This is a genomic window from Neptunomonas antarctica (assembly GCF_001305295.1).
GTDB lineage: Bacteria > Pseudomonadota > Gammaproteobacteria > Pseudomonadales > Balneatricaceae > Neptunomonas > Neptunomonas antarctica.
In genome coordinates, this window is record NZ_LJSI01000023.1 from 1 (window position 1) to 53,700 (window position 53,700).

At 50.7% G+C, this 53,700-nt stretch carries 72 protein-coding genes, 1 tRNA gene and 1 other RNA gene (1 of these 74 only partly in view); 71 read left to right on the plus strand and 3 right to left on the minus strand.

From position 1 onward, the window contains the following. The first annotated feature begins 174 nt into the window (after nucleotides 1–174). Nucleotides 175–951 (plus strand): enoyl-ACP reductase FabI, encoded by a 777-nt coding sequence (gene fabI / locus Nant_RS04000; protein ID WP_143773555.1) that lies wholly within the window; start codon nucleotides 175–177, stop codon nucleotides 949–951. Between the two features lie 300 nt (nucleotides 952–1,251). Here fabI and Nant_RS04005 read toward each other — a convergent pair whose 3' ends face one another. Together Nant_RS04005 and Nant_RS04010 are read right to left on the minus strand one after the other, a co-directional pair. After that, complete coding sequence (locus Nant_RS04005; RefSeq protein ID WP_054340360.1) at nucleotides 1,252–1,680, minus strand: hypothetical protein; 429 nt, start codon at nucleotides 1,678–1,680, stop codon at nucleotides 1,252–1,254. A gap of 13 nt (nucleotides 1,681–1,693) precedes the next feature. Then, the gene (locus tag Nant_RS04010; RefSeq protein ID WP_054340361.1) at nucleotides 1,694–2,365 is read right to left on the minus strand and encodes a S24 family peptidase; all 672 of its coding nucleotides are present in this window, start codon (nucleotides 2,363–2,365) and stop codon (nucleotides 1,694–1,696) included. 188 nt (nucleotides 2,366–2,553) lie between these two features. Between Nant_RS04010 and Nant_RS04015 the strand changes: the two genes are divergently transcribed. The 56 genes from Nant_RS04015 (at nucleotide 2,554) to Nant_RS04275 (ending at nucleotide 41,210) form a co-directional block, all read left to right on the plus strand. Further along, a complete protein-coding gene (locus Nant_RS04015) occupies nucleotides 2,554–2,841 on the plus strand; it encodes a helix-turn-helix domain-containing protein (RefSeq protein WP_054340362.1) in 288 nt (95 codons plus the stop codon). 112 nt (nucleotides 2,842–2,953) lie between these two features. Continuing rightward, nucleotides 2,954–3,433 (plus strand): MerR family transcriptional regulator, encoded by a 480-nt coding sequence (locus Nant_RS04020; protein ID WP_054340363.1) that lies wholly within the window; start codon nucleotides 2,954–2,956, stop codon nucleotides 3,431–3,433. Continuing rightward, entirely contained in the window at nucleotides 3,430–5,457 is a 2,028-nt protein-coding gene (locus tag Nant_RS04025) for a Mu transposase C-terminal domain-containing protein (protein WP_054340364.1), read from the plus strand. The genes Nant_RS04020 and Nant_RS04025 overlap by 4 nt, the downstream gene beginning before the upstream one ends. Nucleotides 5,458–5,527: 70 nt before the next feature. Beyond that, a complete protein-coding gene (locus Nant_RS04030) occupies nucleotides 5,528–6,262 on the plus strand; it encodes an AAA family ATPase (protein ID WP_054340365.1) in 735 nt (244 codons plus the stop codon). 7 nt (nucleotides 6,263–6,269) lie between these two features. After that, nucleotides 6,270–6,920 (plus strand): hypothetical protein, encoded by a 651-nt coding sequence (locus Nant_RS04035; RefSeq protein WP_054340366.1) that lies wholly within the window; start codon nucleotides 6,270–6,272, stop codon nucleotides 6,918–6,920. Continuing rightward, entirely contained in the window at nucleotides 6,917–7,276 is a 360-nt protein-coding gene (locus tag Nant_RS04040) for a hypothetical protein (RefSeq protein ID WP_054340367.1), read from the plus strand. The genes Nant_RS04035 and Nant_RS04040 overlap by 4 nt, the downstream gene beginning before the upstream one ends. Further along, on the plus strand, nucleotides 7,273–7,545 hold the full coding sequence (locus Nant_RS04045) for a hypothetical protein (protein WP_054340368.1): 273 nt from the start codon (nucleotides 7,273–7,275) through the stop codon (nucleotides 7,543–7,545). Before Nant_RS04040 ends, Nant_RS04045 begins: the two co-directional genes overlap by 4 nt. Then, nucleotides 7,545–7,835: a hypothetical protein gene (locus Nant_RS04050; protein WP_054340369.1), complete on the plus strand. Its 291-nt coding sequence runs from the start codon at nucleotides 7,545–7,547 to the stop codon at nucleotides 7,833–7,835. Before Nant_RS04045 ends, Nant_RS04050 begins: the two co-directional genes overlap by 1 nt. Next, entirely contained in the window at nucleotides 7,832–8,476 is a 645-nt protein-coding gene (locus Nant_RS04055) for a DUF3164 family protein (protein ID WP_238377065.1), read from the plus strand. Before Nant_RS04050 ends, Nant_RS04055 begins: the two co-directional genes overlap by 4 nt. Nucleotides 8,477–8,484: 8 nt before the next feature. Beyond that, nucleotides 8,485–8,736 (plus strand): HU family DNA-binding protein, encoded by a 252-nt coding sequence (locus Nant_RS04060; RefSeq protein WP_054340370.1) that lies wholly within the window; start codon nucleotides 8,485–8,487, stop codon nucleotides 8,734–8,736. A 172-nt stretch (nucleotides 8,737–8,908) separates the two neighbouring features. Then, the gene (locus Nant_RS04065; RefSeq protein WP_162224921.1) at nucleotides 8,909–9,145 is read left to right on the plus strand and encodes a hypothetical protein; all 237 of its coding nucleotides are present in this window, start codon (nucleotides 8,909–8,911) and stop codon (nucleotides 9,143–9,145) included. 16 nt (nucleotides 9,146–9,161) lie between these two features. After that, an RNA gene (locus Nant_RS20955) (hammerhead ribozyme type II) lies at nucleotides 9,162–9,235 on the plus strand. Between the two features lie 17 nt (nucleotides 9,236–9,252). Then, nucleotides 9,253–9,543 carry an HU family DNA-binding protein gene (locus Nant_RS04070; protein WP_054340372.1) on the plus strand — a complete coding sequence of 97 codons (291 nt, stop codon included), beginning with the start codon at nucleotides 9,253–9,255 and terminating at the stop codon, nucleotides 9,541–9,543. A gap of 61 nt (nucleotides 9,544–9,604) precedes the next feature. Further along, entirely contained in the window at nucleotides 9,605–9,913 is a 309-nt protein-coding gene (locus tag Nant_RS04075; RefSeq protein WP_054340373.1) for a hypothetical protein, read from the plus strand. Continuing rightward, nucleotides 9,903–10,331, plus strand: coding sequence for a hypothetical protein (locus Nant_RS04080; RefSeq protein ID WP_054340374.1), 429 nt, complete (start codon nucleotides 9,903–9,905; stop codon nucleotides 10,329–10,331). The genes Nant_RS04075 and Nant_RS04080 overlap by 11 nt, the downstream gene beginning before the upstream one ends. 129 nt (nucleotides 10,332–10,460) lie before the next feature. Continuing rightward, complete coding sequence (locus Nant_RS04085) at nucleotides 10,461–10,886, plus strand: gp16 family protein (protein WP_054340375.1); 426 nt, start codon at nucleotides 10,461–10,463, stop codon at nucleotides 10,884–10,886. A 112-nt stretch (nucleotides 10,887–10,998) separates the two neighbouring features. Next, nucleotides 10,999–11,454, plus strand: coding sequence for a hypothetical protein (locus Nant_RS04090; RefSeq protein ID WP_054340376.1), 456 nt, complete (start codon nucleotides 10,999–11,001; stop codon nucleotides 11,452–11,454). 101 nt (nucleotides 11,455–11,555) lie between these two features. Next, nucleotides 11,556–11,999, plus strand: a complete 444-nt coding sequence (locus Nant_RS04095; RefSeq protein WP_054340377.1) for a Mor transcription activator family protein — start codon at nucleotides 11,556–11,558, stop codon at nucleotides 11,997–11,999. 119 nt (nucleotides 12,000–12,118) lie between these two features. Beyond that, complete coding sequence (locus Nant_RS04100; protein WP_054340378.1) at nucleotides 12,119–12,403, plus strand: putative holin; 285 nt, start codon at nucleotides 12,119–12,121, stop codon at nucleotides 12,401–12,403. 1 nt (nucleotide 12,404) lies between these two features. Continuing rightward, entirely contained in the window at nucleotides 12,405–13,049 is a 645-nt protein-coding gene (locus Nant_RS04105) for a transglycosylase SLT domain-containing protein (RefSeq protein ID WP_054340379.1), read from the plus strand. After that, nucleotides 13,046–13,639, plus strand: a complete 594-nt coding sequence (locus Nant_RS04110) for a hypothetical protein (RefSeq protein ID WP_054340380.1) — start codon at nucleotides 13,046–13,048, stop codon at nucleotides 13,637–13,639. Before Nant_RS04105 ends, Nant_RS04110 begins: the two co-directional genes overlap by 4 nt. Continuing rightward, a complete protein-coding gene (locus Nant_RS20960; protein WP_076496053.1) occupies nucleotides 13,581–13,802 on the plus strand; it encodes a TraR/DksA C4-type zinc finger protein in 222 nt (73 codons plus the stop codon). Before Nant_RS04110 ends, Nant_RS20960 begins: the two co-directional genes overlap by 59 nt. After that, nucleotides 13,786–14,085: a DUF2730 family protein gene (locus tag Nant_RS04115; protein ID WP_054340381.1), complete on the plus strand. Its 300-nt coding sequence runs from the start codon at nucleotides 13,786–13,788 to the stop codon at nucleotides 14,083–14,085. Before Nant_RS20960 ends, Nant_RS04115 begins: the two co-directional genes overlap by 17 nt. After that, nucleotides 14,085–14,369: a winged helix-turn-helix domain-containing protein gene (locus tag Nant_RS04120; protein ID WP_054340382.1), complete on the plus strand. Its 285-nt coding sequence runs from the start codon at nucleotides 14,085–14,087 to the stop codon at nucleotides 14,367–14,369. Before Nant_RS04115 ends, Nant_RS04120 begins: the two co-directional genes overlap by 1 nt. A 1-nt stretch (nucleotide 14,370) precedes the next feature. Continuing rightward, complete coding sequence (locus tag Nant_RS04125) at nucleotides 14,371–14,955, plus strand: DUF3486 family protein (RefSeq protein ID WP_054340383.1); 585 nt, start codon at nucleotides 14,371–14,373, stop codon at nucleotides 14,953–14,955. Continuing rightward, nucleotides 14,955–16,535 carry a terminase family protein gene (locus Nant_RS04130; RefSeq protein ID WP_054340384.1) on the plus strand — a complete coding sequence of 527 codons (1,581 nt, stop codon included), beginning with the start codon at nucleotides 14,955–14,957 and terminating at the stop codon, nucleotides 16,533–16,535. Before Nant_RS04125 ends, Nant_RS04130 begins: the two co-directional genes overlap by 1 nt. Next, a complete protein-coding gene (locus tag Nant_RS04135; protein ID WP_082400070.1) occupies nucleotides 16,532–18,136 on the plus strand; it encodes a DUF935 domain-containing protein in 1,605 nt (534 codons plus the stop codon). The genes Nant_RS04130 and Nant_RS04135 overlap by 4 nt, the downstream gene beginning before the upstream one ends. Nucleotides 18,137–18,264: 128 nt before the next feature. After that, the gene (locus tag Nant_RS04140) at nucleotides 18,265–19,383 is read left to right on the plus strand and encodes a PBECR2 nuclease fold domain-containing protein (RefSeq protein WP_179078937.1); all 1,119 of its coding nucleotides are present in this window, start codon (nucleotides 18,265–18,267) and stop codon (nucleotides 19,381–19,383) included. Further along, on the plus strand, nucleotides 19,383–19,850 hold the full coding sequence (locus Nant_RS04145) for a phage virion morphogenesis protein (RefSeq protein ID WP_054340386.1): 468 nt from the start codon (nucleotides 19,383–19,385) through the stop codon (nucleotides 19,848–19,850). The genes Nant_RS04140 and Nant_RS04145 overlap by 1 nt, the downstream gene beginning before the upstream one ends. A gap of 127 nt (nucleotides 19,851–19,977) precedes the next feature. After that, nucleotides 19,978–21,576: an SH3 domain-containing protein gene (locus tag Nant_RS04150; RefSeq protein ID WP_054340387.1), complete on the plus strand. Its 1,599-nt coding sequence runs from the start codon at nucleotides 19,978–19,980 to the stop codon at nucleotides 21,574–21,576. Nucleotides 21,577–21,622: 46 nt separating this feature from the next. After that, complete coding sequence (locus Nant_RS04155; RefSeq protein WP_054340388.1) at nucleotides 21,623–22,738, plus strand: phage protease; 1,116 nt, start codon at nucleotides 21,623–21,625, stop codon at nucleotides 22,736–22,738. Further along, nucleotides 22,738–23,136 (plus strand): hypothetical protein, encoded by a 399-nt coding sequence (locus Nant_RS04160; RefSeq protein ID WP_054340389.1) that lies wholly within the window; start codon nucleotides 22,738–22,740, stop codon nucleotides 23,134–23,136. Before Nant_RS04155 ends, Nant_RS04160 begins: the two co-directional genes overlap by 1 nt. A gap of 51 nt (nucleotides 23,137–23,187) precedes the next feature. Beyond that, nucleotides 23,188–24,081, plus strand: a complete 894-nt coding sequence (locus tag Nant_RS04165; RefSeq protein WP_054340390.1) for a Mu-like prophage major head subunit gpT family protein — start codon at nucleotides 23,188–23,190, stop codon at nucleotides 24,079–24,081. Nucleotides 24,082–24,156: 75 nt separating this feature from the next. Continuing rightward, nucleotides 24,157–24,537, plus strand: a complete 381-nt coding sequence (locus Nant_RS04170; RefSeq protein ID WP_054340391.1) for an HI1506-related protein — start codon at nucleotides 24,157–24,159, stop codon at nucleotides 24,535–24,537. 1 nt (nucleotide 24,538) lies between these two features. Next, on the plus strand, nucleotides 24,539–24,970 hold the full coding sequence (locus Nant_RS04175; RefSeq protein ID WP_054340392.1) for a gp436 family protein: 432 nt from the start codon (nucleotides 24,539–24,541) through the stop codon (nucleotides 24,968–24,970). Beyond that, nucleotides 24,970–25,512: a phage protein Gp37 gene (locus tag Nant_RS04180; protein ID WP_054340393.1), complete on the plus strand. Its 543-nt coding sequence runs from the start codon at nucleotides 24,970–24,972 to the stop codon at nucleotides 25,510–25,512. The genes Nant_RS04175 and Nant_RS04180 overlap by 1 nt, the downstream gene beginning before the upstream one ends. A 12-nt stretch (nucleotides 25,513–25,524) precedes the next feature. Continuing rightward, nucleotides 25,525–25,749, plus strand: a complete 225-nt coding sequence (locus tag Nant_RS04185) for a DUF2635 domain-containing protein (RefSeq protein ID WP_054340394.1) — start codon at nucleotides 25,525–25,527, stop codon at nucleotides 25,747–25,749. Further along, nucleotides 25,749–27,206 (plus strand): phage tail sheath subtilisin-like domain-containing protein, encoded by a 1,458-nt coding sequence (locus tag Nant_RS04190; protein ID WP_054340395.1) that lies wholly within the window; start codon nucleotides 25,749–25,751, stop codon nucleotides 27,204–27,206. Before Nant_RS04185 ends, Nant_RS04190 begins: the two co-directional genes overlap by 1 nt. Before the next feature lie 8 nt (nucleotides 27,207–27,214). Next, the gene (locus tag Nant_RS04195) at nucleotides 27,215–27,565 is read left to right on the plus strand and encodes a phage tail tube protein (protein WP_054340396.1); all 351 of its coding nucleotides are present in this window, start codon (nucleotides 27,215–27,217) and stop codon (nucleotides 27,563–27,565) included. A 2-nt stretch (nucleotides 27,566–27,567) separates the two neighbouring features. Continuing rightward, the gene (locus tag Nant_RS04200; RefSeq protein WP_054340397.1) at nucleotides 27,568–27,894 is read left to right on the plus strand and encodes a hypothetical protein; all 327 of its coding nucleotides are present in this window, start codon (nucleotides 27,568–27,570) and stop codon (nucleotides 27,892–27,894) included. 90 nt (nucleotides 27,895–27,984) lie between these two features. Next, complete coding sequence (locus tag Nant_RS04205) at nucleotides 27,985–29,829, plus strand: phage tail tape measure protein (protein WP_054340398.1); 1,845 nt, start codon at nucleotides 27,985–27,987, stop codon at nucleotides 29,827–29,829. Continuing rightward, on the plus strand, nucleotides 29,826–31,022 hold the full coding sequence (locus Nant_RS04210; RefSeq protein ID WP_054340399.1) for a DNA circularization protein: 1,197 nt from the start codon (nucleotides 29,826–29,828) through the stop codon (nucleotides 31,020–31,022). Before Nant_RS04205 ends, Nant_RS04210 begins: the two co-directional genes overlap by 4 nt. Continuing rightward, nucleotides 31,019–32,095 carry a phage baseplate assembly protein gene (locus tag Nant_RS04215; protein ID WP_054340400.1) on the plus strand — a complete coding sequence of 359 codons (1,077 nt, stop codon included), beginning with the start codon at nucleotides 31,019–31,021 and terminating at the stop codon, nucleotides 32,093–32,095. Before Nant_RS04210 ends, Nant_RS04215 begins: the two co-directional genes overlap by 4 nt. Then, complete coding sequence (locus Nant_RS04220; RefSeq protein WP_054340401.1) at nucleotides 32,092–32,589, plus strand: phage baseplate assembly protein domain-containing protein; 498 nt, start codon at nucleotides 32,092–32,094, stop codon at nucleotides 32,587–32,589. Before Nant_RS04215 ends, Nant_RS04220 begins: the two co-directional genes overlap by 4 nt. Continuing rightward, a complete protein-coding gene (locus Nant_RS04225; RefSeq protein WP_054340402.1) occupies nucleotides 32,586–33,026 on the plus strand; it encodes a phage GP46 family protein in 441 nt (146 codons plus the stop codon). The genes Nant_RS04220 and Nant_RS04225 overlap by 4 nt, the downstream gene beginning before the upstream one ends. 142 nt (nucleotides 33,027–33,168) lie before the next feature. After that, a complete protein-coding gene (locus Nant_RS04230; protein WP_162224923.1) occupies nucleotides 33,169–34,068 on the plus strand; it encodes a baseplate J/gp47 family protein in 900 nt (299 codons plus the stop codon). Between the two features lie 35 nt (nucleotides 34,069–34,103). Continuing rightward, nucleotides 34,104–34,799 carry a phage tail protein gene (locus Nant_RS04235; RefSeq protein WP_054340404.1) on the plus strand — a complete coding sequence of 232 codons (696 nt, stop codon included), beginning with the start codon at nucleotides 34,104–34,106 and terminating at the stop codon, nucleotides 34,797–34,799. A 19-nt stretch (nucleotides 34,800–34,818) separates the two neighbouring features. Continuing rightward, nucleotides 34,819–35,496 carry a hypothetical protein gene (locus Nant_RS04240; protein WP_054340405.1) on the plus strand — a complete coding sequence of 226 codons (678 nt, stop codon included), beginning with the start codon at nucleotides 34,819–34,821 and terminating at the stop codon, nucleotides 35,494–35,496. A 13-nt stretch (nucleotides 35,497–35,509) separates the two neighbouring features. Then, nucleotides 35,510–36,088, plus strand: coding sequence for a YmfQ family protein (locus Nant_RS04245; protein WP_162224924.1), 579 nt, complete (start codon nucleotides 35,510–35,512; stop codon nucleotides 36,086–36,088). 168 nt (nucleotides 36,089–36,256) lie between these two features. After that, nucleotides 36,257–36,661, plus strand: coding sequence for a hypothetical protein (locus Nant_RS04250; RefSeq protein WP_054340407.1), 405 nt, complete (start codon nucleotides 36,257–36,259; stop codon nucleotides 36,659–36,661). 5 nt (nucleotides 36,662–36,666) lie between these two features. Beyond that, nucleotides 36,667–36,909, plus strand: a complete 243-nt coding sequence (locus Nant_RS04255; protein WP_054340408.1) for a hypothetical protein — start codon at nucleotides 36,667–36,669, stop codon at nucleotides 36,907–36,909. Further along, nucleotides 36,906–37,277: a hypothetical protein gene (locus Nant_RS04260; protein WP_054340409.1), complete on the plus strand. Its 372-nt coding sequence runs from the start codon at nucleotides 36,906–36,908 to the stop codon at nucleotides 37,275–37,277. Before Nant_RS04255 ends, Nant_RS04260 begins: the two co-directional genes overlap by 4 nt. Beyond that, the gene (locus Nant_RS04265; RefSeq protein ID WP_054340410.1) at nucleotides 37,277–39,844 is read left to right on the plus strand and encodes a LamG-like jellyroll fold domain-containing protein; all 2,568 of its coding nucleotides are present in this window, start codon (nucleotides 37,277–37,279) and stop codon (nucleotides 39,842–39,844) included. The genes Nant_RS04260 and Nant_RS04265 overlap by 1 nt, the downstream gene beginning before the upstream one ends. Then, nucleotides 39,841–40,170: a hypothetical protein gene (locus Nant_RS04270; RefSeq protein ID WP_054340411.1), complete on the plus strand. Its 330-nt coding sequence runs from the start codon at nucleotides 39,841–39,843 to the stop codon at nucleotides 40,168–40,170. Before Nant_RS04265 ends, Nant_RS04270 begins: the two co-directional genes overlap by 4 nt. A 142-nt stretch (nucleotides 40,171–40,312) precedes the next feature. Beyond that, on the plus strand, nucleotides 40,313–40,498 hold the full coding sequence (locus Nant_RS20965) for a Com family DNA-binding transcriptional regulator (protein WP_076496049.1): 186 nt from the start codon (nucleotides 40,313–40,315) through the stop codon (nucleotides 40,496–40,498). Next, nucleotides 40,449–41,210 (plus strand): DNA adenine methylase, encoded by a 762-nt coding sequence (locus tag Nant_RS04275; RefSeq protein ID WP_054340412.1) that lies wholly within the window; start codon nucleotides 40,449–40,451, stop codon nucleotides 41,208–41,210. The genes Nant_RS20965 and Nant_RS04275 overlap by 50 nt, the downstream gene beginning before the upstream one ends. Nucleotides 41,211–41,378: 168 nt before the next feature. Here Nant_RS04275 and Nant_RS04280 read toward each other — a convergent pair. Further along, nucleotides 41,379–41,454: transfer RNA gene (locus Nant_RS04280), tRNA-Phe, on the minus strand. A 210-nt stretch (nucleotides 41,455–41,664) separates the two neighbouring features. Here Nant_RS04280 and pilM point away from each other — a divergent pair. The 14 genes in view from pilM to Nant_RS04350 are tightly spaced (at most 57 nt apart) and all read left to right on the plus strand, a layout consistent with a single transcriptional unit that may run on beyond the window. After that, nucleotides 41,665–42,579 carry a type IV pilus biogenesis protein PilM gene (pilM, locus tag Nant_RS04285; RefSeq protein ID WP_054340413.1) on the plus strand — a complete coding sequence of 305 codons (915 nt, stop codon included), beginning with the start codon at nucleotides 41,665–41,667 and terminating at the stop codon, nucleotides 42,577–42,579. Between the two features lie 3 nt (nucleotides 42,580–42,582). Beyond that, a complete protein-coding gene (locus Nant_RS04290; RefSeq protein WP_054340414.1) occupies nucleotides 42,583–43,188 on the plus strand; it encodes a PilN domain-containing protein in 606 nt (201 codons plus the stop codon). Then, nucleotides 43,181–43,876 carry a hypothetical protein gene (locus Nant_RS04295; RefSeq protein WP_054340415.1) on the plus strand — a complete coding sequence of 232 codons (696 nt, stop codon included), beginning with the start codon at nucleotides 43,181–43,183 and terminating at the stop codon, nucleotides 43,874–43,876. Before Nant_RS04290 ends, Nant_RS04295 begins: the two co-directional genes overlap by 8 nt. Continuing rightward, nucleotides 43,869–44,195: a hypothetical protein gene (locus tag Nant_RS04300; RefSeq protein WP_054340416.1), complete on the plus strand. Its 327-nt coding sequence runs from the start codon at nucleotides 43,869–43,871 to the stop codon at nucleotides 44,193–44,195. The genes Nant_RS04295 and Nant_RS04300 overlap by 8 nt, the downstream gene beginning before the upstream one ends. A 17-nt stretch (nucleotides 44,196–44,212) precedes the next feature. Next, on the plus strand, nucleotides 44,213–45,823 hold the full coding sequence (mshL, locus tag Nant_RS04305) for a pilus (MSHA type) biogenesis protein MshL (protein ID WP_054340417.1): 1,611 nt from the start codon (nucleotides 44,213–44,215) through the stop codon (nucleotides 45,821–45,823). Nucleotides 45,824–45,868: 45 nt separating this feature from the next. Next, nucleotides 45,869–46,786 carry an ExeA family protein gene (locus tag Nant_RS04310; protein ID WP_054340418.1) on the plus strand — a complete coding sequence of 306 codons (918 nt, stop codon included), beginning with the start codon at nucleotides 45,869–45,871 and terminating at the stop codon, nucleotides 46,784–46,786. After that, complete coding sequence (locus Nant_RS04315) at nucleotides 46,783–48,288, plus strand: tetratricopeptide repeat protein (RefSeq protein ID WP_054340419.1); 1,506 nt, start codon at nucleotides 46,783–46,785, stop codon at nucleotides 48,286–48,288. The genes Nant_RS04310 and Nant_RS04315 overlap by 4 nt, the downstream gene beginning before the upstream one ends. Nucleotides 48,289–48,300: 12 nt before the next feature. Next, nucleotides 48,301–50,070, plus strand: a complete 1,770-nt coding sequence (locus Nant_RS04320; RefSeq protein ID WP_054340420.1) for a GspE/PulE family protein — start codon at nucleotides 48,301–48,303, stop codon at nucleotides 50,068–50,070. Between the two features lie 2 nt (nucleotides 50,071–50,072). Further along, nucleotides 50,073–51,302: a type II secretion system F family protein gene (locus tag Nant_RS04325; protein WP_054340421.1), complete on the plus strand. Its 1,230-nt coding sequence runs from the start codon at nucleotides 50,073–50,075 to the stop codon at nucleotides 51,300–51,302. Continuing rightward, the gene (locus tag Nant_RS04330; protein ID WP_054340422.1) at nucleotides 51,295–51,825 is read left to right on the plus strand and encodes a type II secretion system protein; all 531 of its coding nucleotides are present in this window, start codon (nucleotides 51,295–51,297) and stop codon (nucleotides 51,823–51,825) included. The genes Nant_RS04325 and Nant_RS04330 overlap by 8 nt, the downstream gene beginning before the upstream one ends. Before the next feature lie 57 nt (nucleotides 51,826–51,882). Further along, a complete protein-coding gene (locus tag Nant_RS04335; protein WP_054340423.1) occupies nucleotides 51,883–52,419 on the plus strand; it encodes a type II secretion system protein in 537 nt (178 codons plus the stop codon). 34 nt (nucleotides 52,420–52,453) lie between these two features. Then, complete coding sequence (locus tag Nant_RS04340) at nucleotides 52,454–52,957, plus strand: pilus assembly FimT family protein (protein ID WP_054340424.1); 504 nt, start codon at nucleotides 52,454–52,456, stop codon at nucleotides 52,955–52,957. Beyond that, the gene (locus Nant_RS04345) at nucleotides 52,938–53,483 is read left to right on the plus strand and encodes a type IV pilus modification PilV family protein (protein ID WP_054340425.1); all 546 of its coding nucleotides are present in this window, start codon (nucleotides 52,938–52,940) and stop codon (nucleotides 53,481–53,483) included. Before Nant_RS04340 ends, Nant_RS04345 begins: the two co-directional genes overlap by 20 nt. Next, on the plus strand, nucleotides 53,483–53,700 hold the 5' portion of the coding sequence (locus Nant_RS04350; protein ID WP_054340426.1) for a PilW family protein. It continues 634 nt past the right edge of the window; 218 of the gene's 852 nt are visible here — the first part of the coding sequence; its start codon is at nucleotides 53,483–53,485; its stop codon lies off the right edge, out of view. The genes Nant_RS04345 and Nant_RS04350 overlap by 1 nt, the downstream gene beginning before the upstream one ends.

Below are 53,700 nucleotides of genomic sequence, written 5' to 3' on the forward strand. Positions count from 1 at the left end.
TAACCCTGACCGGTAACGGTCAGGGTTTTTTTATGTCTGGAAATTAGCATTCATAATTTGGTGCGCTGCAAAATAATTCATTGGGTTATAATACGAAAGTAACATATTTGACTTGTATATCATGTATGTTCTTCTATATTGCAGTGCAGCATATTAATTTTCAGGAGTTTCATAATGAGCATTCCTTTTTCATTAGAAGGTAAGCGCGGTATTGTATTAGGTATCGCAAATCGACACTCAATAGCATACGGGTGTGCAGAAGTATTACGTGAATTGGGTGCTGAGCTTTGTGTCACCTACCTGAATGAAAAAGCTAAGCCTTTCGTTACCCCTCTTGCTGAAACATTAACCGCTAAGCTGTTTCTTCCGTGTGATGTTAGTAAACCGGGTGAGCTCGAAGCTGTTTTTGCCGAAGTAGAGAAAGAATGGGGGACGATAGATTTCGTGGTTCATTCAATTGCCTGGTCTCCTTTGGATGAATTGCATGGCCGACTGGTAGACTCTTCAGATAAGGGCTTTAGTATGGCGATGGATATCTCATGCCATTCCTTTATTCGAGCGGCCCGTTTAGCAGAGCCTTTGATGAAGGAGAACGGCGGAGCGTTAATAACGATGACTTACTACGGATCGGAAAAAGTAGTCGACCATTATGGGATGATGGGGCCAGTAAAAGCCGCTTTAGAGAGTTCGGTGCGCTATTTGGCGTCAGAGCTTGGCGGGAGTGGGATTCGTGTGCATTCGGTGTCTCCAGGGCCTATGCCGACGCGTGCGGGCTCGGGTATCACTGATTTTGATGGACTTATGACTGATGCCGTTACTCGTTCCCCGTTACACCGTTTGGGTAGTCCCCAGGATGTGGGCCGTTTAACTGCATTTTTGATTAGTGACTGGGCTTCAAGCCAGACAGGCAGTCAGCTCTTTGTTGATGCGGGCCATCACATCATGGCATAAATAATACGGGTTTGATTAAACTATCTGCAAAGGCCTCATTAGAGGTCTTTTTTGTGTTTAAACAGCTTTCTGTCTTACTCGGAAAGCTGTGCGCCAGAGTAAAAAACTACTAAATCAGTGTGATCTAGCACCTTTATTGGCACATGTATAAGCGGGAGTATCTGAAATTAAGCGGTAACCTGTGGGCACGGAATACGCGGGGTGTGGGCCGATACTGATACATAATAGGGCAATTAGGCTTCAACACTTTTAGCGCGCCGCATCTGCAAGACTTGATAATTTGGCGCGCTTTTTGTCACTTTAGAGTTTGCTATTCAACTTCTCAATCTTCCCATCAATCCTTTCGAGTGCCGACTTCATAGATTTAAGGTCGTTCAATCGTTTGAAATACTTATAGCTTATGCCTCCAGCAGTCGCCCAAACAAAAAGGCTTACAAGAGAATAGTAGGCAGATCCCGCAGACTCGACCAATCGAACGAAATGCGGAACCCCCTCAGCAAACGAAAATATCATCAACAAAGCAAAAATAGCTCTGAAAGAAACGCGATTCATTTCAACACTAGAGCGCTTCATCCCCTCAAGATGCTCTTTCTCATATGTGAGAATTTCGATATCAGAAAGAATGTTCGATCTCTCAAATTTTTTATAGTACCCATGCCCAGCCAGTACAATAACACCACCGACTAAACCTATAATCAGCGCCTTAGCATCTTCAGGTCCTAATTCCATTTACATGATTCCTTTATATACACCAACTAGCAGCCCATACGACCTGACCAATAACTTCGAGTTCTTCTATACGATCCTTTGGTACCGACATTGCCTTGTAAGCCTTGTTAGTACTTATGATATCTATTCCATCAAACGTGCGCTGCAGACGTTTGGCGTAAAGATGGCCGTCCAGGCGGATCACGTATATGCCCTCTCCTTTTACATCTGTCTTAGAGTGATCAACCATCACAGCATCACCGTCAGATAGATCGCCTTCCATTGAGTCGCCGTCTACACGGATGGCTGACAGCATTTTAGACTCTAACCCTTTCTTTCTTAAAGAGTAGCTAGTGAAGGCCAGCTTAGTTAGGACTTGAGCATTCTCATTCCAGGAACCGTTACCTGCACTGCACTGGGCATCGTAAAGCGGTACAAAGTCATATTCTTGAAGATGCTCTGCACTATCACTATCAGAATCATTACTACCTATCGCTAGCCAGGTCACAGAAACACCTGTCGCATTAGCAATAGCCACCAGCGTTTCGATCTTAGGGCTGCTTTCTTCTGCAATGATTCGATACAGCTGGGCTTCAGATATATCAATCATTTTTGAGAGACCACGTTTGCCACCTACCTTGGCGGCAGCCTCTTCAATGCGCGTTCCGATTCCATTCGTATTAAAAGGAACTGGGGAGTCTTTCATTTTTGATGCACCATTCAAGTTAAAAGTATCGAAACATCAAATACTTAGAGCATAAAAGACAGATGCCTATCAGAAATAAGAATAGGAACTATCATAAATGCTTTACATGCCTATCATTTATGAGTTAAATTAATTACAAATATGAATGACTATGATTAATTACAACTCACTAACGCAAGGCCAAAAAAATGAGCAAGCCAAAAACTCACTCAATTACAAAAGATATGCACCATCAAGACATCATGGCGGCTATCCGTAAAAAGGGAGCCAGTCTTGCCGGACTGGCCCGTCATCATGGGTACAAAAACCCGCGAACTCTTAACAGTGTATTCCGTGCGCCTTACCCAAAAGCCGAGCGAATCATCGCGGAATTCCTTGATATGCGACCTGAAGAAATATGGCCATCGCGTTATCAAGATAAACGTGGTTTCAAGTCTATCACTGAAATCGCTGACAAACAGCTTCATGTCGCATAAATGCATTGTAAGTCTCTCCTGATTGCTTAGATACAGCCTAATCACGAGAAGCGAAGCCGCATAGAGGCAAAACAGATTTTTGTTTGGAACAACGACTCAGGTAATAACCCCAATGGCCAAGATCAATTGGAAAAAAGAACGCGGAACCAGCATGCGTCATGCGATGGAACTCTGTATCCGATTCGCAAAAGACACGCACAACCTGTCCGTCGATCAAATAGCAGACCTGATGGGGGAGGCTAGCCACTTCACCCTCTATAAATGGCTTGAATCAGGAAGGATGCCTGCTATCAAAATCCGCCCATTCGAGCACGCCTGTCGCTGCGACTACGTCACATACTACTTAGCCTGCAGTGCCAATAAACTTGTCATAAATATGCCGACAGGCCGAAAATCCCAACATAAAGAACTCAACGAACTCAGCATTTTCAGCCATACCGTTATTGCGCAGCTGATTAATTTTTGGGAAGGAAAAGAAGAACAAGACACCGTCATTCAGTCGATCACCCTTTTAATAGAAGATCTCGCACACCAACGAGGCAACGTAGCTAAACAGCAGCAACCAGAACTCAACCTGGAGGCGGCAGAATGAAACACTGGTTTACATCCACAGAACTTACCAGCATCAAAGGACTACCAAGTACCGAACGAGGCATAAATAAACTTGCTGAGCGCGAAGGCTGGGAGTCTCAAAAGCGTGCTTTTGGTAAGGGCTACGAATACCACATAAGTAACCTATCCATTGATGCCCGCAAAGCGCTAGAAACCCAAGCGATCGAGCAACTACTGCCCACAGTAACAACGAGCAACGTCGTGGTAACAGCAAACGACACCGGCCTAACACACCGTCAGCGCGAAGCGACCGACGCCCGCACTACGATTGTGCGCACGATCGAGAGCATGAATGCTCAGGGCATCACTAAAGAAGCCGCAATGACGACCTTATTGTCACAAGCCGCCATGGGCGCGTTAGAAGGCAGTAGCCCCGTGTTAGATAAAGCCCTGCGCATGGCCAAAGACCCACGAGGTCGGGGCGATAGCGCCTACCCAAGCGCACGCACCCTAAAGCGCTGGCTGTCGCCCAACACCAAAACGCTCGCCCCGAAAGGCAAGCGTGAGCTGGTGATACCCGACTGGGCCATCACCTTTATGGCCTGCTACCAACTCCCCGAAAAACCCACCGTCGAACACGCCTACCGCACGTTTGCAAAACAGTGGCCCAACAACACTCCGAGTATTCACTCCGTGCGTCGCTTACTTAAAAAAGTGGGTAACGTCAGCCGTGAGCGAGGCCGTATGGGTCCGCGTGAGATTAAAAACCTAATGCCCTTTATACGCCGCACCTTTGAAGACCTGGTACCGGCCGACATCTACACAGCGGATGGTCACACCTTTGATGCCGAAGTCTCACACCCGCGTCACGGTCGCCCGTTTCGCCCTGAGATTACGACCTTTATCGACATCGCTACGCGCCGTGCGGTTGGCTACTCGGTTGATTTAGCCGAGAGCGGTATTGCCGTACTCGATGCCCTCATCGATAGCTGCACCCAGGCCGTACCCGCCATGCTTTATGTCGATAACGGTTCCGGTTACTGCAACGCCCTCTTAAAAGACGAATCGCTGGGTGTGCTGGCACGCCTGGGCACCGATATACGCCATTCGCTACCGTACAACTCACAAGCGCGTGGTGTGATTGAACGTGTGCATCAGACCCTCTGGATTGACGGGGCTAAATCGATTGCCGGATACATAGGTAAAGACATGGACCGCCAAGCCGCGCAGCTGCAGCACAAGCTCAGCCGCAAAGCGCTTAAAGAAAGCGGTAAAACCCATCTTCTGGGCTGGGATAATTTTATCGAATTTTGTGAAGATCGCATGGACTTCTACAACAACAAGCCGCATTCCTCACTGCCAAAAATCACGGATAGCGCAGGCAAGCGCCGCACCATGACACCCAACGAGTCCTGGATCTCTCATGAGAGCAACGGCTGGATAGCCCACTTGCTGACTCAGGACCAGGCCACCGACGTATTTCGCCCTCGGATGACCCGCAAAGTGCTGCGCGGCGAAATTCGCCTACTCAACAACCGCTACTTCAGCCGCGACCTCGAAGAGTTTCACGGCGACAGCGTGCAAATCGCTTTTGACTTTCGCGATGCGCAATTCATCTGGGTTTATGACCAGGATGGCCGCCTGATCTGCAAAGCCGAGTGGAACGCCAACAACGCCCACTACATGCCGATGAGCTACGTCATGCAGGCCCGTGAAAAACGCGCCGATGCGCGTATCAAACGCGTAGAAGTGAAGATTGATGAAATTGAAGCCGAGCGCCGAGGATACGGATCAATCGATCAAAACACGCCAACATTCATACCCGGCATAGGCAACGTCCACGACATACAGACGCGCCTCAAAGCCAAGCAGCCAGCAGACATCATCGAAGTAGAGGTGAATGGACCACGGATGCCAGAACAAATGACGCCCGACGAGCGCTTACAAACCTACCAAGCCTATGAGCGCGGCACAGACGTACCCGAAGAGCATCAGCGCTGGGTAACAACCTACCCGCGCTCGAAAGAATACAAATCGTTAACACAACGATACGCAGAATTCTGAGGGTCGGGGCTAAGCGCAGCAACGCCGCCCCGATGCTCACTAAAACGCTAGAGAAAGGAGCAGTAAAAGTATGAATGTAGTTAAACCCATGGTCAACGGCATAGCCGACATTGTGAACTTGAGTCTGTGTGACGTGGCCTTAGAGCGCGCCATCTCACGCACCACCAACCTGCCAGGCATGGTGTGTATGTATGGCCCATCCGGTTTTGGCAAGTCCGTAGCGGCCACGCATGTTGCGAATCGCCGCCGTGCTTACTATGTCCAGGCAAAAAGCGTTTGGACAAAAAAAGCCACGCTCAAAGCGATCCTAGACGAAATGGGTATTCGCCCCCTGTTGACTATCCCTGAGATGCTGGATCAAGCCGCCGAAGAACTCGCCAAATCCGGCCGTCCGCTGATCATTGACGAGATGGATCATCTGGTTGACAAGAAAGCCGTTGAACTCATCCGTGATCTCTACGAAGCCAGCCAAGCGGCGATCCTGTTGATAGGTGAGGAGCAGTTGCCAAACAAACTCAAAAAATATGAACGCTTTCATGGCCGAATACTGGCGTGGGTACCCGCTCAGCCTGTCACGTTAGAGGATGCCAAAAAGCTAACCCCCCTCTATGCACCGTTTGTTGAGATAGCAGACGACCTGTTGCACCACGTTGTGAAGCTGTCAGCCGGTAGCGTGCGTCGTGTTGCGGTCAACATGGAAATGATTCAGGAAGAAGCCAACGCCACCGGCTGGTTAGTGGTTGACCTCGCCGCCTGGGGAAAGCGCGAACTGTACACAGGCGAAGCGCCTAAACGTCGTATTTGAGAGGGGGATGATGATGCAAGCAGAACAGCAACACACAACGGAATTGAAACGCACAGGCCATCGCAAACCCCTGCAGATGGAACTGATAGGCGGAAAAAATGCCCGTCAACGGATCTGGGAAGAGCTTCGTAAAACCAGCGACGCCACGTTTGAGACCTACCCAATAGCGCGTGCTGCGAACGTTGATGACGATGCGTTGCGTACTTACCTGCAATGCCTCACTGCGGGCGGATTTGTAGAGCATGTCAGCGGCGTGCGATATGAGCGCCGTGTTTATCGGCTGCTAAAAGATACCGGTATCGAAGCACCGCGTCTGACCCGCAAAGGCGAGCCGGTTAAGCAAGGGCAGGGCGCCGAATGCATGTGGCGCACACTGCGCATGCTGGGCGAAATGGATGTGACCAGGCTGGTTTCACATGCCGCCGCTTCCGGTATTGATGTCGCGCCAAGTTATGCCAAAACCTATATCTCATTGCTGCGCAAGGCGGGTTATCTCATCACCACATTGCCCAGCACACCGCACAGGATGGAGCGGTTTCGCCTCAGTCCTCAGATGAATACCGGCCCACGGCCACCCCAAATTCAACGTGTGAAAACCGTCTACGACCCCAACCTCAACAAAGTGATGTGGGCAGAAGACCCCGAGGAATTGTCATGAGCATGAAAACCGATATCAGCGGATGGGGCGAGCAGCCTCCCGAGTTTATACGGCTACTGGTCAGAGCCGTTGAAACCGCCGGTTCTATAACGGTTGTGGCAGAGCGTATGGGGTACGGACGTACCGCTATAAGCCGAGTATTAAGCAATAAGTATGACGGTGGAACGACCAATATTGAGGCGAGGACTCTTGAACTGTTTGCAAAGATTCAATGCCCCGTGATGGGTGGCATAAAGGCAGAAGAGTGCCAAAAACACCGCAATGCAAAATTCACGCCCAGCAACCCACAGCGGGTAGCGCTGTATCGCGCCTGCCAAACCTGCCCCAACAATCACCAATGTGGAGAAACCGCATGAGCACACTCAACAAACAAAACGCCCACATCCTCAGCAAGCTGCAGGAAACCCAAACGGCGGTAGCCAACCTGGTTAAAGCAGGCATGACCGTAACCCACATCAGCATCGAAGGCTGCATGCCACGTATCAACTTGCAGCATGCCCCACGTAACACCGCCATGCAGGTGTGCTGGAAAGCCATCCGCCCCCGTAAAACCGGAGGCCGTGAATGTGAAATGGCCGCCATTGTTAACGGCTGCGAAGTTCGCTGGACCGAGGAGAACCACTGATGATTGAGTACTACATCATTGACCTGACGCGCAGCAACATCCGCAAAGGGTTGACGGTTTTTATGGCTAAAGACCTAAAAACCCGCACCCCATTTTTAGAAGAGGCAGGCCGCGTGCCAGAGGCTATCGTTAACGCCAATTTAGAGCGCTTTGATAATGGCCAAACGACCCGCGCCATGCTCACTAACGCCATTCAAACCAGCAGCCGCCGCATCGTGCCGCTTGAAAATCTGAACATAAGCCAACTGCTCTACACCCCCGATGCACTAATAAAGAGGCAAGCACTATGAACCAGCAGCATAACCAAACAATGAGTCAGCAACTCAGCATTCCTGTGGGTTACCTGAAAGACAATCTGGGCCGCTTGGTCCCGGTTGAAACCATCGATCCCATCGACATAGAACGCAACGACATGGTGCAGGATCTGGTGACCAAAGCCAAAGAACTGCAACGCGCCATGCTGCAATTTAAAGTGGATTCCATGGGCGACATCGCGGCACTGGTTGAGCTGTCAGCAGAACGTTACGACATCCGTATCGGTGGAAAAAAAGGCAACGTCACCCTTACCACCTTTGACGGACGCTTCAAAATTCAGCGCGCCATCAGTGAATACATCGTCTTTGACGAACGCCTGATCGCCGCCAAAGAGCTAATCGACCAATGCATCCATCGCTGGGCACAAGGAGCCGGAGTCGAGATTCGCGCCCTGGTAGAACAAGCCTTTCAAGTGGACCGCGAAGGCAAAATCAGCACCGGCCGCGTACTCGCTCTGCGCCGTATCAAAATTGACGACAAACAATGGCAAAACGCCATGGAAGCGATCGCCGACAGCATCCAGGTTGCGGGCAGTAAAACCTACCTGCGCCTCTATGAACGCAGAGGGGATTCCGATCAATTCGAGCCGATCTCGTTAGATCTGGCATCGCTCTAGGAGACTTTATGGCCATTTATGTCAAACAAGCAGCCATCAATTACGTGGCAGGTAAAGCTCGCCTAACCCAAGGGCAAGCCACGGCTGCCGTAGAGGCTATGCAGAACATGATCGTAGAAGCCTGCAAGCGTGGCGATGAGTTGCACCTGGATTGTGGAAAGTTTGAAAAGATCCAGAAAGACGGCGTTAACGGCATCGTTTTTCGTCAAACCCAAGACGTTAAGGAGTATCTCAATGAGCCCGCAAATTCAGGTAAGTGAGAGCGAAGTGGCCGACGTTATCGCGTGGGCAGAGCAGCACCGTGCCGGTGGAACTACCGACCATGAAGATGGAGCCTACGAAGACGGCGTACATGACGCCCTCATGTGGGCGCTCGGCTACATTCAAACACGACCCGACCAATAGGAGCACAGCATGGCAAAGCAAAAGATAGTGGATCGAGATGCCGTAGCGCGATTCATCCGTGCCCATAACGAAAACATGACCAGCGACAGTATGGCGAAAGCGCTGGGCATATCACCGTCGATGATCACGCGGGTAAGGAGCCAGATCGGGATTAAATCACCGCGCATGGAGGCCCGGCGTAACTCCACAAAAGACAGTGATGAAATGATAGCCAGCGCCATGTCCGGACGCATGAGCCTGGATGGATTACGTCACCCCTGGTAGATACCACGATATAACCCCGCGAAACGCCCACACCTTAACGGGACGGGCGTCTATCCAGCGTGGCAACTGGGTACTGATGAGCAGCCACTAAAACCAAAGGAAATACCATGAATAAGTCTGAATTGATTGAAGCAGTAACCAGCAAAATGAAAATTGAGCACGACCGCGTCGTCAACAAAGCGGATGTTGAAGCGCTGTTAAATAGTCTTACCTCAGTGACAAAAACAGCGTTAGTAGCAGGTGATGAGGTAACTCTAATAGGCTTAGGAAAATTCAGCACCGGCCATCGTGCAGCCCGCACGGGCCGTAACCCTCAAACGGGCGCGCCTTTGGATATTGCAGCAGCCACAACCGCCAAGTTTACACCGGCCAAAGCGTTGAAAGACGCCCTCAACTAACCACACGAAAACGATTACCAGTGGTCGCCCAGCGCGACCACTGCTGTTTAGAGACCATTCTATGAAAAAAGAACTCACGCCCTACCAAAAGAAATTAGCTCGCAATAGACAGCGCCGTAAACGTGCACGTGATATCGCACATAAGGCGGCGGTTGGGGCGCATACCATCGACCTTAAATTCGAGATGTATCGCGGCACGGGTGAGGCGCTGGAGTATCTGCGCAAAGAGGGCAATTTCGAAGAAGTTGAAGAAGTCATCACGCTTCTGATACACGGCGCTTATTTATTATCTCAGCGTGACCCGTCACGCCTACAAGAACTATACAGCGTGACAAGTCACGCACAAGCGGAGCCAACAAATGATCACTAAAGAGCAATGGGACAAGATAGAAAACGACTTAACCGGCATGTTTGCATCGGTTAAATTTCAGTATGGCGAGCATGTGTTGAATGTAGCTAGAGTAAGAACTGGCGAAGCCAAGCATGAGCTGATGGTTTACGTGGATGGCTATATTAAAGGCCCGTGGCATATACCCGACCATAAAGACTTTTTGCCCGTGATTAAAGACGTATGGCGCATCCGTAAGAAGGCACAGTTCTCACCTCAAAGGAAAGCAAAAATGATTAAGAGCTTGGGTAAGCGATTAGCTAAATCAACCTTTGGATATATGGATAAAGTGACAATCTACTACAGGCCCGATTTCACCACGGCTAAATCACTGGTGCGTCAGTATAAAAAGCTGGAAGGGTTAACGTTGATTGAGCGGGAGGAAGTTGCCGCGCCTTAAAGGCGCGGGCTTTTTACCCCACCGGGCACGATCCGTGTGCAGCCGGTTGTTGCTTCGGGATCAAGCAATCAACTTAACCAACGTTCTCGCAGATAACCATAGGAAAAATTCCTAAAAGGAGTCTTTTTAATGACTGATAAACGCGACACCCTACCCACCAAAGATAACCGTAAAGCCATAACAGCACGCATCCACATCGCCAAAAAAGAGCTAGGGCTGGATGACGAAACCTATCGCGCTATGCTCCAACAAGTGACCAAACATAGCAGCTGCGCCGACATGCACATTAGCGAGCTGTACCGGGTGATGGAGCACCTTAAAAAGCTCGGTTATAAACCCGCTACGCGTAAATTTGGCAAGCGGCCTAACCCTGCTAAAGACAAAGCGGCGCTCATGGGAAAAGTAGAAGCGCTATTAGCAGACAGTAAGCTGCACTGGAACTATGCGCACGCTATGGCCCAGCGAATGTTTAGCGTAGCCAAAGTAGACTGGCTGGATAAAGATCAACTCTGGCGCTTAGTCGGCGCGTTAGAAAAAGCCGCTAAGCGTTCGTAATTACCGGCTGTGCTCTAATCAGCACAGCAAATCCCTATCGAATTTTAGAAAAGTAAACGGCATACTATAAACGGATACTGTCATTAACGTTTTGATCTCAAGGATCAGAGATATGAAAAGCCCTATCACTGCATTATTTAAAATAATCGCAGCCATTGTTGCAATTTTAGTCATCACATTCCTGGTTGTTATAAGTATTATAACTGTTCAGGACTACTATGCCGATTTTCAAAAAGAACGTGAGCTGGTCGCACAAAAAGAAGCGGATCAGTGTCGCTCAGATATAAGCTGCTGGGCTGATAAAGAATCGGTCATGGCCACGCTGCTCTGTATGAAAAATATAGAATTGTTTGCTAAATATGATTACCGCTGGTCAGATTCACGCTCCAGGATAGTATTGTCGCGTCACACCTGGGCTAATCAAGAGGAGGGCCTAGTCCGATATTTTGGCGATAGCTTGCAACTTCAAAACGGTTTTGGTGCGTGGCAGAACTATATTTATTCATGTGATTTTGACCCCACTGAGCAAAAAGTCGTTGATATAGGAGCGGAGCCGGGGCGTTTGTAAAATATTAATCCCGTAGTGCCAAAAACCCCGCTAACAAATAACATTTTTTTCTAACGCACCGCCCCCTTACACTGAACAGCATCACCCTTGAGGCTGTTCTTATGACCACTCAAATCGCACAACTGCAGAGCCTGCTGCCCGACTCGATACACGAAGTCGCGGCAGTCATTGGCATGCCTGCTACGTTGCGTCTGGTCGAACGTTTTGGCGGCACGACGCTGCCACTACCTCGGGGTGATAACATCATTGGGCGTGCGTCGTTGGCGGTGTTAGCTAAACAGATTGGCGATGATGATGCGCAAAAGCTGGCACACCACTGCGCCGGTGAGCCCTTGTATATTCCCCGTTGTGACGTTGCTTTACGCCGCCTGCGTGATTTATCCATTTGTGATCAGTTTGCGGGTGCCGTGCGCACCGGCAAAACAGCGATTAAGGTCGTCGCTGAACTAGCGCTCGCTAACAAACTCACCGACCGCTGGATCTGGAAAATAGTAAAAGAAACGCCGCCTGACTCTTCACCGACCACGCCTGATCTATTTCACTGATCCATTTACCACTAGCCACTGAACCTCTTCCTCTAATCCCCTAGCGCCTCCCTTTATACACTGCTGACATCACCACTATTGATCTGTGATTTTTTAACAGTTTTATAAGGAATATCAGTATGTTTGAAATCCGGTTGCCGCGTTTGTTTTTTTGGCTCTTGATCACCGTAGCGCTGACGTTAGCGGTGGCGTATCTAGCCCCGTATCAGCTCACCGTTACGCTGTATAAAATCAGTTTGGTATCGCTGGCAGCCGTGCTGGGATATTGGATCGACCGTGCGGTATTTCCGTATGCACGGCCACATCAATTGATGAGCAGCAAGGATGTCGCAGGAGACTGCGCCACCATTAGGCGGGTTATTTTGATGTCCGCGATTATCATTGCCATTGCGTTGGGTGCATAACATGAAGCCATTCGCGGTAGTTGTGGCCGCTCTTATGCTGTTTTGGATACTGCTGATGGCTAGCTGTTCGGCTGCATTAGCCGCCGGTATTCCGCATGAGTCCAACCGCTACCGTAACGATTTAACCCGCCAGGCTCGGTTGATATGGGGCATTGATGCCCCTATTGCCGTGATGGCGGCACAAGTTCACCAAGAGAGCGCCTGGGATAAGAGCGCCGTGAGTGCCGTCGGGGCAACAGGACTTGCCCAATTTATGCCGGCCACTGCCCGTTGGATTCCGGTAATCGATAGCCAACTGAGCAACCCTCAACCGACCAACCCCACCTGGGCGCTGCGTGCGCTCGCCCGCTATGATTTTTGGCTGTATTCCCGCTTACGTGCCGATACCCACTGTGACCGCTGGGCTATGACATTAAGCGCCTATAACGGCGGTTTAGGCTGGGTGCTGCGTGATAAAAAAGCCGCTAACGCGGCCGGTGATAGCCGCTGGCTGTGGTGGGATAACGTCGAAAAGTACAACGCCGGACGAAAGAACGATTCGTTCTTAGAGAACCGTGGCTATCCACGCCGCATCCTTCTTATGCTAATGCCTCGTTATCAGCAGGCGGGATGGGGCCAGGGGATACAGTGTGGAGGTACATTATGACGCTTAAAAATCAGTTATTCAGTTCACTTTTTATCGTGTTTTTCTGCTCTGTCGGCGGTTATTTTTATGGCCTGCGCGCTGCGAATGAGGCCCACGAGGCCCAGCAATCCAAAGCCATGGCCGCCGTAGAGCAGACCCTACGCACCTACTACGAACAGCAGCTAGCCACTGCCAATAACAGTGTGGCAACACTGCGCCAGGAAAAATCCGCACTGGCAAAAGCCGCCAGCGAACTAGAAAAGAGGATTGCCCATGTATCGCGCCCTGATTGCCCTATCACTCGTGGTTTTGTCGGGCTGTACAACCGCGCCATCGGTGCAGATTTGCCCCCCTCTGATCATGCCACCGGCGCTGATCGAGCGGCCAGCACCGCCGTTACCCCTGCATCATCAGCCCCTCAACAAAAGCAAGACACCACCGTTAGCGATGTTAACCAGCAAGACATCCTGCGCCATGTTGTTAACTACGGCCAGCGCTGCCAATCGCTTGAAGCGCAGTTAATCCAACTGATCGAATATGAAGAGACAGTGTATGAATCACGAAGACCAACTGGAGCTAGCCACCCAGAACATACAGGCCGCGACCGATGACCGTGTCGCCTCTATTTGTAAACGCCTGCCTAAAGGCGAATCGGCCACCCATTGTGTTGATTGCGGGTTAAGTATTGCCCAGGCCCGTCGTGATGCATTGCCCGGCGTGCAGCACTGTATTAGCTGTCAGGAGATAGAGGATCAGCATGGAACTCATCGCTAAATACTGGGCACCGTTGTGGGCCACTATCACCACCATCGCCATGGTGATTATGGCGTTATTGGCCAAAACCTACGCTAAGCGAGAATCGGTCGACACCTTACACAGCGAGATAAAGCGCCTAGATCAGCGCTTGGATGATCTACCCAGCGAGCGAGAGCTGCACCGCTTGCAGCTGGAGATTAGCGAATTAAGGGGAGCCATTCTCGCCTTAAATTCTGAGCTGCCACAAGTGCGGCGCTTGGCTGATCTGTTGTTAGAAAACGAACTGAAGGAGCGCTCGTGATGCGTCAAATGTTGGATGAAGACCAGCGCCTGGTAATTCTGCGCGGGTTATTAGACTTTGGCGGTAATGCCAATGAGTCGGTTATACAGTCGTGCCTTGATGCCTACGGCCACCGGATCAGCCGCGATACGGTGCGTACCCACATGAAGTGGTTAGAAGAGCAAGGGCTGGTGCGTATTGATGATGTAGCCGGTTGTTATGTCGGCACGCTTACCGCACGTGGACAAGATGCCAGTGAAGGTCGTGCCGCCGTGCCGGGCGTTAAAAAGCCACGGGCACGCTGATATGACACATAACAGCGCTGATAAAAGAACCCGAGGCCGTCGCTCTAAAATTGACCTGTTGCCCGAAGATATAAAACGTGAACTCAACGCCATGCTGCGTGATGGGCGCTTACAGCAGCAAGAGATTCTGGACCTGGTTAATGTGCAGATTGAAGAAGCGGGCTTATCGAAAACCGCCAAGCTGTCTCGCTCCGGCCTCAACCGCTACGCCTCACGTATGGAAGAAGTGGGTGCAAAGATTCGCCAGGCCCGCGAAGTAGCTGAGGTGTGGACGGCCAAACTCGGCGACCAGCCCACATCAGAAGTCGGCAAACTGCTGCAAGAAGTCGTGCGCACCATGGCGTTTGAAACCGGTATGGCCATGAGTGAATCCGGCGACCCGGTCGAGCCTAAAGCCCTAAGCCAATTAGCCTTGGCTATTCAGCGAGTCGAGCAAGCCGCGATGGCCAGCCATAAGCGCGAGAAAGAGATTCGCACCGCCTTTGCCGCCGAAGCCGCAAAAATGGTGGACGAGGTGGCCACCTCTCAAGGTTTGACTCGCGAAGGAGTTAAAGCGATTAAGGCGCAGATTTTGGGGATTGTGTGATGACTATCCTCGATCAACCGCTAGGCGCGATTGCTGCCAGCAACTTCGAAGACCTCCAACAATTCGAGTCCACCGAAGTCTTGCTTGGTTATCAAAAGCGCTGGATCGCGGATGAGTCGCCGCTCAAGATTGCTGAAAAATCCCGCCGTACTGGGTTAACCTGGGCCGAAGCGGCCGATGCTACTTTGTGCGCCGCCACCGCGAAAAGCGAAGGCGGTTGTAACCACTTTTATGTGGGTAGTAATAAAGAGATGGCGCGGGAGTTTATCGAAGCGGCTGCCATGTGGGCCAAGGCATTTGATAAGGCCGCTGGCGAGATCCGCGAAGAGATCTTTATAGACGATGGTAAAGACGGCAAAGAGATCCTCACCTTTGTGGTCTATTTTGCATCCGGCTTTAAAGTGCAGGCGCTCAGCTCCAACCCTGCCAACCTACGGGGTATGCAGGGTAACGTCACCATTGATGAGTCGGCCTTTCATGATCGTCTCGCCGAAGTGTTAAAAGCTGCACTGGCACTCACCATGTGGGGCAGCCGTGTTCGTCTCATCAGCACCCACAACGGTGTGGACAATCTCTTTAATACCATTATTACCGACAGCCGCGCCGGGCGTAAGCGTTACAGCGTGCATACCATCACGTTAGACGATGCCTGTAACGAAGGGCTGTATCAGCGTATATGCCAAATAACCCGCAAAATATGGTCGCAAGCATCCGAAGACCAGTGGAAGGCGGACTTATTGCGCGATACGGCTACCGAAGATGACGCGCTGGAAGAGTATTACTGCGTACCCAAACAAGGCGGCGGGGCTTATATCAGCCGTGGTTTGATTGAGCGCGCCATGCATCCGCACAATCAGATTATTGCATTCGAGTCCCCTAAAGATTTCGAAAAGTGGCCAGTGGTACAGCGTGAAGCCGACGTCAGTCAGTGGCTAGAGGATCAGGTAGCGCCGGTGTTGGCACAGCTAAACCCCGAGCATAACCACGTATTCGGCGAGGATTTTGCACGTAAAGGCGATCTCTCTATCTTTGCGATCGGGGCCATCCAAGCCGATACCCGCATCCGTGTGCCGTTTCACTTAGAGCTGCGCAATGTGCCCTATTCACAGCAAGAACAAATTATGTTCTATGTGATCGATAACCTGCCGAGGTTTACCGGTGCGGCCTTTGATGCGACCGGTAACGGGGGCTCGTTGGCCGAGAAAGCCGCCGATAAATACGGCACAGAGATGATAGAGCAAGTGATGCTCAATCAGCCCTGGTACCGCGAGTGGATGCCTAAGCTGAAGGCGAAATTTGAAGACAACGATATCGAGATCCCGAAAAGCCTCGATGTCGTTAGTGACCTGCGCAAAATCGTGGTTAATCGCGGCATACCGCAAATCGAAAAAGGCTCCGGTACCGGCGAAGATGGCAAGCAGCGCCACGGTGACAGTGCCGTTGCTTACGCCATGGTAGTTCGTGCCAGCTATATGGAAGGCGCACCGATTGAATTTACGCCACTACCCGATCGGCATGGCGGTAGTGACCCCGACAGCGATGATGATTCAGATAATAGTTATAAAGGAGGTGCCTGGTGAGCAGCAGATTAATCGACATTAGCGGCAAGGCGATCCCGTGGCCCAGCGAAAATGAAATGCAGACCGACGAATCAAAACTCAGCCATCTGCAAAAGCATTTTGCCGAGCACCCCAGCAGCGGCTTAACGCCAGCTCGCTTAGGCAGCATCATGCGCGAAGCCGAGCAAGGCAATATTATTGCTCAGTCCGATTTAGGCGAAGATCTCGAAGAGAAAGACGGCCATATTTTCAGCGAGCTGCAAAAGCGTAAGCTCACGCTGCTGACGATTCGCGGTAGCGTCGAACCCTGCCGCAATGCATCTGAGTCTGAAAAGAAAGACGCATCAATGGTGCAGGAATTACTGGATGAAATCCCAGACTTTGAGGATGTCATCACCGATATGGCCGATGGCATTCTTAAAGGTTTTAGTAATATAGAGCTGGACTGGCAGCGCTGGGGCGATGATTGGCTGATCAACCGAGCCCACTATCGGCCGCAAAACTGGTTCCAGCTCAATCCAAATAATCGAAACGAAATACGCCTGCGCGACAACAGCCCCGAAGGTGCGCCGCTGCAGGCGTTTGGCTGGATCAAACACATACACCGCTCTAAATCCGGCTACCCTGGGCGCAACGGTTTAACCCGTGTTTTAGCCTGGCCGTTCCTGTTTAAAAACTATAGCGTGCGCGACCTGGCCGAGTTTTTAGAGATCTACGGCTTGCCGCTGCGCCTGGGTAAATATCCTTCCGGTGCCAGCGATAAAGAGAAAAGCACGCTACTGCAGGCGGTGATGAGCATTGGTCATAACGCCGGTGGCATTATTCCTAAAGGTATGGAGATCGAATTCCAAGAAGCGGCCAAAGGGGCCAGCTCTCCGTATGAAGCCATGATGAGCTGGTGTGAGCGCACTCAATCGAAAGCCATCCTGGGCGGTACGCTCACCAGCCAGGCCGATGGCAAATCCAGCACTAACGCGCTGGGTAATGTGCATAACGAAGTACGCCAGGAGCTGCGCGATTCAGATCTTCGCCAGATCGCCAGCACCCTCACGCGGGATATCGTCTATCCATTATGGATGCTCAATGGCCGTGCGGCCGGTGACCCACGCCGCCATCCAAAGTTTGTCTTTGATGTATCAGAGCCGGAAGATATCGCCACCTACAGCGAGCGCTTGCCGGGGTTAGTCTCCCTGGGCATGCGTATCCCGCAAGCCTGGGCACACGAAAAGTTGATGATCCCGCAAGCCGAAGATGGTGATCCGATACTGGCGCTGGCTTGCGCTGTTCCTGCTCCTGCTCCTGCTCTTGAATCTGAGCTTGAAAAAGAAAAGGACAAAAAGGCCGCCAATCCAAAAGCCAAGCTAGCAGCACTCAAAGCACAAGAAACCACCGATGTGGTGGAGGCTTACGTCAGCCAGCTGCAGGGCATGGCCAACAAGGCCAGCAGCGAGATGATAGAGCAGATTAAAAGCCTGGTAGATAACGCCCGCTCGTTAGAAGAGATCCGCGATGGCTTGTTAGCATTAGATATGCCGCCCGATGCCTTGGCCGATGCCATGAACCAGGCATTGTCGGCAGCTAGTTTAGCCGGGCGTTACGAGCTGCTGCAGGATGCTAACTGATGCCAGATTTTGCGGACTACGGCAGTCGGCCATTTAACGAGGCGATCGACTACTTTAACCAGAAGCTGCCTTTGCCCACCAACGGTTGGCAAGACGTCTACGGCCAACAGCACGATCACGCCTTTATGGTGGCTGGCGCTACTAAAAAATCGATCGTGGAGGGCTTTGCTAATGCCGTGCAGGGCGCGATCTCAGGCGGAGAGACGCTGCACGACTTTCGCAAGCGCTTCGATTCTATCGTTAAAAGTGAAGGTTGGGATTATCACGGCAGCCGTAACTGGCGCAGCCGCCTGATTTACGAGACCAATATTCGCCAGGCCTACAATGCTGGGCGTGAAGCGCAAATGGCCGATCCGGCATTCCAGGAGCAGTTTCCTTATCGCGAGTATCGTCACTCAGGTGCCGAGAACTTCCGGCCTGAGCATAAAGCCTGGGATGGCTTGTTATTACTCGCCAGCGATGCGTGGTGGTCAGTGCATAGCCCCTCGAACGGCTACGGCTGCAAGTGCAAAGCGTTTCCGCACTCCGAGAGATCGATGCAGCGCAACGGCAAAACCGCGCCCGAGCAAGCGCCGGCCGATGAGTTTAAAGAGTACGTAGACAAGCGCACCGGCGAAGTTAGGCAGATCCCCTTAGGTATCGATCCCGGCTTTGAATATCGCCCTGGTGAAAGCTGGCTGCGCCATAGAACGCTGAAACCGGCCAGCTCTTTGGCCAGTTCTGCAACCAGCGCGTCAGCACAAATCCCCCTGGGTCCGGCGGCTAAGCCGTCACTACCCGCACCCGCTGTCGTGCCTAACGCACGTCTGATGCGTGCCGATCTGCCCGATAGTGACTATATAAAGGCGTTCGTCGGCGAATTTGGCGCAGCCGGCACCGCTCTTTTTAAAGATATAAAGAACGACGCTGTGTTGATAAACGCGGGGCTGTTTAATAATGCCAACGGTACAGCGGCACTATCAACGGCGATCAAAGACAAACGCTATACGACGTTACTCGCCAGAGCCTTAATCCGCCCTGATGAGATCTGGAGCCTATTGTTACCCGATCTGGCGCGCCCTGGTAAATATAAACTCACGCGTCGCTATATAAATAATTTCAAGATAGCCGGTGAAAAAAAGCCTTCTTACAGCGTCTTTGAAACCAGCGCCGGCACCTGGTCGGCCAGCATTATCGTCGACGCTGCACAGGCCGATAAATTACGTCAGGGCGTGCTCATCTATCGGCGCGCGGAAGGAGAGCAGTAATGGCCGGTTCAGAGCTCAGTATTCGTGTCAACATCGACAGCCAGCCCATTACCGACCGGCTGCGGCGGCTCGCCGCTAGCGCGCGTGACGCCCAGCCGGCAATGATGGAAATCGCCGAGTTTCTGCACGAACGCACCCGCGACCATTTTGACAACGAGCAAGATCCCGACGGCAACCCCTGGGCACCGCTCGCCGAGTCCTCGCAAGGCGCAAAGCGGCGAAAAGGCGTGCCGGTCGACCAGATCCTGCACGGCCAAAGCCTGCATCTGCGCGATACTATTTTCCCGTTTTGGAGTAATAACGAAGCCGGCGTCAGTACCGGCCTCGGCTCAGAGGCTTATGCGGCTACCCATCAGTTCGGCGCAGACAAGCGCAAGATACCCGCCAGGCCATTCTTAGGGCTAAGCGCAGAAGATGAAAACGAGATCGTCGACATCCTGAATCAGTTTTTAACAGGCGGCCTGTAGGCTGTTTTAAGGCGTGATATGGGCAAAGGCGGCTGATGATACGTATTTAGTCTGAAAAGGATTTCTAACGCGGGTCTAACGCTGTTAATCTTGGCTTTACCAATTAATCGTAGAGCGTGAATATTTAATGAGCAACAAGGATAGTAAGCCAGATGATTCGATGGATATTATTAATTCAAAGAAAGACAACTCACAATTAGTTAGTGATAGTTTGCCTAAAACTATTAGTCCACCAACTAATTTAGATTCTCATATAATAGATAATGTCTTGAAAGCTAATACAGCTTTAGATGCGATGAAAGCGATTAGTCTGAAAGAAAGTTTAATTCACAAAAATTATTCAGATAACGCCCGAGTGGCGGCTGAACAAGCTGCTATGTTCAATGATAACATTCAGCGCCTGCAGCAGGCAGAACTTAGTAAAATTAATTATTCCGAATTATTCGCTAAAATAAAAACCCCAAATTATTCCGAATTATTCGCTAAAATAAACACCCCAAATTATTCCGAATTATTCGCTAAAATAAAAACCCCAAATTATTCCGAATTATTCGCTAAAATAAAAACCCCAAATTATTCCGAATTATTCGCTAAAATAAAAACCCCAAATTATTCCGAATTATTCGCTAAAATAAAAACCCCAAATTATTCCGAATTATTCGCTAAAATAAAAACCCCAAATTATTCCGAATTATTCGCTAAAATAAAAACCCCAAATTATTCCGAATTATTCGCTAAAATAAAAACCCCAAATTATTCCGAATTATTCGCTAAAATAAAAACCCCAAATTATTCCGAATTATTCGCTAAAATAAAAACCCCAAATTATTCCGAATTATTCGCTAAAATAAAAACCCCAAATTATTCCGAATTATTCGCTAAAATAAAAACCCCAAATTATTCCGAATTATTCGCTAAAATAAACACCCCAAATTATTCCGAATTACTCGCTAAAATAAATACCCCAAATTATTCCGAATTATTCGCTAGTACAAGCATCCAAAATATAGCTTTTACTCAGCAAAGAGATTTTTTAAAGCTCAATGATTTGATGGATCAAGTTGCAGGTTTTCAAAATTTACCTGATAACTTGCACAGCCTTATAGCAGAGGCCCGCGCGTACAGCGAGCGCACTGCATCATTCGAAGAGGCCGAACATGAAGTTGCTGAACAAAGCGCATCTGGTCGAGATTTTTCGAGACTGTCACCGGCAATACAGAGCCTTTTAGCTAACCTATTTTGGTTTTGGCTAAATTACCAGCTTGCCGCAATATCACACGCTGAACTTATGGAACACTTTTCTATAGTTGAGCATAAAATTGAGGAAGTAATAAACATACAGAACTCTAATCAGAATGATTTGGCTGATATAAAAATGCAATTAGGAGAGCTGAAGAAAGGACAGTCTGAAATAAAGAGGAGTATCAATAAAGTACTTAGAAACCTACCGACCCCAGAAAAACAATCCATCCGAGATTATCGAATAGTTATTGACTCTTCGTTACATTTGAGGAGCGGTAACGGCAAAAAGTATCAATCGCTTGCTCTAATACCGCAAGGAGCCTTTGTAAGAATAGTAAGCTCTGATAATCGCTCATGGCTTAAAGTTGAGGTAAGCATTGAAGGTGAGTTTTTAGAGGGTTGGGTATATAGGTCATATACAACCTTCCCAAAACTACCGCCAGGCCAAGCTATTGTTGACGAGTTTTATAGTATAACCCACTGAACCCCTTCCTCTAATCCCTTGCCGCCAGATCTCCTAATCTGGCGGCATGAAGACATCAAGCCCTTTCCCTCTTGCCGTATTAAGTACCACACCCGAGCCGGTGGCGGTGCTTTCGCTCGATCTAAACGTAGACGATAACGGCTGGCAGCAGCTGCTACCCGCTGGCCTCTTTCGTGCCGTGGATGGTCGCCCGTTTGATGTGCCGGGTCATCACTGGTTTATCGATGCAGATATTGCCGCCGACCTTATCGCGCTGGCGAACGATCGCTTAAACGAGGTCGTTATCGATTACGAACACCAAACCCTAAAAGCGGAAGATAACGGCCTGCCGGCACCCGCTGCCGGTTGGTTTAAAACAATGGAATGGCGCGAAGGCTCCGGTTTATGGATCAAACCGCAGTGGACGCCCCGCGCTACCGACTTTATTAAAAACGGCGAATACAAATACCTCTCTGCTGTTTTCCCTTATGACGCTATCACCGGCCGCCCCTTGCGGCTGCATTCGGCTGCGTTGGTTAATCGCCCTGGCATTGATGGCCTGCAAGCCGTTGAGGCGCTGGCAGCGCTTTCTCTTAACACAACACTGACTACAACCCATCCAACGGAGCATTCCATGAATGAACTTTTAAAAAAGATGCTGGCTCAGCTTGGCATCACAGTAGAAGACGGCAAAGAGCCTGATCAAGCCGCTGCATTGGCCGCACTTAGCGCGCAGATCACTAAAGCCGCTACGGTCGAGTCGCTGGCCACGCAAGTTGCGGCACTTAAAGCCAATGATAACGGCGGCACAGTCGACCCTGCCAAGTATGTACCGGTTGACGTGATGCACCAGCTACATGCGCAGATCGCTGTTTTATCGGCTGAAGGTAACGCCTCCAAACTCGATCAAACGATTGATAAAGCCAAGCAAGAAGGCCGCATTGTTCCGGCGATGGAAGCCTGGGCGCGTGATCTGGGTAAGCAAGATATGGCGGCGCTGCAGGCGTTTCTGGACAAATCCAAGCCCATTGCCGCATTAGCCGCGATGCAGACCGATGGCACAAAGCCAGATGCCGACAACGTTGATCCACTGGCCACCCTCAGTGCTGATGAGAAAAAGGTGTGCCTGGCCACCGGCATCTCTGAAGCAGACTTCTTTAAAACAAAAAAAGGTGATGCGTAATGTCAGCTCTCACAACTAACCGTAACACCCAGCGCCGAGCTCAGGGTTCGCATGTTGACCCGGTAGCTGCCGGTGTCGTGATTCATTCCGGTGCCTTGATTGTGCTCAACGCTACCAGCTTTGCACAACCGGCCACGGTCGCTACCGGCTTACGTATTCGTGGGGTAGCAGAACACGCCAGCAATAACGTTGCCGGTGGGGATGGTGCGGGCAACGTTGTCACTCGCATGGGTTCGCACTTTTTGGCGAATGCGGGTGATATCGATCGATCGCACATTGGCTCTACGGCCTATATCGCAGACGACCAAACAGTGACGGCGGTGAGTACTGGCAGCTCTGCTGTCGGGCGTATCGATGATGTGGCGTCTGGCGGCGGCGTGTGGGTCTTTATCAGCTAATTGATAGCTAACCGCTGATTAGCACCCCTGACTAATTTTTTGGAGAGACACATGGAAATCAATGCTAACAACCTCGGCATTCTGAACACGGCGGTTAAAACTGCCTTTAACAATGCGTTTGCCGGTGCCCCGTCGCAATACCAGCGCGTGGCGACGGTGATCCCGTCCACCGGTGCGGCCAACACTTATGCCTGGTTGGGCAACTCTAGCCAGATTCGCGAATGGTTGGGCGAACGTGCCATCAACCGCCTGAAAGATCACGACTTCACCATCAAAAACCGCAAGTTTGAAAAGACCGAAGCGATCCCGCGTGATGTGATCGAAGATGATCAGTTTGGTGTGTATACGCCGCTGTTTGCGCAGATGGGCCAAGATGCCGCTGAGTTCCCGGACGTCATGACCTTTGCGCTGCTAAAAGACGGTTTCACTACCCCCTGTTACGACGGCCAAAACTTTTTTGATACCGACCATCCTGTGGGTAACGGCGAGGCGGTCGTATCGGTATCTAACATGCAGGCCGGTGCGGGTGAAGGCTGGTACCTGCTCAGCACTAAGCGCGCTATCAAGCCGCTGATCTGGCAAACACGTCGCCCGTTCAACCTGGTGATGAAGAAAGACGCCAACACCTCCGATCATGTGTTTATGACCGATGAGTATATCTGGGGAACCGATGCCCGTTGTAACGCAGGTTTCGGCCTATGGCAGTTAGCGTTTGCCTCTAAAGCAGACCTGAGTGCCGCCAACTTCAACGCTGCCCGCACCGCCATGATCAAGCAAAAGAATGATGCCGGTTCGCCGCTGGGTGTAATCCCCGACCTGATGGTAGTAGGCCCCGACAATATGTCGAAAGCCGAGCTGCTGCTCGAAGCGGTGAACAACGCCAACGGTGCCAGCAATACCAACTACAAAAAGGTAGAGCTGCTCGTTTGTCCTTGGCTGGCGTAAGCCCGCCGTCATGTAGCGCCATGTTAGTCGGTGAGGCGTGTGCCTCACCTCCGGTCCATCAGGAGATAAAATGAAATGTCTAAACCTACTATCGCTAGTCATGTCCGTATTACAGCCGCTATTCAGGGGTTTCGTCGTGCGGGTGTTGCGCATCCGGCAGAGCCTACAACGTATCCCGTGTCTGAGTTTTCAGAGACTCAGCTGGCGCAGTTGCAAAAAGAACCGCGCCTGGTGGTTGAGTTTGTCGATGCGCCTGAAACGGATTCAGACGACGCGCATCAGAGTCAGGAAGGGGCCGTGGAGCCGGACAGCATGGAGCCAGTGCTAAAAGATATGACGCTGCCTGATCTGAAGCTGATAGCGGGCACCGGCAATATTGCGGGGTACGCGAGCATGAATAAGCCCACGCTAATCAGCGCTATTGAAGCGGCGCGTGCCGCCCAGGCTGGAGCCTAGTATGTACTGCAGCACGCAGGATCTGACCGACAGGTTCGGCAGCGATGAGCTGATTACGCTGACGGCCGTGGCCAATGCGTTCGGTGAGTTTCCGGAGCAGGTAAACCAGGTGCAGGTGGATCGTGCGATAGCAGATGCCTCGGCCACCATCGACAGCTATCTGGCGGCTCGCTACCCGCTGCCGCTGCCGCAGATCCCGCCGGTGCTGAATCGTTTTGCTTGTGATATGGCGCGCTATTTTCTGCATGACCGTAGCCCGTTGGAGGAAGTGACGGCGCGTTATAAGGAAGCGGTGCGTTATCTTGAAAAAGTAGCGATCGGCGCAATCACGCTGGGCATAGATGCTCAGGGGCAGCGTCCCGAGACCATGGATGGTGCGTTCGTTACCTCGGCTGGCTCTGTTTTTGGTCGCACCGATAAAGGATTTATCTAATGTTTTTGGTGGTGGAGCAAGGCATCAAGGATGCGGTGGCGGGCGCGCTAGGTCGTGCCGTGCATAAGATTGAAACCCACCCTGGGCGGTGGGGCGCGGAAGTCGTCAAGCACATGCTCATCTCTGCGCCGAGCGTCTATATAGGTTTTTCGGCCGGCAAGCTGCAGGAAAAAGACGGCGACCAGCTGCTGGGGCTGTGGCATGTATATGTGGTCGCCCGCACGCTTAACGGCAAAACAGAGGTGGGCGTCTATCAGCTAATTGAGCGCTTATTGCCGGTGCTGCACGGTCTGGATCTGGACCAGCCCGACGTGCTGCGCTTCCTGCGGGTGAAAAATTTATTCAGCTTTGCCGAAGCCAAGCAGGGTATTAGCTGTTACGAGATGACGTTTGAGCTACCGATGCGCTGGCCAGATGCTCTCAGCCTGGACGATATCGATAATCTGGACGACTGGCAGCGCTACACCGCCCGCCATTATGACGAAAGCGATGCTGAACACCTGATGGCGATCGATGCTGTCGAAATTCCCGACATTCCTTAAGAGGATTGACCCATGCAAAACCTGCTAAATGTACGGCCGAACGTTGGCCAGGTACGAAAGGAAGACGGCTCCATCATGCCGGCCGACGGCTGCCGCGTACCGAACCACAGCTACTACCGCCGCCGCTTACGTGACGGCGATCTGCTAAGCGTCGGTCAAGCCGCGTCTTCAGAACAGTCACCCCAGCCGCCCGCCGCTGAAACAGCGGTGCTGGCTAAAAACAGAGGCGCTAAATAATGGCGATTTCATTCGATAGCATCCCCGCTAGCCTGCGCACCCCCGGCGCATACATTGAGTTTAACAATGAGCTGGCCGGTGCGGCTGGCATCATGCATAAGATAGTCGCGGTCGGGCAGCGCTTGCCGACAGGCACACAGGTCGAAGGCGAGCCGGTGCGCGTTACCGATCCCAGCCAGGCAGTCAGTCTGTTTGGCCGTGGTTCTATGCTCGCGCTGATGATTGCAGCGGCGCTGGGTGCCAATGCCAATACCGAGCTCTGGGCTATTGCCCTAGACGATGATGCCGCCGGTCAGGCCGCAACCACGACTATTGAGGTCTGGGCGCCACCGACGGCTGCCGGCACCCTGATGCTCTATATCGGTGGTAGCCGCGTAAAAGTCGGCATAGCGTCGGGTGATGATGCCGCTGCAGTGGCGACCAGTATCAACGCGGCTATCAATGCCGATCTGGATCTACCGCTAACGGCAACGGTCTCGACCGACACTGTCACGCTCACGGCGCGTCACAAGGGCGACGTGTTTAACGCGCTGGATATCCGCACCAACTACTACGCCGAGGTGATGCCGGCAGGCCTGGCATTGACGATCGGCACTATGGCCGGTGGCACCAGCAACCCTGATCTGGGCCCGGCTATCGATGCATTAGGCGACGAGTGGTTTAACTGGATCATCAACCCTTATACCGACACGTCTAATCTGGTCGCGTTAGAAACCGAGCTGGGCGACCGTTGGGGGCCGATGCGCCAGATTGGCTGTCGTGCTTTTAGCGCCTTTTCTGGCACTCATGCCGTTACCGGCACCTTCGGTTCGGGGCGTAATAACGAGCACATCACTTGCCTGGGCACAGGTGCCAGCCCCACCCCGACCTATAGTGCCGCCGCTATCAACTGTGCCGTGGCCGCCTTGTCGCTGAGTATCGATCCGGCCCGTCCGCTGCAGACGCTGACCTTGCCTGGCATGCTGGCACCGGCGCGGCATGAGATCTGGACCCGTCAAGAGCGTAACTTGCTGCTTTATGACGGCATCAGCACCTACACGGTCGACCGAGACGGCACCTGCCGCCTCGAGCGCCAGATCACCATGTATCAGACCAACAGCGCCAGCCTGGCGGATGCCTCATATCTGGATATCTGCACCCCCGAAACGCTGGAGCGAATACGGTTTGAGCAACGCTTGCTGCAGTCGCAGAAGTACCCGCGCTATAAGCTCGCCGACGATGGGACCGCCTTTGGCGTAGGTCAGGCGGTGATTACGCCTAAAATCTGGCGCGGTGAGCTGCTGGCGCTGTATCGAGTATTGGAGCAACGCGGCTGGGTCGAGGATTACACAAACTACGATCGACTCTTGATAGTCGAGCGCGATAGTGATGATCGCAACCGTTTGAACTGGCGCGATACACCAAACCTGGTCAATCAGGCGCGGGTGTTTGCCGGTAAACAGCAATTCATAGTGTGAGGTGAGAGATGGCTAAAGTAGCGAAGAAAATACTGATCACAGTGCCCGGCATAGGGCGCGTTGAGAGCCTGCCGGGGGGCTCATTTAACCCCGGCGGGAATAGCCGTGCGGCGGTGGTGACCGAGTCTGATCGCGTGCATTACAGCGAAGAGACGGCACCGGCAACCCTGTCGTTCCGCCTGCCTAATCTGCCGGATACTTTCGACCAGGTACGCGATATGGCGGGCGTCAATGTGAATGTTCAGGACGATAGCGGCCAGAGTTGGATAGTCACCGATGCCTTCACTACCACACCCGCATCACTCAGTAACGGCGAGATCTCGGTAGAGATGTCCGGCAACCCAGCAGAGAAGGTATAACCATGAGCACTATTACCGGCACCCTGACCCACGGCTTTAAATTTAAAGAAAAGCTGCAGAAAACCTTTGAGATGAGCGAGGTTGAAACCGCCGGCGCGCTGTTCGATGCCGAGATAGAGAGCGGTGGCTTAGAGAACCAGTTGGCCTTTAATGGTGCGTTGATTGCCCGCCAGCTAGTGCGTATTGGTGATTGTGACGGGCCGTTTACGCTATCTCAGATCCGCGCGCTAACCCCAGGCGACTTTCAGGTGCTACGTGAGGCGCAGGGAAAGCTCGACAGAGCTGCCAGCAGCGGCTCGATGCGCGAAAGCGAGGCTGGGACTGCATAGCGTTAATCGCGCTGAAGACGCACTGGCCGCGCGCTGAAATACGGGCGCTGCCGATCGATGAATTCAATCACTATCTAGAGATGTTTAGCCGTGACCGATCTGACAACTAGCCTCCGGCTTGACCTGAGGAACTCACAGTTTAACCGTGGCTTGCTGCAATCAGGCCAGCAGGTGCAGCGGTTTGCTAACGGCTCGACGCGTGAGTTGCGCGGTTTGAACCAGCAGTTCAGGCAGCTGACCGGCGGCGTAATGGGCAGTTTTCGCAACCAGTTGCTGGCTATCGGTGCCAGTTGGTCGGGGCTACGAATCGCTAAAGACTCGGCGCTGTTAGATAAGAATTTGACGCGCATGTCACAAACCGCCGGCGTGGCCCGCACCGAAACGAAGGCGCTACGCCAAGAGCTTTTCGCGTTACAGCAACAGTACGGCGTGGCGGTTGATAGCTCGCGGACGGCCAACGATACATTGCTGGCGTCTGGATTGAGTTGGGCTGAGGCGCTGAAAGCCACCCAAGCGATCGCGCCGGCCTCAGCAGTCACGGGTGCCAAATCAGACGCCCTGGCCGGTGGCCTGGCGGTAGGCAGTGAGATATTCAACTTCGATCTGGCGCAGGCCGGTGTGGCCACCGATATACTCGATAAGATGACAGTCGCGGGGCGAGCAGGGAATGCCGAATTGGAAAATCTGGCGAGCATCTTCGCGCGGGTCGGCGGCAATGCCAAAAAAGCCAATCTGGATTTTGATCAGACGTTAGGATTTATCGAACAGCTGTCGTTTATCGAGCGCAAACCCGAACGTCTAGCGACGCTGGCAGACAGCACCCTGCGCATCTTCACTAATAATATTTATCAGCAAAAAGTCCACGATTCGCTCGGGGTCGATTTCTACAACAAAAAAGGTGAGCGCCGCGATTCATTCTCGGTAATTGGCGACATCTCTACTATTTATCAAAAGCAAAAAACCGATCAGCAGCGCGATGCGCTGATTGCCGCCGCGTTCGGCAAGACGGATCTGGACACCCAGCGCGGCATACAGCAGCTTTTAAGCGGTGATAATGTGGCTGGCATGCGCGCTATTACTGGTAAGTCGCGGGGGGCAGCGGGCGCTATCGCTGCCGATGTCAAAGACGCCCTGGACAATGCGATCGACCAAACCGGCCGGTTGAAGGGCGCATTGGGTCAGGCCGCCGATGCGTTCGTTATGCCCATTAATGCCGCCATCAGTAAGATAATAAAGCACACCCTAGACAGCAAAAAAGAAGGCGGCCTGGGGCTGGACGGCAAGGATCTGCTGCTGGGCGGTGCGGCGACACTGGTCGGCGGCGCTGCACTCTATAAATACGGCGGCGGTGTGGCGAGAAAACTGTTCGGCGGGGCCGGTAATCTGGCGGGTGGCGTGGCAGCCGGTGCCGCATTAGAGGAGATGGCGGGTGTTACACCGGTTTATGTCGTCAATATGCCGGGTAGTTTGGGTGGTATGCCTGCTGCCGCGCTCCCTACCACACCTACCGTACTGCCTTCTGCTGCCACTTCGGTGTTTAGTCGGGCGCGCACCGCTGCCGCCTTACTCGGCGGTAGCAATCTGTCGGCCCTGCCTATGTATGGCAGTGCGGCGCTGGGGTGGGCGGGCGTCGGCGTAGCAGGAGCCGGAGCCGCTGGCTATGGCGTTGGCTCGCTAGTCAATCGCGGTTTTCAGTACTCAGACGATAATTTTGACACCAGCATTCAGTCCGCGCTGGCCGACACCCTCGGCAAAAGCCTGGCTAAAATAGCGGCGGCGCTGGGCAATGATAATGCCAAGGCGGCACTGGATGCCGACGCCCGCGCCCAGGCGACGTTAAAAATCGAAGTCGACGACAGGCGCGTTAATGTACGTAAAATTGATGCCAGGAATATAGCGGTCGATATGGCCGGCGTATCTATGATGATGCCATGACGAGCTGGCGCGCGCGTTTACAGCCCGGTTCATTTCGGGGCGTTAGTTTCTCGATAGACCAGGCAAGCGGCCAAGGGGGGCGTCGGGTCGCGCTGCATCAGTATCCGCAGCAAGAACAGCACTGGGCAGAGGATCTGGGCAAAACAGCGGAATCGGAACGCCTGCAGATGTTTGTGGTAGGGCCTGATTATGATCTGGAGCGTGATCAGTTAATTGAGGCCCTCACGCAGCCAGGGCCGGGCACATTAGTGCACCCTTATCTGGGCACACTACGGGTGCAGATTCAGCAATATAGCTGGACCATCACCACACGCCGGGGCGGTTTCTGTCAGATAGATATTGAGTACCTGCGTGCCGGCCAGCGTCAGTATCCCATTGCTATGGCCGCCAATGCGCACGCGCTGAACAGCGCCGCAGAGGCTGCTAGCGTCGCCGTGCAGGATGAATTTGCAGCAGAGTTCAGTGTAGAGGGTCTGCAGCAATCTGTACTAGACGCGGCGACCGATCAACTTGCGTCTGTCACCGACACCCTGGGTAGTATTAATGGCCGCATCAGCAGCCTGATGCAGCCGCTGGACACCCTGGTTACTCAGATCAACGAGTTTACCGACCAGCTAAAAGACCTGGTGCTGCAGCCCCTGAAATTGATCAACAAGCTGGGCGCGATCGTGGTGTCTATTATCGGCGGTGTGAATGATATCGCCGGGGCATTCAATAGTTACCATTCGCTGCTGTCGGCGTTCGGTATTTTTGAGTCAGTACCGCAAACCACCCCCAGCAGAAAGCAGCAGGCTGCGAATCAGGCGGCCCTCAGTAACGCGCTGCTGGGGCTGGTTGTGATTGAAACGGCGCGGCTTATTGCCAACAAACCCACCCCCTTCACTACTTACGACCAGGCGATAGCGAGCCGCGATAGTATTCTTGAGCAGCTCGACAGCTTGATTGACGCTGGCAGCGATGCCGAGTACTACGCCCTAGCAGATCTGCAAAGCGCATTAATGCGGCGGGTGGATGACGTCGCACCTGGGCTGCAGCGTATCGAACAGATACGGCTACAGCGTCCGCTACCGGCATTAGTGCTCGCCCATCAGCTATACGGCGACGCTGATCGCGCCGAGGAACTGATCCAACGTAACAACATCAGCCATCCAGGCTTTATGCCTGCCGGTGTCGATATCGAGGTGCTGCAATGAGCGATCAACTGATCCTAATGATGGACGGCAAGCCGCATCGCGGCTGGACCCGCGCCACCGTCGGGCGCTCTATCGAGCGTGGCCCGCAGCAGTTTGATGTGAGTCTGACCGATACCTGGGGAAATACAGAGGGCATTAATCCCCGCTCGGTTCAGATCGGCATGGGGCTGCAGGTCTATGTCAATGACGACTTGCTGCTGACTGGCTATATCGATGATGTCGATCCTGAATATGGCGCTACCACCCATGCCTTGAGTGCCCGAGGCCGTAGCAAATTGGGCGATCTGGTGGACTGCTCCACCGAAGGCAAGCAGTTTAGTGGCCAGAGTCTGGCGCAGATCGCGACGCTGCTCTGTAAACCCTTCGGTATTAGTGTGCTGATAGACGCGAGTGCCAAAACTGCCGCTAATCAGCCCTTCGTGGGTAAGACGCCGACGTTAGATTTAGGCCAGCCCATTTGGGAATTTTTAGAAGAACAAGCGCGGATTCGTGCCGTGCTGCTGATCTCTGACGAGCAGGGCAATCTGCGTATCACTCGCGCCGGCACTGCCCGCGCCGATGTCGCGCTCGCCCTGGGGAAAAACATTAAGAGCGCGTCCGGGAGTTTTAGCGCGCAGGCGTTGTTTAGTGATTACATAGTCACAGGTCAGCAGCCCAACACGCCTCAGGTCAAGCTTGAAGGCGTTGATAACAGCCAGCCTAAGGCGGCGATTTCGTCGTCGGCGACGGTTGCCAGGCACCGGCCATTCGTCGTTAGCTCTGATAACCCGCTCGACATCGCCGGCTGTAAAACCCGTGCAGAATGGCAACGCAACGTGCACGAAGGCCGGTCGGTCGGTGTTGTATATACGGTGTCAGGCTGGCGCCAGACGTCGGGCGGCCGAATCTGGACGCCGAACGAGTTGATACAGGTCACCGACCCTTGGATGGGGTGGAATGACCAGCGCTTAATCGTCGAGACTCGCCTGATGCTAGATGACGACGGCAGTAATACCGAGATCCGGGTCATGCCAAAAGAAGCGTTTGCGCTGGTGCCAGAGGTCGAGACGGTCTCGCGGGGGTTTATCTTATGAGAGAGTTATTACGCCAGGCATTTCGTAAGATTCGCCGCATCAGCCAGCGCGCGTTGCTGCGCCGCGTTAGCTACGCCAACAAAATCCGCTACTTGCAGCTGCAGGTGGAAGGCGGCCAAGCACTGGCCGATATCGAACATCTGGAGCCCTTCGGTTTTACTTCGCATCCACTGCCGGGTGCCGACGTGATAGCGCTGGCGTTTAATGGCAACGGTTCTCACACAGTCGCCCTGTTAGCCGGTGATCAGCGCTATCGATTGGTCATAGAAGAAGGCGAGGCCGCCGTCTATAACCAGCACGGCGATAAAGTGCATATCCGCAAGGATCGCGTCGTCGAGATAAAAGCCAGTGTACAGGTCCTCATCGACACCCCCGAGGTCGTCTGCTCAGGCGTAGTCAAAGCGGCTGACTTTATCACCCACCGTGGAGCCAGTGCGGATCAGCATACACACCCACAAACCGCCAGCGGCACAACAGAGGAGCCTAACCTATGACCATGCTCGCACTCGCCTGGAGCGATCTAACCCAGCAGATAGATCTGCAGGCGCGTCCATCCGATCGACTGACCTGGCTGGAAAACGCCGTCACTATCAGCCTCTTTACTGATGCCCGCGCCTCGGCCGATGACGCACTGCCGGATGGTGGCGTCGAACGGCGCGGCTATTGGGGCGACATTGATCTGCCAGAGGGCGAGAGTTTAGGCAGTAAGTTATGGCTGCTGGCACGCGAAAAAGTGACCCCGCCTGTGATTAACAAGGCGCGTGATTATTGCAGCGCTGCACTCAGCTGGATGGTCGATGACGGCCATCTGTTAGCGGTGAATGTCGATGCCCAGCGTGGCGCGCTGGATAGAATTGAATTTGAAATCAACTGCCAGCTGCCTGACGGCAGCTGGATAGCGCTATTACGGGAGCACTACCATGTCGTTTAGCCGTCCATCCCGTCCCGATCTGCAACAACGTGTCGCGGCGGATATTGAACGCCATGGCGATCAGAAGTCCAGCCGCCGTGGCGATATCCACTACCCGCTCTCGCAAGCCGTGGCCGGCGTTGCCCATGGTTTACATGGTCACTTGCAATATAACGTCGCTCAGCTGTTTGATGACACGGCCGACGCTACCAACCTGCTACGCCGGGCGGCTGAAGTCGGCATTTATCAGATTGCCGCCAGCCGCGCCGCCGGCACAATGACCTTCAGCGGCACCGATGCGGCGCAGATCCCGGCCGAAACCTTGCTCCAGGACGATAGCCAGCTAATCTATCGCGTCACCGTTACGGCTGTCATAGTTGCGGGGTCGGCGGTTGTTCAGGTAGCGGCCGCCGCTGCCGGCGTAACTAGCAACCAGCTAACGGGCGCTAAGCTCCGCCTGATGCAGCCGGTGCTGGATATCGACAGTGAAGCCACGGTTATCAGTCTCGCGGGCGGAGCCGATATCGAGTCGATCAGTCGCGTCAAGAAGCGTCTATCAGCGCGCCGCAAAAATCCACCCATGGGCGGTAATCAATCGGACTATATCGCCTGGGCTAAAGCCGCCCACACCGACGTGACCCGTGCTTGGTGTTATCCCAACGGCATGGGCATTGGTACTGTGCTGGTGCGGTTTGTTACCGATAACCTGTCATCAGCGATAGCCACCCAGGCGCACATAGATGCAGTCACCAACTATATCGACAGCCGTCGCCCGGCAGGCATGGCGGGGTTTTATATTGGTGCGCTAACCGCCAAGCCCCTAGATATCACTTTTACGCGATTAGAGCCCCTCACCGCTGCCGTTAAAGCCGCCATCGCCGCCGCGCTTAATGATTTGATCAGCCGTGAAGGCGAACCCGGCGGTGAGTTGCTCTTGAGTCAGATCAACGAGGAAATATCGCTGGCCAGCGGTGAGCGCGATCACAGAATCTCCTTGGCTGATAATTTTAGCTGCGCGGCACATGAGTTCCCTGTGCTGGGTGTACTTGCCTGGCCGACATAAGCCATTAATTTAATTGTTATATAAGGAACGCCTAGATGGATTATCCAAAAACCGATGTGAGTGCACGGTTATTAAACGACAAATTCACAGACGGTGACCCGGTGGGTGGCATCCCCGCTAGCCGCGATTCTGCTGATTATCAAAATATGGTTTTTGATGAACTGATTAATCTCATCGAAGGGGCGGGCCTGACACCCAGCGAAGACGATCAGACCTTAGTGCTGCAGGCCGTGCAAGCGCTGTCGGCCACCCGCGCGCTGGGAGAGCCATTTTATCACAGCGGCGAGACACCGCCGGTGGGCGCAATGGAGTATGTTGGCCAGCTGCTCAACCGTGCCGATTATCCAGAGTTGTGGGCCTATATTAGTGATGTGGACCACGGCTTTACACTCGTCACTGATGCTGCATGGAGCGCAGGACGGCTGGGTTGCTGGTCGACGGGGAATATGTCAACTACATTTCGCGCACCCAAAACCCTGGGTGAGTTCGTGCGCGTCTGGGACAGCGGCGGCAGCGTTGATGCAGGGCGAGTGCTGGGTAGCACGCAAGACAGTCGAAACAAGGCTCACACTCACGTATACGGTAAGGTCGTCAGTCAGCAGATTTCGGGGGATGGGCAGGGGAATACCCACGCCCGCAACAATAACGGCACAGGCACAACAGAATCAGAAGGCGGCACAGACGCTCGCCCCCGCAACATTGCCCTGATGCTGTGTTTTTGGTACCAGTAAAAATCATAAGGAGAGCATCATGCAGCATCACTTTGATCACGCCACGCGTCTATACACCCACTCATCAGACATGATGGTGAATCCGCGTAAACCCGCGCAATTTTTATCCCTGGCGTTTGCTACCGCCGATGCGCTGCCCGCGCTGAAGCCGGACGAAGTCGCCCAGCGCAACGCCGACGATACCGCCTGGCTCGTGTTTGAAGACCATCGCGCTAGCCTGGCTTGGCATACCGAGACAAAAGAGCGTATCACTATTAATGACGTCGGGCCGCTGCCCGCTCACCTGACCGTTAGTGAGCCAAGCGCGTACGACAGCTGGCAAAATGGCGCATGGGTAACGGATACAGCGGCGGTGCTACAGGCCGCCCGCGATGCAGCGGCAAACGCCGTGCGCGACGGCTTTAGCGCGTCAATCAAACAGCCGGTGGCGGCTAACGATACTACATGGAACGGCGGTATGGACAGTGCGCTTGCGATCGACGGTGCGGTGCGTCTTGCCGAGCAAATGGGCCAGACAGAGATTGACCTGTTTGATGCAGCTAACCAGGCCTACAGCCTCGATATCGGCACCGGGCGCACCATCGCGGCCGCCGTCGGCGCGGTCTACCAGGTGAAGCTGGCACGCAAACAACAGCTGCTGCGTGATATCGCCAGCGTCTCCTCTAGTGAACTAGACGCGCTTATCTGGACCGATTGAGATGCCACATAGCTTGAGTGACTACCGTGACACACTGCTGGCATTGCTGCCCCGTGGCGATGCCTGGTCCACCGATGCCGACAGTGCCCTCGGCCAGCTCATGAGCGGTGTCGGCGAAGAATTTGCACGCATCGAACAGCGTGCAAACGATCTGCTCACAGAAGCTGCCCCCAGCCAGACGTTTGAGTTACTCGACGAATGGCAGCAAATGTACGGCCTGCCCGATACGTGCAGTGGCGAGCAAGTCTTTCAGCAGCGGCGCATCGCTCTAGTGCAGAAATACCAGCTGATGGGCGGCCAGAGCCGTGAGTTTTTGCTGGGTATCGCCGCCGTACTGGGCTATGAAATCGCCATCACAGAATACCAACATCGCGGATTTGGCGCGGATTTTGGCACAAATTACGCAGGCCACGATTGGAATAACGTCGTGCAGATCAACGCGCTACTAATCAACTACCAAGAGCGCAGCCACGGCCAACCGCACGGCGAAACTTACAGAACATGGGGCAATGCCGGACTAGAATGCGTATTCAACCGCCTGATCCATGCACATCGCCACATCATCTATAACTACCAGGAAACGTTAGACTGATCCTCGCTACAGACCTTCACTAACAGCCCTCGCCATCAACAGCGAGGGCCTTCATAACCCCTTTAAACCGCTAAATTCCCGCTAAACCACTGAACCCCTTCCCGTAAGCCCAACACCTCCGATCTGTTTTTATATAACTTGCAAACTACAAACAGACCGGAGCGCCCGATGAGCAACCTGTTATATCCAAAATTCAAAGAAGCCGCGTTAAAAGGCGAAGTCGACCTTTTGACAAATGATGTAGTCGCGGTGCTGGTTGATAGCGCCGACTATACCTATGCAGCAACCCATACCACGATGGCAGATGTACCCGCCATCGCGCGTGTTTCGATGACAGCAGTACTGACCGGGAAAACCGTTGTTGACGGTGTTTTTGATGCCGCTGATTCAGTTTACCCCTCTGCTACCGGCGACGAGTCCGAAGTTGTGATTTTAGCCACGGGTACCGGTTCAATAGAGACCTTTAAACTGGTCGTTTATATAGACACCGCCACCGGCTTGCCTGTGATCCCCAATACTGGCGATATCAATGCAGTGTGGGATAACGGCGCTAATAAGATTTTTAAGCTGTAACTATTATGATCGAACTCGAACCTATTGGCTGGCGAGTTAGATACAACGCCGATGGGCATACTTTTAGCGCATCATGCGAAGTGATCAACTGCCTCAATGAAACAGTTGAAGTTCACATGGGTATGAGCCTGACGCCGGGTGCGTTTATGCGGTTTAGGGTCGAGCTGCGCAAAGAGTTTGCCGCTATGGGGTATCGGGTAGCGCGATATATGCACAATGGCCGAGTGATTGAGGAGCAAATAGTATGAGTTTATTTCCAACAGAATCAGAAACGATTGCTAAAAATGTTCAGATAGAACAAAAAGCGATTCAGACTCAAATCGAGCAGGCGACTACGGCGCTATCGACGGCACTCAACCGGGCACGTAATTTGGGTGTGTTTGCCTATCGTCAGTATTTGAACGGCGCTGCTACAGCCTCCGATTTGCAGGTTATTGCGGATAAATTCGCCGTGGGTGCCGCTCCAATTATCGGATTCAGTAAAACTATTACCGATCTTGGCGCGATAAAAGACGCCGATGAGGCGGTATTTCTATCAAATTTAAATGCATATGTGACTGATCCTACTAATCCTGTTGATGAGGCAGGGTACCGCACTAGATTCCTGGTTGAATAATGCCTAGGTATGGTGCAACGCTAACGCTCCCAGCGATAACGGGGAGCCATACAAATTTTGCTGTTTTATTGACGAATGCCTCTTTCCCCGTTGCGGCTATAGATGGTGGTGCTACCTCGATTGCCAATGGTGGTGGGAACTTACGTGCTTACACTGACGACACTAAAGCAACCCAACTGCCTGTTGAGGTTATTAGTTTTGTCACAGGTGGAAGCCCTCAGATTCAGGTTAGGGTTAAGACTACAGCGTATACAGGCGCTACAATCTATATCGAGTCTGATACTGTCGCTTCATTGCAGCCAGGAGAAACTGAGGACTATGGCCGTAACAATGTATGGACGGATTACTTAGCAGTCTTGCATCTAAACGATTCATCTTATGTGGATTCTACAGGGAATGGTCACGATGGTGTCGCGTACGGGGCAGTAACTCAGACTACTTATGGGGCTCCTTTTGGAAGCACATGGACTGATTTTGGGTCAACTACTAGCAAACTAACCCTTACCGACACAGCTAATTTATTAGACTCTAGCTTCTTTACTATAACCACATGGAACAGGAGAGACGTCTTACATTCTGGCGGCATAATATCTAATAGGCATGAGTCAATTTCTGCTAACTGGTTCCAGCTAAATGCCCGCGGCTCTTCCAATGAAGAGCTGCAGGGCATTGTCCAAGACGGGGCAGGAGAGAGTGGAGCAATTACTGGTCCTCAGTATGTAAATATAAGCCCAGTAACAAAGACAACAAGGTCGTGCCTGTCTTCAGATGCAATAAATTGCTACATATATGTTAATGGTGTTATTGCCGCAACTAATGCTATGCCGGGGAATGGGCAGCTTACAAATAGTCAACCAATATTAGTTGGTAACTACTATAACGGAAACTTAGCATTTAATGGGAAAATAGGCTCAGTCACTATTAGATTGGGGTCTATTGACCCGAATAGAGAGGCGGCGGAGCACTCGAATGAATCCAGCGATACTACGTGGTTAACTGTAGGTGCATGGGATGATCAGGATGTAGGCGGTGCGCCAACTTATACAATAACACTAGATAGCATTGCCTCTGGCGCTACTGTTGGGCAATCTGCACTAGCTCCTTCACCCGTATCGGTTCAGTCTTTGTCCGTGGCTTCTGGTGGCAGTGTTGGCGAGCCTTCATTTATACCGATTCAATCAATCAGCGCCGAAGGTGTCGGTACTGATACGCAGGTAGGTGGGGCTGTAATCACACCTGGCCCAGTGGTGGTTGAGTCTGTAGGGGTATCGAATCCTAGCGCTGTTGGTGCTCTTGTATTCAATCAAGGTGGCGCACCTAGTCAGGTAATCAGCGCCGAAGGTGTCGGTACTGATACGCAGGTAGGTGGGGCTGTAATCACACCTGCCCCAGTGGTGGTTGAGTCTGTAGGGGTATCGAATCCTAGCGCTGTTGGTGCTCTTGTATTCAATCAAGGTGGCGCACCTAGTCAGGTAATCAGCACCGAAGGTGTCGGTACTGATACGCAGGTAGGTGGGGCTGTAATCACACCTGCCCCAGTGGTGGTTGAGTCTGTAGGGGTATCGAATCCTAGCGCTGTTGGTGCTCTTGTATTCAATCAAGGTGGCGCACCTAGTCAGGTAATCAGCACCGAAGGTGTCGGTACTGATACGCAGGTAGGTGGGGCTGTAATCACACCTGCCCCAGTGGTGGTTGAGTCTGTAGGGGTATCGAATCCTAGCGCTGTTGGTGCTCTTGTATTCAATCAAGGTGGCGCACCTAGTCAGGTAATCAGCACCGAAGGTGTCGGTACTGATACGCAGGTAGGTGGGGCTGTAATCACACCTGCCCCAGTGGTGGTTGAGTCTGTAGGGGTATCGAATCCTAGCGCTGTTGGTGCTCTTGTATTCAATCAAGGTGGCGCACCTAGTCAGGTAATCAGCACCGAAGGTGTCGGTACTGATACGCAGGTAGGTGGGGCTGTAATCACACCTGCCCCAGTGGTGGTTGAGTCTGTAGGGGTATCGACTTCTGCTGCTGTAGGTGAGTCATCATTAAGCGCCGGTACCGTTAGTTTTACGCCAAGTAGTATTGCCTCTGGCGCTACTGTTGGGCAATCTGAACTAGCTCCTTCACCCGTATCGGTTCAGTCTTTGTCCGTGGCTTCTGGTGGCAGTGTTGGCGAGCCTTCATTTATACCGATTCAATCAATCAGCGCCGAAGGTGTCGGTACTGATACGCAGGTAGGTGGGGCTGTAATCACACCTGCCCCAGTGGTGGTTGAGTCTGTAGGGGTATCGACTTCTGCTGCTGTAGGTGAGTCATCATTAAGCGCCGGTACCGTTAGTTTTACGCCAAGTAGTATTGCTGAAACAGCTACTATAGGCGTGCCTGCGTTAATTTCTCAAGAACAAACGCTTCACTTAATAGGGCTTGATAACAGCAGTGCAGCGGGAGTGCCGCGCATTGGTGAAGTTGTTTCCGCCTGCCCTATCGCCTGTTTGGATCTTGTTGTATCACAAGGAACGTTAGAACTGCTGGTTTGGCGGCCCACACTAGATATTGAAATTCAAAGGATTTGCCAATGAGTATAGTAATCAAACAAGGCGAATCATTCTCGGTAACCGTTACTCCGCGAGATGATAAACATAGAGAATATAATATTACCGAGGGCGTGTGGGAGTGTTGGTTGGGTATCTATGATGCCGATGGTGGGGAGTATTATGCTGTGCAAGTTTTTGATATCGCCGACAGCGATAAAGCGTATATAGCGAATGTAGAGACGTCTGTAACAGCGGCATTACTACCACGAAAATACATCATGGCAATCAAAGTAAAGCGCACTGATAGTACACCCGCGCTGTCTATCGAATCACACGGGCAAATAACTATTCAAAAGGGGTTTATTAACTAAGGAAAGAGGAAGCGGCTTGATCTACTGAGCATAGTTAACCAAGCCCCAATCCACAGTGCGCAAACACTGTGAACCAGCTAAGGCTCCCTCACCACGACGTCATGGCGGAGGTAGCCTATCAAATCTAACGGTAGGTTCACACATGCTAAACGAAATACGTTGTATTAAATGCTCTAAATTATTAGCGAAAGCTATTTTTTCTGAAATCGAAATCAAGTGCCCACGCTGTCGGCACATACAGAGGGCCATGAGCCCCATCACAAAAGATGGAGTACTACATGGCAAAACCTCTAACACCTTGGATAGGCGGCAAACGTCGCCTGGCTAAACATATCCTACCGCTGTTCCCTGATCACCAATGCTACGTTGAGCCGTTCGCAGGGGCGGCAGCTCTCTTCTTTATAAAGGAGCCATCCAAAGCCGAAGTGTTAAACGACATCAACGGCGATATGGTGAACCTCTATAGAGTGGTAAAACACCATCTGGAAGAGCTGTATAAACAACTCAAATGGATGCTCTGCAGCCGTCAAAACTGGGAGTGGCTACACGCCACCCCAGTCGCAACGCTCACCGATATACAACGAGCTGCTCGGTTCCTCTATCTACAAAAGCTGGCCTTTGGCGGCAAAGTAGCCGGACAAACCTTTGGCTCCAGCACCACTAATCGCCCCCGATTCAACATCTTCACGATGGAGCAAGATCTGGCCGACGCCCACTATCGATTAGCGGGAGCAACAATAGAAAGCCTCGACTGGAAAGCCGTCATCAAAAAGTACGACCGACCTCATACGCTATTCTACTGTGATCCACCTTACTGGCAGACCGAAGGCTACGGCGTGGCCTTCCCATTCGAGGAATACCAAGCGATGGCTGAACTAGCCAAATCGATACAAGGAAAAATGATAATCAGCATCAATAACCACCCAGACATACGGGCGCTTTTTGACGGATTAAACCTTAAAGAAGTAGATCACAAATACACAGTAGGAGGAGGATCAAAAGCAGTAGCAGTTAAAGAACTAATTTATACGAATTTCTAACAGGGGATTTCAACAAACGCGGCGTGAAAGGTATGACAAAAAGCGCGTTAATCCGCGCCAAAAGCGCCGCGAATTTACAATCAGTGAAGTGATAATTATATTTTTAAGTGAGATACAAAAAAGCCTCACATATCTTATAAAGAATAGCGAGGCTTCAATGTACTGAGATGGTGCCCGGACTCGGAATCGAACCAAGGACACGAGGATTTTCAATCCTCTGCTCTACCGACTGAGCTATCCGGGCATCTCAAGAGGGGCGTATTCAATCATTTTATGTCTTTAATATCAAGCCAAATATAGATTTTATATAAGAAATTCGATTAGCTAATAATGAAATGTCGTCTAAACTATCATGTATAGTTGCCGCTACCCTTAGAAATGCAGCATTCAATATTAATATTCAGCAGTTATCATTTGTATATTGGTCCTTATTATATGAAACATAAGGCATGGAGTGGCAGATTTGCTTCCTTTCAGGAAAAAAAATAACAAGTCAAAAGAGTTGGTTGCTATTCATATTGCTCCAGAAGGTGTTGCTATTGCTTCAGCCTCTGTTGTTGCCGGCCTGCGTAAATTATCCTACGTCGCCTTCCTTGATGTCTCTGAACCCTTAAATAATGCGTCGTTGGTTGCTTCTGAGGTTTCAGAGGTCGGGTTGTCTGATAGTTGTTGCTCCTTAGTACTATCAACCGGGGAGTATCAACTCTTATTAGTAGAGGCTCCGGAAGTGCCTAAAGATGAACTGAAAGAAGCTCTTATATGGCGTGTAAAAGATTTAATCCAGTATTCGACTGATGATGTAATTATTGACTTTTTTGAGTTGCCTGATGATGCATTCCGGGGACGAAGAAAAATGCTGTATGTCGTTGCAGCTGACCGTAAATTGATTGAAAAGCGTATATCTTGGCTGGAAAGTATTAAGCTGACGCCTGTGTATATTGATGTGCCTGAAATAGCACTGCTAAATATAGCCGAGAACCTTAGTGAGTCTGAAGCGGGTACAGTAATTCTCTACTTAGATGAGAAGCAAAGCATTGTTAATATGATGTCGGGTAGCTGGTTGTACCTTTCTCGAGCGTTGTCTTATAGTCACAGTGCTCAGTTAGATAATACCGTTTTAGATTTACAGCGCTCTATGGATTATTTTGAGAGTCAAATAGGCAAGTCTGCATGTACACGGATTATCGTTTTACCATTACAAATAGGTGAAACGCCTTTAATGATGGAGCTACGTCGTAACTTGGATGCCGATGTGCAGTCGCTTGATCTGGGCGATGTTATCGAATCAGATGTGCCATTAGCCATTGATCTTCAGCAGCGCTGTTTTTTGGCGATTGCTGCTGCATTACGTAATGAAGCAGGCGCATAAGTCATGAAGCAAAGAATTAACCTATTACCGCCGAGGCCCATTGTTGAGCGTGATTTTTTGAGCTTTGGATACGTGATTTCAGGGGTCATGAGTGTATTGGTTTTGTGTTCATTGATCTCGGGTGGGTTATGGTACGACATTAATGATACTAATTTACGCTTGAATCAACTTGATGACGAGAGGCAGCAGCAGAAGCAGCAGTTAGACAAACTCGGCGTCATGCAACGTCAGCGAACACCTGATGTTGAATTAATGGCTTATCGGGATCGGGTAAAACAAACAGTTTTATCCAAACAACGTCTGGCCGGCTTGTTAGAGACAGTGCAACCGGATCGTCGACAAGGTTTTTCAGAAGGGTTGCTCGCTTTCTCGAACAGTACTCCGGATAAAGTATGGATAACCGGTTTTAAAATGACCACGGGCTCTTTGGTTTTAGATGTTGCGGGAGAGAGTGCTGATGTCTCGCAGATCCCGCTTCTATTACGACAACTAACGCAACAGAGTGTTTTTCAGCAGATCAGCTTTGCTGAATTAGTAACAGAAAGAACGGAGGCACAAACTTATTTGTTTAATGCTCATGGACTAATATTCGGGGATGACCATGACTAATCCTATGGCAGAAAAATTTAATGTATTAAACAAACGAGAGCGTTTGTTGATTACGGCTACTGTTATCGTATTAATTATAGTCATGTTTTTTATGTTCGCGATTGAACCCCTGATGAAAACCTCATCTGCACTGGATGCGCAGATCGAGCATCAAGAGCGTATAACGAATGAGCAGACGATTGAAATAGAGTCTGTTTCAAAAGCTTTGATCCTTGATCCTTCTGAATCCGTTCGACTAGAGATAAAAGAATTGGATCTGCTTGATCAGAGTTTGACGGTTCTACTGAAGAAGCGTTCTGTCAATTTGATGGTTCCATCACAGATGAGTCATGTACTTGAAACAGTGCTGCATAATAAACCTGGTCTTATCTTACAGCGGCTTTCTTCATTACCATTGGAACCGTTACGATTGTCTTCTGAGTCAGAATCGGATTCTACGTCTGTATCAGCGTCAGCAAGTAGGGATGCTTCTTCGGTGTTGAGCGCTGCGCCTGTTTATTCTCATGGTTTTGAAGTGGTCTTACGCGGAGGATATTCCGATATTTATGATTATCTTCGTCGACTTGAAAGTCTTTCCTCTTCTTTTTTCTGGGATTCGCTGGAGTTTAAAGTGGCTAATTATCCTGATTCAAAAATAACGTTGCGTGTACATACGTTAAGTGCGGTAGAGGGCTGGCTGGGTGGCTAAATTTTTGGTTATGTTGTTGATGTGTTATTCGGTTAACGGGGTTGCAGAATCACAGCTCAAAGATCCTACGCAGCCTTACCGCGCTAAAACGTCTGTATCCAATGTTGTTGATATACATACGGATTATCAGGTTTCTGCCATTCTTAAAAGAAAACAGGCAGCGTGGGCTATCGTAAATGGTATAAAAGCGGGAGTAGGGGATCAGGTTGATGGCGCAAAAATTCTTCGGATAGCGTATGACCGGGTGCTGTTAGATGTAGGGGATACTCAGCGCTGGGTATCTCTTTCCAATTATTATGGGCTGAAAAAGAGCCAGTAACGTTATAAGGTTTGCTCATGAAGTATATGCAACGACATCTGATTCTTGTGATGGCAGGATTTTTGGCAGGATGTCAGTCTATTGGACACGTAACAGAAGAGCCTCCTCAGCAGGAATCAGAAAAAATTCTACAGGCGGCTGTTGATGCTGCTGAAAGGGTCCCGTCTGTGGCGCTGCCCATGTTGTCATCTTTAGCCCCGCTGCGTTTAGATGATTTAGCAAAAGTACAGGAAGAGCGTTTTGATGTATCGGCTAGGCAGCTTTCTGCCAGAACGTTTTTCATGGGGTTAGTGGAAGGCTCCCCTTACAACATGATTGTACATGAGGGGATCACCGGTCAAATTTCGTTACAACTTAAAGATGTGACCGTTGCTGAAGTAATGAAAGCGGTACGTGATGTCTATGGTTATGAATATAAGCGTACGGGTAATTTGTATCAGGTCGTTCCGGCAAATATTGAAACATTGATTTACCAAGTCAACTATTTAGATGTACAGCGGGAAGGTCAATCACAAACATCGGTGAGTGCTGGTTCCGTTAGTCAGGCAGGAAGCACTAATAGCTCATCGGATAGTTCTTCGAATAATAATTCGTCAAGTGATTCAAGTGGGAGTTCCTTGATCGGAACGCACATCAGCACACGCAGTAAAACAGATTTTTGGGGCGGGTTGCAGGAAACACTTTCGGCTATTATCGGAAGTGAGAAAGGCCAGCGGGTTGTCGTGACACCACAGGCCGGTGTGGTAGTGGTGAGAGCGCTCCCTAGTGAACAGCAGACCGTACGTGAATATCTTGAAAAAGCAGAGCTGATTTTGGGTCGTCAGGTAGTGATTGAAGCAAAAATCCTTGAAGTTAAGCTGAGCAATGGTTTTCAGGCGGGTATCGACTGGCAAGCTTTCGGACAAATTAATGACAAGAATTCCGGAACATATAGCCAGAGTGGTGGTACATCAAAAGTCATCAGTCCAACCCTGGGTGGTATATTTAGTGCCAACTTGAAGTTGAATGACTTTACTGCCCTGATTAGTCTGTTAGGCACGCAAGGTGATGTACAGGTACTGTCGAGTCCGCGCGTATCGACAATGAATAATCAAAAAGCGGTGATTAAAGTAGGTACTGATGAGTTTTATGTGACCGGTGTTTCCAGTACGACGACAACAGGCACAGCGACAACCACAACGCCAGAGGTCGAGCTCACACCCTTTTTCTCGGGTATTGCTTTAGATGTGACACCACAAATCAGTGCAGACAATGAAATTATTCTGCATATCCATCCATCGGTCAGTACCGTTGAAGAAGAGCAAAAATTGATTAGCGTTGGAGGTAGTCAGTTCGATATACCGTTAGCGTTGAGCTCAATTCGTGAAACCGATAGCATCGTGCGTGCGAGTAGTGGGCAAGTGATAGTTATTGGCGGGCTGATGACGTCTGGCAGCACCGATACATTTGCTAAAGCGCCGGGGCTTGGCGATATTCCTGGTTTAGGTAAGCTTTTTCAGCAGCGTAGCCAAGGTTCGAATAAAAGTGAACTGGTTATTCTGTTAAGGCCGGTTATTGCAAATGCGACAGGCTGGCAGCAAGAACTGCAGCGTAGCCTTGAAGGTTTTCAGTCATTGAAGCAACGTTAATCAGAAATATCAGAGCTGGCCTATAAAGTGGTGGATTAGAGATTTATGTATATTGATCACTTTGGGATGCAAGAGCTTCCGTTTACATTAACGCCTAATACGCGTTTCTTTTTACAGTTGCCCACGCATCAGGAAGCCCTGAATTTATTGCTGGTAGCGCTAGGAAGCGGCGATGGTTTTATTAAGGTAGTGGGAGAAGTAGGCACGGGCAAAACAATGCTGTGCCGCACCTTGCTGAATACGCTGGAGAAAGAACCCTGTATCACAGCCTATATCCCCAACCCTTATTTGAGCCCTGAAGGATTGCGTCATAATTTCGCATTAGAGATCGGAATCGAAAATGCGCTGCAGCTACGGGATTTTGAACTGGTCAATCGAATAAATCAGCGCTTGGTCGAGATTGCAGGGCAAGGACTCTATACCGTGTTAATTGTCGACGAAGCGCAAGCGATGCCAGAAGAAACAATTGAAGCATTACGGCTGTTAACGAATCTTGAAACTGAATCTAATAAGCTTTTTCAAGTAGTGCTCTTCGGGCAGCCTGAGTTGGATCAGTTGCTACGACGACCTTCATTAAGACAGTTGCTGCAACGGATCACTTTCAGTTGTTATTTGCATACACTCTCGGCAGAAGAGATCCGCCATTATCTTGAACAGCGTGCCACCCGAGCGGGTTATAAAGGGCTTTCATTATTTTCCTCAGGGGCCTCAAAATTGATAGCAAAAGTAACTGGTGGCGTTCCTCGATTGGTTAATATACTGGCCCATAAGTCGTTGATGAGTGCTTATGGGCGTGGCGACTATGTTATCGGCAAGCCTCATGTGATTAAGGCGATAGAAGATACCGAAGGTGTTTCTGTGCCTGCCATGACTGGCTATATGCCATTTATATTTGGGTCTGTCATCCTTGCCAGCTCGGTTGGCGGGTTACTTTATTGGGCGGTTATGCGAGGCCTGATATGAGTCTGGTTAATGATATGTTGCGCGACTTGGATGAGCGCAAAAGAGACAGTACCGCAGGCTATCGTGCTGTTCCCAAAAAAGCTTCTAAAATCTGGCGTTGGATATGGGTAGTTTTGACGATATTCCTGTTAGGAATAGTCCTGTTTTTGATGGCTCGGGAATTGAGTACTAACACAAATCCTCGCTCCGATATGCTGGCTTGGTTCAGTAAGGTCCAAGATACTAACGTTGTTGTTGGAACCCGCGCTGAAAATAGCATTATTAATAGCGCTATCACTCCTTCGATGAATAGCTCGATTAAAAGTATGGCAGAGGAGTCAAAGGGTGCACTTGTTAGTGGCAATATAGAAATTTTGCAAACAGATAACAATTCCGACGCACTCGTAGTTAAAGCTCACTCGCCAGTGAATAGCATCAGTGTGATTAACTGGACATCGCAGGCTCCACATCGCGGGCATCTCACATTCTGGCTGGACCAGGTGACGCCTTTCGTTGTCTATGAAAAATCCGCGACCACATTGGATATCGGCATTGCTGAAACCCGCATAATCGCCGAACTGCCTGATATTGATTCGACATTATTATCGACGCTCGAAATTATCCCGGAAGAGGGTAATAGTCGCTTCAAACTGGTAACTAATGCTCCGGTGCAGTTCACCGTGAAACTCAAACAGAATCCTGCTCGTTTAAAAATAGAAATCGCGGCCTCTGAAGTGATTCGATCGGAGTCGTCAGAAGGAACAGAAAATTCAGACGTAGCAATAATCGAAACGGCGGCGATAACATCAGGCGGCTCACAGGCCCAGGTATTGGTCGTCCCACCTGTTGATAACAAGGTTGATAATTCAGCTGCTACAGCAGTTGTTAATACGAGGCAGGCAGCAGGCACGCGCAACGCTGTTCAGTCATCAGGCCACTGGAAAAAATCACTTAATACCTTGCCAACAGACAGCTCGACGGTACGCAGTGCACGGCGCTTATTAAACGAGCAGCATACCGATGAAGCGCTTAGTTTACTGCAACAATTTGTCAACCAAACACCTTCATCTTTACAAAGTCGATATTTGCTCGTGCAATTGTATCTGGCCACTGAGCAGTACGAGGTTGCCGCCGAGACACTACAAAAATCACCGAATAATCTCTCCTGGACCCTGCTGAAAGCCAGAGCACTGTTACAGCAGGGACAAGCCCGAGAAGCGATACAGCTCTTGGAAAGATTGCCAGATGGGCAGAGTCGTCAGGACTATCTGGACCTGCTCGCCTCTGGCTATCAGCAAGTGGGGCAGCACACCGAAGCAGTCAGCCGTTATTTAGATTTGTTGGCGCTCAACCCGCAAGAAGCACGATGGTGGATTAATATGGGCGTGTCTCTTGAGCATTTAGATCAGCGCACAAAAGCATTGGATGCTTACCGTAATGCGCTTCAGATACCGAATATTGATACACCATTGAAACTGTATGCACTGCAACAGTCTCAGCGATTGATGCAACCACTCAAATAAGGGCACAGAGGCATGGCATCACCAAAGATGAAAATCCGCATCGGCGACTTGATGGTTCAGAATAATGTTATTTCTGAACAGCAGTTGATGAATGCGCTTGCCAAGCAAAAGGAAACACGGCAGAAGCTGGGGCGCACATTAGTTTCCCTTGGTTACGTTGAAGAGCAACAGTTTCTGGAGTTTCTTGCGCAACAATTGAGTGTTCCATTGGTCGAACTTTCACATTACAACTTTAAACAGCAGGATGTGTTGCGTCTTTCAGAAACGCATGCCCGCCGTTTTCGTTCGATTGTACTCAAAGAAAACCCCGATCATTTTTTGGTGGGGATGTCTGATCCTCTGGATATTTTTGCGTTTGATGAATTGCAGCGGCTCTTACCTAAGACCATCGAATTAGCAGTGGTAGCGGAGAGTCAGCTGCTACAGACACTCGATATTATGTACCGTCGCACTAATGATATTGACTCGCTGGCAGGGCAGCTCAGCGACGATATTGTTGAAGACAGCTTCGATCTTTCCCGTTTAACGGCAACAGATGAAACAGATGCACCCGTAGTACGCTTGCTGAAAAGCCTTTTTGAGGATGCTGTTCAGGTAGGCGCGTCAGATATCCATATCGAGCCGGATGAGCACGTGCTACGTATTCGTCAGCGTGTGGATGGCGTGCTGCATGAGCATGTCATGAAGGAAACCCGTATTGCGGCCGTACTGGTATTACGTCTGAAGCTGATGGCAGAGATGAATATATCCGAAAAACGTCTGCCTCAGGATGGGCGTTTTAATATCACCGTTAAAAATCATAACGTCGATGTACGTATTTCCACGCTGCCGATTCAGCACGGTGAGTCCGTTGTAATGCGGTTGCTGGATCAGAGTGCAGGGTTGATCAATCTGGACAAAGCGGGCTTGCCACCTAAAATGCTGCTCAAATTACGTAAAATAATCAGAGAACCTCATGGTCTTCTACTGGTAACGGGGCCGACAGGTAGCGGTAAAACCACCACACTGTACGGCGCCTTAAATGAATTGAATGATGCGTCGAAAAAAATTATCACCGTTGAAGATCCTGTTGAGTACCGCTTGCCTCGGATCAATCAGGTTCAGGTACATACGCAAATAGGGCTGACGTTCTCAAAAATACTGCGCTCATGTTTACGTCAGGATCCCGATATCCTGCTAGTGGGCGAGATTCGTGATCTGGAAACGGCTGATATTGCGATGCGTGCAGCGATGACAGGTCACTTGGTGTTGTCCACCTTGCATACCAATGATGCAATCTCAAGTGCGATGCGGTTGGTTGATATAGGTATCGAGGGTTATCTGGCCGGTACGGCATTACGCGGTATTTTGGCGCAGCGACTGGTGCGTCGAATCTGCGAAAACTGTAAAGAACCTTACTTTCCAAAAGTCCAGGAACAAGTATGGTTAGATATTAAAGGTGAAGAATTCGACCTGCCTATCGCGGATTTAAAGCATGGTGAAGGCTGCACTTATTGTAATAATACCGGCTATAAAGGGCGCATTGGTATTTTCGAATTATTGGAAATTAATGATGAAATGGCTGATGCCTTACGTCGTAATGATAATGCTGCTTTTGCCAGGGCGGCTAAAAAAAGTGAAGGCTATCAGCCTTTAGTGGTTAGTGCATTAGCATTGGCATCGAAAGGAATTACTTCTTTAGACGAAGTCTTCCGGGTAACAGAGCAGATGGATGAGTCAGTCTTTATGGAGGATGATACGATTGAATCGACTCCGCCGGGCCATCATCTGGAACTGGAATAGATATGGCTGCTTTTCAGTATTCAGGACGACATAGTGATGGTTCTGCTGCAACAGGACGAATTGAAGCGTTAAGCAAAGCAGCCGTGGCTACGCAGCTGCTTGAACAAGGTATTACTCCGGTTAAAGTAGAAATAGCCTCTCAGAGTGCGAATGAGAAAAAAACCGCTAAAAACGTCCCGTTACGTCTATTTGAGCGAGTGTCGTTGGATGAATTGATCATGTTCAGTCGTCAAATAGCCAGTTTGACGCGTGCCGGTGTACCTATCACAAGTGGTATGCGCGGCTTGGCGAATACGATTCGTAATCCGCTACTTGAGCGAACCTTGCATACGGTCGCAGATGACTTGGAAAGAGGTAATTCGCTGTCCAGTACGCTGAATAAACACCCTAAGTTATTTAATGATCTGTATGTCAGCATGGTGCATGTTGGCGAAAATACAGGGCGTTTGGATGAGGCCTTTAGTCAAATGGCCTCATACCTCGATCTTGAGCGTAAAACGACCCGTAGCCTTAAGCAGGCAACTCGTTATCCCATGTTCGTTATGATCGCAATTTCCATTGCGATAGGTGTTATCAATGTCTTCGTTATTCCTGCTTTTAAGTCAGTATTTGAAAGCTTTGGCGGGAATATGCCTTGGCAGACACGTGTGTTAATTACTATCTCTGATTTCTTTGTTAATTGGTGGTATCTCGTTCTGGCAACCTTGATTACATCAGGTTATCTGTTCGTACGTTGGAAGAAAACAGAAAATGGCAGGCGTAAATGGGATCAGATTAAGTTGCGATTTCCGCTAGTCGGTGGGATTTTTTATCGGGCGATTCTGGGTCGTTTTGCACGGACGTTCAGTGTGGTACTTAAAGCGGGCATCCCTATTGAACAAGGATTGTCGATCGTCTCACGCGCCATGGGAAACGTTTATATTGGTGAAAAAGTAGCAGATATGCGTAAAGGTATTGAGCGTGGTGAGGGGTTTACCGCCACCGCGCACCGCACCAATATGTTTAGCCCGTTAGTCATGCAGATGCTCTCCGTGGGTGAAGAAACCGGGCGGGTTGATGAAATGCTTGAAGATGTGGCAAATTTTTATGAAGAGGAAGTAGAGTATAATCTACAGAATTTATCCAGTGTGATTGAGCCTATTCTGATTGTTGCGATAGGCATCATGGTCCTGGTGCTGGCATTAGGTGTATTTCTTCCCTTATGGGAATTAAGTACCACCATCAATGGCTAGAAATAGAGGAAGTCGCGGTTTTACCCTGTTGGAGCTCATTGTCAGTTTGCTGGTAATCGTGGTTCTGTATGGGGTGTTGTCAGTACGTTTGGGCACGATAGCCGAATCAACTGAACGTGCCTCTGTTTATGGTATGTTAGGCCAGATTCAGCAGCAGTTAAATTTTCGGGCAACAGAATTCTATATAGACGGAACACCCGATAAATTCGCAAATCTTGTAAAAGAAAATCCTTTTAGCTGGTTTCCTGCTCATCCAGCACAGTATGCGGGAGAAATAACAGCAGGTGATGGCAAAGAGATATTAGCGGGGCGTTGGTACTTCGATGTGGCTCATCGAGAGCTGATTTATCGGGTTCAACGCAATAAATATTTAAAAATTAAGGGGAATGACAACAGAAATCTCAGATTTGTGCTTAACTTAAGTAGTAATTCTGCCGATAACCAACAGTATAGCGCGGTGTACAGTGCAAAGATTCAAACGGTACAACCGTTTGTCTGGGAAATAAATGCTCCGTCCGAATGAGACTGGGTTACTTTTAAAAGATGGCGATACTCGTCGAGTATAAGTGGAGTAGTAGTAATGAAACGACAGGCTGGTTTTACAATTATCGAGTTAGTGGTAGTCATCGCGTTACTGGGTATTTTGGCGGCAGTGGCATTGCCACGCTTTATTAATGTGACTGCCGATGCTCATCGAGCTGCGGTTCAGGGCTCTGCTGGAGGGTTAGGGGCTGCTGTTGTTTTAGTTAAAGCCCAAGCAATTGTTGATAATACGCCAGAGGGCGCTACAGTAGATCTTGATGGCAACTTTATTCTTATTAACGACGCTAGTTTCCCCGCAGGCACTTCAACAACATCCATTGCTGCTGCTGATGCTGATGCGACACTAGTGGCCGCGCTTACTGCTGATCAATGTGTCGAGGTGTGGAATGCTGTTTTACAGGGTAGCCGACCAACGGTAGAAGTGACTCCTGATACAGGTGTTGATATCGTAGCTGATTATGTCGTGACTGCTGCGTCAACTACTTGTAGCTATGCCTATCAAAAAGATAGCGCTGAAACTCGCAGTATTGCTTATGATACAAATAATGGTGAAGTAACCACGGTCAACCCATAAAAGCCTGCTGGCGTGATGTGATGATGGTTTTGATATGAAGCACAACGTACGTCAGCAAAGCGGTTTTACGCTAATTGAGTTGGTCACTGTGCTGGTCCTGTTGGGGATTATAAGTGCAGTGGCCTTCGCGCGTTTAGGCGGTATCTCCAGTTATAGTGAGTCCCTCTTTCAGCATCAAATGCTGTCGTATTTGCGTTTGACGCAACGAACCGCTGTTGCCCATCAAGGCAGCGGTGCTCAGTTGAATATCACGCGTACGACCGCCGCCGGGTGGGATATTACATTGGAGTTCGACGGCCAAACAGCGGCGTATCAACTGGAAGGTGACCACTCCTTTACGTTTGCTACAGATGCCAGTTCCAGGGTGTTAAGCGCGGGTGATACCTTGTCGTTGGTCTACCGTGATAATGGCGACTTGGCTCAGCTGACATCGCCAGTTGCAGTTACTATTAATGAAAGTCTCGCCCTGCTTATCGGAGGGAGTCGTCCTACATGTGTTTCACCTACCGGGTTTGCGTATGAAGGCTCCTGTTTCTGAATCAGGCTTCTCACTGGTTGAGACTATACTGACTATTGTTATCATCAGCATCGCGCTGGTGGCGTTGATCTCTGCCTGGGGGCAATCAGCCAAGCACAGTGGCGATCCATTCTGGCATGCAAAAGCGGCCTATCTTGGTGAGGCTTATATTGAAGAAATTATTACCAAGCGTTTTGACGAAAACACACCTGTCGGAGGATATCCTGCTTGTACCATTGCTAGCTGTTCTTCCACATTAGGGGTGGATAAGCTGTCAGACGGTGTTACCGATGAAACGCGCGACCTGTTTGATGATGTGGATGACTATCACGGTTTGAGTGAAACCCCGTCATTAAACACCTTGGGCGCTATCCGACCAGAATATGATCGCTATCAAGTGAATGTAAGCGTGACTTATGCTGGGGGAGAGGTGCCACTTACAGGGGGAGGTACACGTCCAGAGAAAACAGTGAAACGTATCAATATCACGATTACACCACCAGGCGAGTCATCTCAGCTTTTTGTCGTGTATCGAGGTAACTATTGATGTGTGCCTCACAAGCACATAAACAGCAGAGCTTACAAAAGTGCTCACAAAAGGGCTTTACCCTGCTTGAGCTGATTGTGGTGATTGTATTGCTGGGCATAATCTCAGTCGGTACCACCGGTTTTATCGTCAATTCAGTTAAGGGTTATACTGATATGGCCCGCCGTGATGGGATTGCAGCTACTAGCAGAGTCGCCATGGATCGTATGGTACGTGA

What these genes read in the sequence shown, in the direction of transcription:
- Nant_RS04320 (WP_054340420.1), top strand. Translation starts at nt 48,301, where the DNA reads ATGGCATCACCAAAGATGAAAATCCGCATCGGCGACTTGATGGTTCAG.
- Nant_RS04125 (WP_054340383.1), top strand. Translation starts at nt 14,371, where the DNA reads ATGACACATAACAGCGCTGATAAAAGAACCCGAGGCCGTCGCTCTAAA.
- Nant_RS04030 (WP_054340365.1), top strand. Translation starts at nt 5,528, where the DNA reads ATGAATGTAGTTAAACCCATGGTCAACGGCATAGCCGACATTGTGAAC.
- Nant_RS04235 (WP_054340404.1), top strand. Translation starts at nt 34,104, where the DNA reads ATGGATTATCCAAAAACCGATGTGAGTGCACGGTTATTAAACGACAAA.
- Nant_RS04020 (WP_054340363.1), top strand. Translation starts at nt 2,954, where the DNA reads ATGGCCAAGATCAATTGGAAAAAAGAACGCGGAACCAGCATGCGTCAT.
- mshL (WP_054340417.1), top strand. Translation starts at nt 44,213, where the DNA reads ATGAAGTATATGCAACGACATCTGATTCTTGTGATGGCAGGATTTTTG.
- Nant_RS04215 (WP_054340400.1), top strand. Translation starts at nt 31,019, where the DNA reads ATGAGCGATCAACTGATCCTAATGATGGACGGCAAGCCGCATCGCGGC.
- Nant_RS04015 (WP_054340362.1), top strand. Translation starts at nt 2,554, where the DNA reads ATGAGCAAGCCAAAAACTCACTCAATTACAAAAGATATGCACCATCAA.
- Nant_RS04195 (WP_054340396.1), top strand. Translation starts at nt 27,215, where the DNA reads ATGGCTAAAGTAGCGAAGAAAATACTGATCACAGTGCCCGGCATAGGG.
- Nant_RS04170 (WP_054340391.1), top strand. Translation starts at nt 24,157, where the DNA reads ATGTCTAAACCTACTATCGCTAGTCATGTCCGTATTACAGCCGCTATT.
- Nant_RS04185 (WP_054340394.1), top strand. Translation starts at nt 25,525, where the DNA reads ATGCAAAACCTGCTAAATGTACGGCCGAACGTTGGCCAGGTACGAAAG.
- Nant_RS04225 (WP_054340402.1), top strand. Translation starts at nt 32,586, where the DNA reads ATGACCATGCTCGCACTCGCCTGGAGCGATCTAACCCAGCAGATAGAT.
- Nant_RS04345 (WP_054340425.1), top strand. Translation starts at nt 52,938, where the DNA reads ATGAAGGCTCCTGTTTCTGAATCAGGCTTCTCACTGGTTGAGACTATA.
- Nant_RS04250 (WP_054340407.1), top strand. Translation starts at nt 36,257, where the DNA reads ATGAGCAACCTGTTATATCCAAAATTCAAAGAAGCCGCGTTAAAAGGC.
- Nant_RS04035 (WP_054340366.1), top strand. Translation starts at nt 6,270, where the DNA reads ATGATGATGCAAGCAGAACAGCAACACACAACGGAATTGAAACGCACA.
- Nant_RS04115 (WP_054340381.1), top strand. Translation starts at nt 13,786, where the DNA reads ATGGAACTCATCGCTAAATACTGGGCACCGTTGTGGGCCACTATCACC.
- Nant_RS04175 (WP_054340392.1), top strand. Translation starts at nt 24,539, where the DNA reads ATGTACTGCAGCACGCAGGATCTGACCGACAGGTTCGGCAGCGATGAG.
- Nant_RS04145 (WP_054340386.1), top strand. Translation starts at nt 19,383, where the DNA reads ATGGCCGGTTCAGAGCTCAGTATTCGTGTCAACATCGACAGCCAGCCC.
- Nant_RS04240 (WP_054340405.1), top strand. Translation starts at nt 34,819, where the DNA reads ATGCAGCATCACTTTGATCACGCCACGCGTCTATACACCCACTCATCA.
- Nant_RS04050 (WP_054340369.1), top strand. Translation starts at nt 7,545, where the DNA reads ATGATTGAGTACTACATCATTGACCTGACGCGCAGCAACATCCGCAAA.
- Nant_RS04025 (WP_054340364.1), top strand. Translation starts at nt 3,430, where the DNA reads ATGAAACACTGGTTTACATCCACAGAACTTACCAGCATCAAAGGACTA.
- Nant_RS04160 (WP_054340389.1), top strand. Translation starts at nt 22,738, where the DNA reads ATGTCAGCTCTCACAACTAACCGTAACACCCAGCGCCGAGCTCAGGGT.
- Nant_RS04315 (WP_054340419.1), top strand. Translation starts at nt 46,783, where the DNA reads ATGAGTCTGGTTAATGATATGTTGCGCGACTTGGATGAGCGCAAAAGA.
- Nant_RS04055 (WP_238377065.1), top strand. Translation starts at nt 7,832, where the DNA reads ATGAACCAGCAGCATAACCAAACAATGAGTCAGCAACTCAGCATTCCT.
- fabI (WP_143773555.1), top strand. Translation starts at nt 175, where the DNA reads ATGAGCATTCCTTTTTCATTAGAAGGTAAGCGCGGTATTGTATTAGGT.
- Nant_RS04295 (WP_054340415.1), top strand. Translation starts at nt 43,181, where the DNA reads ATGACTAATCCTATGGCAGAAAAATTTAATGTATTAAACAAACGAGAG.
- Nant_RS04155 (WP_054340388.1), top strand. Translation starts at nt 21,623, where the DNA reads ATGAAGACATCAAGCCCTTTCCCTCTTGCCGTATTAAGTACCACACCC.
- Nant_RS20965 (WP_076496049.1), top strand. Translation starts at nt 40,313, where the DNA reads ATGCTAAACGAAATACGTTGTATTAAATGCTCTAAATTATTAGCGAAA.
- Nant_RS04040 (WP_054340367.1), top strand. Translation starts at nt 6,917, where the DNA reads ATGAGCATGAAAACCGATATCAGCGGATGGGGCGAGCAGCCTCCCGAG.
- Nant_RS04220 (WP_054340401.1), top strand. Translation starts at nt 32,092, where the DNA reads ATGAGAGAGTTATTACGCCAGGCATTTCGTAAGATTCGCCGCATCAGC.
- Nant_RS04310 (WP_054340418.1), top strand. Translation starts at nt 45,869, where the DNA reads ATGTATATTGATCACTTTGGGATGCAAGAGCTTCCGTTTACATTAACG.
- Nant_RS04075 (WP_054340373.1), top strand. Translation starts at nt 9,605, where the DNA reads ATGAAAAAAGAACTCACGCCCTACCAAAAGAAATTAGCTCGCAATAGA.
- Nant_RS04290 (WP_054340414.1), top strand. Translation starts at nt 42,583, where the DNA reads ATGAAGCAAAGAATTAACCTATTACCGCCGAGGCCCATTGTTGAGCGT.
- Nant_RS04200 (WP_054340397.1), top strand. Translation starts at nt 27,568, where the DNA reads ATGAGCACTATTACCGGCACCCTGACCCACGGCTTTAAATTTAAAGAA.
- Nant_RS04085 (WP_054340375.1), top strand. Translation starts at nt 10,461, where the DNA reads ATGACTGATAAACGCGACACCCTACCCACCAAAGATAACCGTAAAGCC.
- Nant_RS04045 (WP_054340368.1), top strand. Translation starts at nt 7,273, where the DNA reads ATGAGCACACTCAACAAACAAAACGCCCACATCCTCAGCAAGCTGCAG.
- Nant_RS04325 (WP_054340421.1), top strand. Translation starts at nt 50,073, where the DNA reads ATGGCTGCTTTTCAGTATTCAGGACGACATAGTGATGGTTCTGCTGCA.
- Nant_RS04095 (WP_054340377.1), top strand. Translation starts at nt 11,556, where the DNA reads ATGACCACTCAAATCGCACAACTGCAGAGCCTGCTGCCCGACTCGATA.
- Nant_RS04165 (WP_054340390.1), top strand. Translation starts at nt 23,188, where the DNA reads ATGGAAATCAATGCTAACAACCTCGGCATTCTGAACACGGCGGTTAAA.
- Nant_RS04080 (WP_054340374.1), top strand. Translation starts at nt 9,903, where the DNA reads ATGATCACTAAAGAGCAATGGGACAAGATAGAAAACGACTTAACCGGC.
- Nant_RS04335 (WP_054340423.1), top strand. Translation starts at nt 51,883, where the DNA reads ATGAAACGACAGGCTGGTTTTACAATTATCGAGTTAGTGGTAGTCATC.
- Nant_RS04005 (WP_054340360.1), bottom strand. Translation starts at nt 1,680, where the DNA reads ATGGAATTAGGACCTGAAGATGCTAAGGCGCTGATTATAGGTTTAGTC.
- Nant_RS04210 (WP_054340399.1), top strand. Translation starts at nt 29,826, where the DNA reads ATGACGAGCTGGCGCGCGCGTTTACAGCCCGGTTCATTTCGGGGCGTT.
- Nant_RS04060 (WP_054340370.1), top strand. Translation starts at nt 8,485, where the DNA reads ATGGCCATTTATGTCAAACAAGCAGCCATCAATTACGTGGCAGGTAAA.
- Nant_RS04330 (WP_054340422.1), top strand. Translation starts at nt 51,295, where the DNA reads ATGGCTAGAAATAGAGGAAGTCGCGGTTTTACCCTGTTGGAGCTCATT.
- Nant_RS20960 (WP_076496053.1), top strand. Translation starts at nt 13,581, where the DNA reads ATGAATCACGAAGACCAACTGGAGCTAGCCACCCAGAACATACAGGCC.
- Nant_RS04190 (WP_054340395.1), top strand. Translation starts at nt 25,749, where the DNA reads ATGGCGATTTCATTCGATAGCATCCCCGCTAGCCTGCGCACCCCCGGC.
- Nant_RS04260 (WP_054340409.1), top strand. Translation starts at nt 36,906, where the DNA reads ATGAGTTTATTTCCAACAGAATCAGAAACGATTGCTAAAAATGTTCAG.
- Nant_RS04130 (WP_054340384.1), top strand. Translation starts at nt 14,955, where the DNA reads ATGACTATCCTCGATCAACCGCTAGGCGCGATTGCTGCCAGCAACTTC.
- Nant_RS04010 (WP_054340361.1), bottom strand. Translation starts at nt 2,365, where the DNA reads ATGAAAGACTCCCCAGTTCCTTTTAATACGAATGGAATCGGAACGCGC.
- Nant_RS04255 (WP_054340408.1), top strand. Translation starts at nt 36,667, where the DNA reads ATGATCGAACTCGAACCTATTGGCTGGCGAGTTAGATACAACGCCGAT.
- Nant_RS04275 (WP_054340412.1), top strand. Translation starts at nt 40,449, where the DNA reads ATGGCAAAACCTCTAACACCTTGGATAGGCGGCAAACGTCGCCTGGCT.
- Nant_RS04105 (WP_054340379.1), top strand. Translation starts at nt 12,405, where the DNA reads ATGAAGCCATTCGCGGTAGTTGTGGCCGCTCTTATGCTGTTTTGGATA.
- Nant_RS04070 (WP_054340372.1), top strand. Translation starts at nt 9,253, where the DNA reads ATGAATAAGTCTGAATTGATTGAAGCAGTAACCAGCAAAATGAAAATT.
- Nant_RS04150 (WP_054340387.1), top strand. Translation starts at nt 19,978, where the DNA reads ATGAGCAACAAGGATAGTAAGCCAGATGATTCGATGGATATTATTAAT.
- Nant_RS04265 (WP_054340410.1), top strand. Translation starts at nt 37,277, where the DNA reads ATGCCTAGGTATGGTGCAACGCTAACGCTCCCAGCGATAACGGGGAGC.
- Nant_RS04270 (WP_054340411.1), top strand. Translation starts at nt 39,841, where the DNA reads ATGAGTATAGTAATCAAACAAGGCGAATCATTCTCGGTAACCGTTACT.
- Nant_RS04110 (WP_054340380.1), top strand. Translation starts at nt 13,046, where the DNA reads ATGACGCTTAAAAATCAGTTATTCAGTTCACTTTTTATCGTGTTTTTC.
- Nant_RS04100 (WP_054340378.1), top strand. Translation starts at nt 12,119, where the DNA reads ATGTTTGAAATCCGGTTGCCGCGTTTGTTTTTTTGGCTCTTGATCACC.
- Nant_RS04120 (WP_054340382.1), top strand. Translation starts at nt 14,085, where the DNA reads ATGCGTCAAATGTTGGATGAAGACCAGCGCCTGGTAATTCTGCGCGGG.
- Nant_RS04180 (WP_054340393.1), top strand. Translation starts at nt 24,970, where the DNA reads ATGTTTTTGGTGGTGGAGCAAGGCATCAAGGATGCGGTGGCGGGCGCG.
- Nant_RS04340 (WP_054340424.1), top strand. Translation starts at nt 52,454, where the DNA reads ATGAAGCACAACGTACGTCAGCAAAGCGGTTTTACGCTAATTGAGTTG.
- Nant_RS04090 (WP_054340376.1), top strand. Translation starts at nt 10,999, where the DNA reads ATGAAAAGCCCTATCACTGCATTATTTAAAATAATCGCAGCCATTGTT.